Source organism: Halogeometricum sp. S3BR5-2, assembly GCF_031624635.1.
GTDB lineage: Archaea > Halobacteriota > Halobacteria > Halobacteriales > Haloferacaceae > Halogeometricum > Halogeometricum luteum.
Window position 1 is genome coordinate 384,851 of record NZ_JAMQOQ010000002.1, and the last position, 54,080, is coordinate 438,930.

62 protein-coding genes (1 of these 62 cut by a window edge) are annotated in these 54,080 nt (G+C 68.3%); 26 read left to right on the forward strand and 36 right to left on the reverse strand.

Translation table 11 applies throughout. From position 1 onward, the window contains the following. Positions 1–896, forward strand: the 3' portion of a protein-coding gene (gene arcD, locus NDI79_RS08405) for an arginine/ornithine antiporter ArcD (RefSeq protein ID WP_310928028.1). Its footprint begins 553 nt before the window's first position; 896 of the gene's 1,449 nt are visible here — the last part of the coding sequence; its start codon lies off the left edge, out of view; it ends in the stop codon at positions 894–896. Between the two features lie 234 nt (positions 897–1,130). Here the strand turns inward: arcD and NDI79_RS08410 are convergent, their stop codons facing one another. Next, positions 1,131–1,310, reverse strand: coding sequence for a hypothetical protein (locus tag NDI79_RS08410; protein WP_310928029.1), 180 nt, complete (start codon positions 1,308–1,310; stop codon positions 1,131–1,133). A 266-nt stretch (positions 1,311–1,576) separates the two neighbouring features. Here NDI79_RS08410 and NDI79_RS08415 point away from each other — a divergent pair, with 266 nt between their 5' ends. Both NDI79_RS08415 and NDI79_RS08420 read left to right on the forward strand, forming a co-directional pair. Then, complete coding sequence (locus tag NDI79_RS08415) at positions 1,577–1,861, forward strand: ribbon-helix-helix domain-containing protein (RefSeq protein ID WP_310928030.1); 285 nt, start codon at positions 1,577–1,579, stop codon at positions 1,859–1,861. Then, positions 1,821–2,138: a type II toxin-antitoxin system RelE family toxin gene (locus NDI79_RS08420; RefSeq protein WP_310928031.1), complete on the forward strand. Its 318-nt coding sequence runs from the start codon at positions 1,821–1,823 to the stop codon at positions 2,136–2,138. The genes NDI79_RS08415 and NDI79_RS08420 overlap by 41 nt, the downstream gene beginning before the upstream one ends. A gap of 189 nt (positions 2,139–2,327) precedes the next feature. Here the strand turns inward: NDI79_RS08420 and NDI79_RS08425 are convergent, their stop codons facing one another. The 4 genes from NDI79_RS08425 to NDI79_RS08440 form a co-directional block, all read right to left on the reverse strand. After that, complete coding sequence (locus NDI79_RS08425) at positions 2,328–2,612, reverse strand: hypothetical protein (RefSeq protein ID WP_310928032.1); 285 nt, start codon at positions 2,610–2,612, stop codon at positions 2,328–2,330. Positions 2,613–3,223: 611 nt separating this feature from the next. Beyond that, on the reverse strand, positions 3,224–3,442 hold the full coding sequence (locus tag NDI79_RS08430; RefSeq protein WP_310928033.1) for a hypothetical protein: 219 nt from the start codon (positions 3,440–3,442) through the stop codon (positions 3,224–3,226). 159 nt (positions 3,443–3,601) lie between these two features. Next, a complete protein-coding gene (locus tag NDI79_RS08435) occupies positions 3,602–4,363 on the reverse strand; it encodes a fumarylacetoacetate hydrolase family protein (RefSeq protein WP_310928034.1) in 762 nt (253 codons plus the stop codon). A 102-nt stretch (positions 4,364–4,465) separates the two neighbouring features. After that, on the reverse strand, positions 4,466–5,023 hold the full coding sequence (locus NDI79_RS08440; RefSeq protein ID WP_425499589.1) for a DoxX family protein: 558 nt from the start codon (positions 5,021–5,023) through the stop codon (positions 4,466–4,468). Between the two features lie 126 nt (positions 5,024–5,149). On the opposite strand from NDI79_RS08440, the gene NDI79_RS08445 reads away from it, so the two are divergent. After that, positions 5,150–5,794: an SDR family oxidoreductase gene (locus NDI79_RS08445; protein WP_310928035.1), complete on the forward strand. Its 645-nt coding sequence runs from the start codon at positions 5,150–5,152 to the stop codon at positions 5,792–5,794. 18 nt (positions 5,795–5,812) lie between these two features. Here the strand turns inward: NDI79_RS08445 and NDI79_RS08450 are convergent, their stop codons facing one another. The 6 genes from NDI79_RS08450 to NDI79_RS08475 all read right to left on the reverse strand — a co-directional run bounded on the left by NDI79_RS08450 (position 5,813) and on the right by NDI79_RS08475 (position 11,608). After that, entirely contained in the window at positions 5,813–7,069 is a 1,257-nt protein-coding gene (locus NDI79_RS08450) for a M20 family metallopeptidase (RefSeq protein WP_310928036.1), read from the reverse strand. Continuing rightward, entirely contained in the window at positions 7,062–8,462 is a 1,401-nt protein-coding gene (locus NDI79_RS08455) for an APC family permease (RefSeq protein ID WP_310928037.1), read from the reverse strand. Before NDI79_RS08455 ends, NDI79_RS08450 begins: the two co-directional genes overlap by 8 nt. A gap of 71 nt (positions 8,463–8,533) precedes the next feature. Then, on the reverse strand, positions 8,534–9,217 hold the full coding sequence (locus NDI79_RS08460) for a helix-turn-helix domain-containing protein (RefSeq protein ID WP_310928038.1): 684 nt from the start codon (positions 9,215–9,217) through the stop codon (positions 8,534–8,536). Positions 9,218–9,325: 108 nt separating this feature from the next. Next, on the reverse strand, positions 9,326–9,934 hold the full coding sequence (locus NDI79_RS08465; RefSeq protein WP_310924595.1) for a translation initiation factor IF-2 subunit beta: 609 nt from the start codon (positions 9,932–9,934) through the stop codon (positions 9,326–9,328). Positions 9,935–10,030: 96 nt separating this feature from the next. After that, complete coding sequence (locus tag NDI79_RS08470) at positions 10,031–11,002, reverse strand: aldo/keto reductase (RefSeq protein ID WP_310928039.1); 972 nt, start codon at positions 11,000–11,002, stop codon at positions 10,031–10,033. A 78-nt stretch (positions 11,003–11,080) separates the two neighbouring features. Further along, on the reverse strand, positions 11,081–11,608 hold the full coding sequence (locus tag NDI79_RS08475) for an SHOCT domain-containing protein (RefSeq protein WP_310928040.1): 528 nt from the start codon (positions 11,606–11,608) through the stop codon (positions 11,081–11,083). A gap of 148 nt (positions 11,609–11,756) precedes the next feature. On the opposite strand from NDI79_RS08475, the gene NDI79_RS08480 reads away from it, so the two are divergent. Next, the gene (locus tag NDI79_RS08480; protein ID WP_310928041.1) at positions 11,757–12,914 is read left to right on the forward strand and encodes a DUF2334 domain-containing protein; all 1,158 of its coding nucleotides are present in this window, start codon (positions 11,757–11,759) and stop codon (positions 12,912–12,914) included. Positions 12,915–12,938: 24 nt separating this feature from the next. On the opposite strand, the gene NDI79_RS08485 is transcribed toward NDI79_RS08480, so the two are convergent. From NDI79_RS08485 to NDI79_RS08520, 8 genes are all read right to left on the reverse strand, one after another. Further along, a complete protein-coding gene (locus NDI79_RS08485) occupies positions 12,939–14,042 on the reverse strand; it encodes a deoxyhypusine synthase (protein WP_310928042.1) in 1,104 nt (367 codons plus the stop codon). A gap of 90 nt (positions 14,043–14,132) precedes the next feature. Beyond that, positions 14,133–14,897, reverse strand: coding sequence for a Nif3-like dinuclear metal center hexameric protein (locus NDI79_RS08490; RefSeq protein WP_310928710.1), 765 nt, complete (start codon positions 14,895–14,897; stop codon positions 14,133–14,135). Between the two features lie 342 nt (positions 14,898–15,239). After that, positions 15,240–16,103, reverse strand: a complete 864-nt coding sequence (gene speB / locus NDI79_RS08495) for an agmatinase (RefSeq protein ID WP_310928043.1) — start codon at positions 16,101–16,103, stop codon at positions 15,240–15,242. Positions 16,104–16,108: 5 nt separating this feature from the next. Further along, positions 16,109–16,483, reverse strand: coding sequence for a translation initiation factor IF-5A (locus NDI79_RS08500; protein ID WP_310928044.1), 375 nt, complete (start codon positions 16,481–16,483; stop codon positions 16,109–16,111). Between the two features lie 118 nt (positions 16,484–16,601). Further along, positions 16,602–17,042: a DUF5518 domain-containing protein gene (locus NDI79_RS08505; protein ID WP_310928045.1), complete on the reverse strand. Its 441-nt coding sequence runs from the start codon at positions 17,040–17,042 to the stop codon at positions 16,602–16,604. A gap of 66 nt (positions 17,043–17,108) precedes the next feature. Continuing rightward, a complete protein-coding gene (locus NDI79_RS08510) occupies positions 17,109–18,788 on the reverse strand; it encodes an ABC1 kinase family protein (protein WP_310928046.1) in 1,680 nt (559 codons plus the stop codon). 12 nt (positions 18,789–18,800) lie between these two features. After that, on the reverse strand, positions 18,801–19,172 hold the full coding sequence (locus NDI79_RS08515; RefSeq protein ID WP_310928047.1) for an Hsp20/alpha crystallin family protein: 372 nt from the start codon (positions 19,170–19,172) through the stop codon (positions 18,801–18,803). A 107-nt stretch (positions 19,173–19,279) separates the two neighbouring features. Beyond that, a complete protein-coding gene (locus tag NDI79_RS08520; protein WP_310928048.1) occupies positions 19,280–20,413 on the reverse strand; it encodes a serine hydrolase domain-containing protein in 1,134 nt (377 codons plus the stop codon). Between the two features lie 121 nt (positions 20,414–20,534). On the opposite strand from NDI79_RS08520, the gene NDI79_RS08525 reads away from it, so the two are divergent. The 3 genes from NDI79_RS08525 to NDI79_RS08535 all read left to right on the forward strand — a co-directional run bounded on the left by NDI79_RS08525 (position 20,535) and on the right by NDI79_RS08535 (position 24,605). Then, on the forward strand, positions 20,535–21,803 hold the full coding sequence (locus NDI79_RS08525; protein WP_310928049.1) for a molybdopterin molybdotransferase MoeA: 1,269 nt from the start codon (positions 20,535–20,537) through the stop codon (positions 21,801–21,803). Between the two features lie 70 nt (positions 21,804–21,873). Further along, positions 21,874–23,778 carry a molybdopterin biosynthesis protein gene (locus tag NDI79_RS08530; protein ID WP_310928050.1) on the forward strand — a complete coding sequence of 635 codons (1,905 nt, stop codon included), beginning with the start codon at positions 21,874–21,876 and terminating at the stop codon, positions 23,776–23,778. 65 nt (positions 23,779–23,843) lie between these two features. Further along, the gene (locus NDI79_RS08535; protein ID WP_310928051.1) at positions 23,844–24,605 is read left to right on the forward strand and encodes a HalOD1 output domain-containing protein; all 762 of its coding nucleotides are present in this window, start codon (positions 23,844–23,846) and stop codon (positions 24,603–24,605) included. A 2-nt stretch (positions 24,606–24,607) separates the two neighbouring features. Here NDI79_RS08535 and NDI79_RS08540 read toward each other — a convergent pair whose 3' ends face one another. The 7 genes from NDI79_RS08540 to NDI79_RS08570 all read right to left on the reverse strand — a co-directional run bounded on the left by NDI79_RS08540 (position 24,608) and on the right by NDI79_RS08570 (position 29,845). After that, positions 24,608–25,288: an HAD family hydrolase gene (locus tag NDI79_RS08540; RefSeq protein WP_310928052.1), complete on the reverse strand. Its 681-nt coding sequence runs from the start codon at positions 25,286–25,288 to the stop codon at positions 24,608–24,610. Between the two features lie 67 nt (positions 25,289–25,355). Then, positions 25,356–25,727 (reverse strand): LWR-salt protein, encoded by a 372-nt coding sequence (gene lwrS / locus NDI79_RS08545; protein ID WP_310928053.1) that lies wholly within the window; start codon positions 25,725–25,727, stop codon positions 25,356–25,358. Positions 25,728–25,729: 2 nt separating this feature from the next. Next, the gene (locus NDI79_RS08550) at positions 25,730–26,005 is read right to left on the reverse strand and encodes a 4a-hydroxytetrahydrobiopterin dehydratase (RefSeq protein WP_310928054.1); all 276 of its coding nucleotides are present in this window, start codon (positions 26,003–26,005) and stop codon (positions 25,730–25,732) included. A 60-nt stretch (positions 26,006–26,065) separates the two neighbouring features. Then, positions 26,066–27,433, reverse strand: coding sequence for a glutamyl-tRNA reductase (gene hemA, locus NDI79_RS08555; protein WP_310928055.1), 1,368 nt, complete (start codon positions 27,431–27,433; stop codon positions 26,066–26,068). Next, the gene (locus NDI79_RS08560) at positions 27,430–28,089 is read right to left on the reverse strand and encodes a precorrin-2 dehydrogenase/sirohydrochlorin ferrochelatase family protein (RefSeq protein WP_310928057.1); all 660 of its coding nucleotides are present in this window, start codon (positions 28,087–28,089) and stop codon (positions 27,430–27,432) included. The genes hemA and NDI79_RS08560 overlap by 4 nt, the downstream gene beginning before the upstream one ends. A 94-nt stretch (positions 28,090–28,183) precedes the next feature. Beyond that, a complete protein-coding gene (gene ahbB, locus NDI79_RS08565; protein ID WP_310928058.1) occupies positions 28,184–29,275 on the reverse strand; it encodes a siroheme decarboxylase subunit beta in 1,092 nt (363 codons plus the stop codon). Between the two features lie 171 nt (positions 29,276–29,446). Further along, positions 29,447–29,845, reverse strand: coding sequence for a DUF5778 family protein (locus tag NDI79_RS08570; protein ID WP_310928059.1), 399 nt, complete (start codon positions 29,843–29,845; stop codon positions 29,447–29,449). 182 nt (positions 29,846–30,027) lie between these two features. On the opposite strand from NDI79_RS08570, the gene uppS reads away from it, so the two are divergent. After that, positions 30,028–30,990: a polyprenyl diphosphate synthase gene (uppS, locus tag NDI79_RS08575; RefSeq protein WP_310928061.1), complete on the forward strand. Its 963-nt coding sequence runs from the start codon at positions 30,028–30,030 to the stop codon at positions 30,988–30,990. Between the two features lie 350 nt (positions 30,991–31,340). Here uppS and NDI79_RS08580 read toward each other — a convergent pair whose 3' ends face one another. Next, positions 31,341–31,949, reverse strand: coding sequence for an undecaprenyl diphosphate synthase family protein (locus tag NDI79_RS08580; RefSeq protein WP_310928062.1), 609 nt, complete (start codon positions 31,947–31,949; stop codon positions 31,341–31,343). A gap of 151 nt (positions 31,950–32,100) precedes the next feature. Here NDI79_RS08580 and NDI79_RS08585 point away from each other — a divergent pair, with 151 nt between their 5' ends. Then, positions 32,101–33,429 carry a DUF92 domain-containing protein gene (locus tag NDI79_RS08585; RefSeq protein WP_310928063.1) on the forward strand — a complete coding sequence of 443 codons (1,329 nt, stop codon included), beginning with the start codon at positions 32,101–32,103 and terminating at the stop codon, positions 33,427–33,429. Position 33,430: 1 nt separating this feature from the next. Continuing rightward, entirely contained in the window at positions 33,431–33,850 is a 420-nt protein-coding gene (locus tag NDI79_RS08590) for a GNAT family N-acetyltransferase (protein ID WP_310928064.1), read from the forward strand. A 26-nt stretch (positions 33,851–33,876) separates the two neighbouring features. On the opposite strand, the gene dnaG is transcribed toward NDI79_RS08590, so the two are convergent. Continuing rightward, complete coding sequence (gene dnaG, locus NDI79_RS08595) at positions 33,877–35,367, reverse strand: DNA primase DnaG (protein WP_310928065.1); 1,491 nt, start codon at positions 35,365–35,367, stop codon at positions 33,877–33,879. Positions 35,368–35,666: 299 nt separating this feature from the next. Here dnaG and NDI79_RS08600 point away from each other — a divergent pair, with 299 nt between their 5' ends. The 5 genes from NDI79_RS08600 to NDI79_RS08620 all read left to right on the forward strand — a co-directional run bounded on the left by NDI79_RS08600 (position 35,667) and on the right by NDI79_RS08620 (position 39,349). Then, a complete protein-coding gene (locus NDI79_RS08600) occupies positions 35,667–35,885 on the forward strand; it encodes a DUF3311 domain-containing protein (protein WP_310928066.1) in 219 nt (72 codons plus the stop codon). A gap of 1 nt (position 35,886) precedes the next feature. After that, complete coding sequence (locus tag NDI79_RS08605) at positions 35,887–37,389, forward strand: sodium:solute symporter family protein (RefSeq protein WP_310928067.1); 1,503 nt, start codon at positions 35,887–35,889, stop codon at positions 37,387–37,389. A gap of 127 nt (positions 37,390–37,516) precedes the next feature. Next, positions 37,517–38,341 carry a YqcI/YcgG family protein gene (locus NDI79_RS08610; protein WP_310928068.1) on the forward strand — a complete coding sequence of 275 codons (825 nt, stop codon included), beginning with the start codon at positions 37,517–37,519 and terminating at the stop codon, positions 38,339–38,341. Further along, positions 38,334–38,891 (forward strand): cysteine hydrolase family protein, encoded by a 558-nt coding sequence (locus NDI79_RS08615; RefSeq protein ID WP_310928069.1) that lies wholly within the window; start codon positions 38,334–38,336, stop codon positions 38,889–38,891. Before NDI79_RS08610 ends, NDI79_RS08615 begins: the two co-directional genes overlap by 8 nt. 71 nt (positions 38,892–38,962) lie before the next feature. Next, positions 38,963–39,349, forward strand: coding sequence for a DUF7994 family protein (locus NDI79_RS08620; RefSeq protein ID WP_310928070.1), 387 nt, complete (start codon positions 38,963–38,965; stop codon positions 39,347–39,349). A gap of 33 nt (positions 39,350–39,382) precedes the next feature. Here NDI79_RS08620 and NDI79_RS08625 read toward each other — a convergent pair whose 3' ends face one another. After that, positions 39,383–40,387: a DUF7972 family membrane protein gene (locus NDI79_RS08625; protein ID WP_310928071.1), complete on the reverse strand. Its 1,005-nt coding sequence runs from the start codon at positions 40,385–40,387 to the stop codon at positions 39,383–39,385. Next, on the reverse strand, positions 40,380–40,577 hold the full coding sequence (locus tag NDI79_RS08630) for a DUF4177 domain-containing protein (RefSeq protein ID WP_310928072.1): 198 nt from the start codon (positions 40,575–40,577) through the stop codon (positions 40,380–40,382). The genes NDI79_RS08625 and NDI79_RS08630 overlap by 8 nt, the downstream gene beginning before the upstream one ends. Before the next feature lie 85 nt (positions 40,578–40,662). On the opposite strand from NDI79_RS08630, the gene NDI79_RS08635 reads away from it, so the two are divergent. Together NDI79_RS08635 and NDI79_RS08640 are read left to right on the forward strand one after the other, a co-directional pair. Further along, positions 40,663–41,052, forward strand: coding sequence for a hypothetical protein (locus NDI79_RS08635; RefSeq protein WP_310928073.1), 390 nt, complete (start codon positions 40,663–40,665; stop codon positions 41,050–41,052). An 85-nt stretch (positions 41,053–41,137) separates the two neighbouring features. Further along, a complete protein-coding gene (locus NDI79_RS08640) occupies positions 41,138–42,070 on the forward strand; it encodes an HFX_2341 family transcriptional regulator (protein WP_310928074.1) in 933 nt (310 codons plus the stop codon). Positions 42,071–42,077: 7 nt separating this feature from the next. On the opposite strand, the gene NDI79_RS08645 is transcribed toward NDI79_RS08640, so the two are convergent. After that, positions 42,078–43,133: an enolase-like domain-containing protein gene (locus NDI79_RS08645; RefSeq protein WP_310928075.1), complete on the reverse strand. Its 1,056-nt coding sequence runs from the start codon at positions 43,131–43,133 to the stop codon at positions 42,078–42,080. Between the two features lie 209 nt (positions 43,134–43,342). After that, complete coding sequence (locus NDI79_RS08650; protein ID WP_310928076.1) at positions 43,343–43,672, reverse strand: DUF7344 domain-containing protein; 330 nt, start codon at positions 43,670–43,672, stop codon at positions 43,343–43,345. 147 nt (positions 43,673–43,819) lie between these two features. On the opposite strand from NDI79_RS08650, the gene NDI79_RS08655 reads away from it, so the two are divergent. Beyond that, a complete protein-coding gene (locus NDI79_RS08655) occupies positions 43,820–44,479 on the forward strand; it encodes a helix-turn-helix domain-containing protein (RefSeq protein ID WP_310928077.1) in 660 nt (219 codons plus the stop codon). A gap of 46 nt (positions 44,480–44,525) precedes the next feature. On the opposite strand, the gene NDI79_RS08660 is transcribed toward NDI79_RS08655, so the two are convergent. Further along, positions 44,526–45,278, reverse strand: coding sequence for a DUF1405 domain-containing protein (locus tag NDI79_RS08660; protein ID WP_310928078.1), 753 nt, complete (start codon positions 45,276–45,278; stop codon positions 44,526–44,528). A 174-nt stretch (positions 45,279–45,452) separates the two neighbouring features. Between NDI79_RS08660 and pdxS the strand changes: the two genes are divergently transcribed. Further along, on the forward strand, positions 45,453–46,361 hold the full coding sequence (gene pdxS / locus NDI79_RS08665) for a pyridoxal 5'-phosphate synthase lyase subunit PdxS (protein WP_310928079.1): 909 nt from the start codon (positions 45,453–45,455) through the stop codon (positions 46,359–46,361). 51 nt (positions 46,362–46,412) lie between these two features. Here pdxS and NDI79_RS08670 read toward each other — a convergent pair whose 3' ends face one another. After that, positions 46,413–46,904, reverse strand: coding sequence for a universal stress protein (locus NDI79_RS08670; protein ID WP_310928080.1), 492 nt, complete (start codon positions 46,902–46,904; stop codon positions 46,413–46,415). 137 nt (positions 46,905–47,041) lie between these two features. Further along, complete coding sequence (locus NDI79_RS08675; RefSeq protein ID WP_310928081.1) at positions 47,042–47,917, reverse strand: homoserine kinase; 876 nt, start codon at positions 47,915–47,917, stop codon at positions 47,042–47,044. Between the two features lie 140 nt (positions 47,918–48,057). Here NDI79_RS08675 and NDI79_RS08680 point away from each other — a divergent pair, with 140 nt between their 5' ends. The 4 genes from NDI79_RS08680 (at position 48,058) to NDI79_RS08695 (ending at position 51,930) form a co-directional block, all read left to right on the forward strand. Then, positions 48,058–49,407 (forward strand): NAD(P)/FAD-dependent oxidoreductase, encoded by a 1,350-nt coding sequence (locus tag NDI79_RS08680; RefSeq protein WP_310928082.1) that lies wholly within the window; start codon positions 48,058–48,060, stop codon positions 49,405–49,407. A 150-nt stretch (positions 49,408–49,557) separates the two neighbouring features. Continuing rightward, positions 49,558–50,151: a TetR/AcrR family transcriptional regulator gene (locus tag NDI79_RS08685; RefSeq protein WP_310928711.1), complete on the forward strand. Its 594-nt coding sequence runs from the start codon at positions 49,558–49,560 to the stop codon at positions 50,149–50,151. A 32-nt stretch (positions 50,152–50,183) separates the two neighbouring features. Then, positions 50,184–51,629, forward strand: a complete 1,446-nt coding sequence (locus NDI79_RS08690) for an MATE family efflux transporter (RefSeq protein WP_310928712.1) — start codon at positions 50,184–50,186, stop codon at positions 51,627–51,629. Positions 51,630–51,741: 112 nt separating this feature from the next. Continuing rightward, on the forward strand, positions 51,742–51,930 hold the full coding sequence (locus NDI79_RS08695) for a hypothetical protein (protein ID WP_310928083.1): 189 nt from the start codon (positions 51,742–51,744) through the stop codon (positions 51,928–51,930). A gap of 54 nt (positions 51,931–51,984) precedes the next feature. Here NDI79_RS08695 and NDI79_RS08700 read toward each other — a convergent pair whose 3' ends face one another. Then, entirely contained in the window at positions 51,985–52,590 is a 606-nt protein-coding gene (locus NDI79_RS08700; protein WP_310928084.1) for a DUF6149 family protein, read from the reverse strand. Positions 52,591–52,684: 94 nt separating this feature from the next. Here NDI79_RS08700 and NDI79_RS08705 point away from each other — a divergent pair, with 94 nt between their 5' ends. Beyond that, positions 52,685–53,581, forward strand: coding sequence for a DUF7351 domain-containing protein (locus tag NDI79_RS08705; RefSeq protein ID WP_310928085.1), 897 nt, complete (start codon positions 52,685–52,687; stop codon positions 53,579–53,581). A gap of 95 nt (positions 53,582–53,676) precedes the next feature. Beyond that, the gene (locus NDI79_RS08710) at positions 53,677–54,012 is read left to right on the forward strand and encodes a hypothetical protein (RefSeq protein ID WP_310928086.1); all 336 of its coding nucleotides are present in this window, start codon (positions 53,677–53,679) and stop codon (positions 54,010–54,012) included. The last annotated feature ends 68 nt before the right edge of the window (positions 54,013–54,080 follow it).

Sequence of the window (54,080 nt, forward strand, 5' to 3'; positions counted from 1 at the left end):
ACACCACGAACCTCGCGGCGGCCGTGACGAACGTCGACCTCTACGACCACATCCGCGCGATGCGCAACGGGACGGTCCTGGCCTTCGGCCTCTCGGTCCTGCTCTACGCGGGTCTGGGCCTGCGCTCCGGCGGCGCGATTCCCGCCGGCCGCGTCGCCGAGATACAGGGCGCCCTGGCCGGCACCTACGACCTCTCCGCGCTGGTGCTCGTTCCGCTCGTCGTCACCTTCGGACTGGCGCTCTACGGCGTCTCCGCGCTCCCGACGCTGGTCGCCGGCGTCTTCGCCGGCACCTTCGCGACGATTCTCGTCCAGGGCCGCTCGTTCGCCGCCGCCTGGGGCGTCTTCCTCGACGGGACGGCTCCCGAAACGGGCGTGACGCTCGTGAACGACCTGCTGGCCAGCGGCGGCCTCTCCGGGTCGGCTTGGACCATCTCAATCGTCGTCGCGGCGCTCGCGCTCGGCGGACTCCTCGAACGGACCGGCGTCCTCGCGGTGCTCGCCCACTCGTTCGCGTCGGCCGTCCGCGGTCCGCGCAGTCTTGTCGTCGGCACCGGCGCCTCGGCCATCCTCGTCAACGCGTTCTCCGCCCAGCAGTACATGAGCATCGTCGTTCCGGGGCTCACCCTCCGGAACCTCTACGACGAGTACGGACTGGCGGGCGACGACCTCTCGCGGGCCATCGAGTCCGCGGGCACCCCGACGGGCGCGCTCTTCCCGTGGCACGCGGGCGCCGTCTACATGTCCGCCGTCTTCGGCGTGGGAACGCTCGCGTACGCGCCGTACTACTTCTTCGCGTTCCTCTCGCCGCTCGTCCTGTTCGCGACGACGCTCCTCGGCGGGCGGTACGACGGGACGGCCGGCTCCGGTCGTCAGTCGCCGTCGACTGACGACTGACCGTCGACGTCTCGGTCCGGTCGCGCGTACATTTACACGAGCTCTGTCGAAATCCTCGAGCCGTGATAGAAACCGCGTGCTGCATAGAGAGGGTGTATTCAGCACGGCACTGCGATTCGTTTCATGCTTCTTGTTGTAAAACAGCCGTTCAGTAGAGTCTGCAAATCTATCGTTGAGAGTTTTGTCCGGTTTCGGTGATATCTGTATCTGTGCTAACTAGAGGGTGCAAGGTGGTTAGGCAGACTTCTCGTCGATATAAAAGAGATACGCGCTAATACCGGCACCGGCAACAAGCCCTGAAACCATCCAGACAAGAACGAGTTCGGACTCGAAAGCGAACGCAACAAGCGCCCCGAGCAACATACCCATTGAGGAAGCCGCGATAGTAACCCCATCCCGATAGTCAATTTCCACAGTATAAAATATGGGATTTCTTAGACAAATATAATTTCTCTTTCAAGCTCTGTTGCTCAATACATCCTCTGTTCTGAGCGATTCGATTCACTTACAACAGGCGCCGGGTCCGTGACCGATTCGCGCCCTCTATGCAGCACGACCACAGAGACCTACTCAGTCGCTGCCAGAAATCATGGGTACTGACCGAACTGTGTTCTCTCGTCAATCAGTTCCTCTCGTATGCCGGCGAAATTGATTTAGTAAGACGCACGTAACACCACTGTATGTCCGAAGCAACTACCGGGTCGAACGGCGACGACGAAATCGTCACGGTGAATTTCAAAGTCACACAGTCGTTTCTCGACGAAATAGACAGCACGTGGCAGGGACGTGGGTTCAACAGTCGAAGTGAATTCATCCGCTACACTCTCCGAGATGCGACCGAGTTTCCGACGTTCGACCGCGATGAACTCATCGCTCTCCTCCGAGCAGAAGAAGACATCCGTGAGGGACAGACGATGAGTGCCGATGAAGCCCGCAAGCGGTTCGGAACCGATAGCGACGAGTGAGGGGGACTGGACGTGGGAACTCACATCGACAGCACAGGACGACCTTTCTGCCCTTTCTGCATCTGAGCAAGAGCGGATACTGAACAAACTCGACGATACCGTCGACTCGCCGTGGCGGGATCCACCGGACTATGGCGAACCACTCCAGAACAGTCCGCACAAGAAAGTGCGCATCGGTGAGTTCCGCTTAGCCGTAACCTTTCGTCAATCCGAACAGCGGATGGTTGTCGCTCGAATCAAGCGTCGTGGTGGAGCGTACACCGCCGACGACGACTGATGCTCTGTGCTGCACGAAATTTCTGACCGACTCGCGCCTGCTAGTCAGCACGCTCACAGAAACCTCACCAAACGCTGTCAGAAGTGTCGTGACCGACTCAGAGGGTGTATTCAGCACGGAGGGATTGTTTATTCTACTCTGCCCAGACTGAACTAACCGCTGAGCAGAGCCTGCGAATTGAGCGATTTCCTAAAACCAGTCTCGAACAGAGGGGATGATTTCTAAGGCTGTGGCAATGAGATAGAGTCCGAGAATAGCCACCACAACCCAACCCACGGATGCGATAATCGATTGTTCTGAGAAAGCACTCAGCATTCCGAACCAGACGATTAAAACTGAAACCCCGATTTGCACGAGCTTCCCGGTTGCTCCAAGAATTCCATCTTCAACAGCTTTCCGAACAACGATATACAATGCCTGCTCGTCAAATCCGACATCATGCTCACTATCTGTTCTATCCTCCGGAGAAGTCATGAGGAGGAAAGTCACTCAGGAGACTCAAAAGCGTATGGATGGGTGGCCGTCGTCACTCCCAGACGGAGTACCGAACCAATGACCGATTCGCGCCCTACGTTCAGCATGTTCGCAGAGACATTACCAAATGCTGTCAGTAACAACGTGCTGACCACAGAGAGAACATCCATTAGAAACTGGTCAGCACAATATTTTCAAAGAGAGATGAAATATTAGAAATATGAACTCAGCTCAAAAGAGACGTCTCGGGAACGTGGCAGGCATACTCAGTATTATCGTCTCGCTCGTCATCCTAATCTTTTGGATTATGGGTGTCATCTGAGTTCAAAGCAGAACTGTAACTGTTCCGTCTCTGTATCGATCCGGAACAGGGGTGATAGACCCATGAGACCGACTCGCGCCTTCTACTCGGCACGGCCTCAACGAACTGTCATCAGCAAAGAATTGACAGAGTCTTCGCGTGGAAAGTCGGCCTCGGCACTCATAGGGTTCGTCACCGCCGGGTGCCACCCCGACTCGGAACGGTGGCCTCGTCATCGGCCGTGCGGCGATATCGGACCCACCGGCAAGAGCGTTCCGAGAGGCCGTCGGTGCGAGGAAACCGGATACGGCTACGGCATCGCCTCGTTTTCGGCGTCCGCGAGGTTGCGGAGACGGTCCCTGTCGCTCCCGTCGAACTGCCGTTGGCACCGGGCGACCCACGAGGCGGCGTCGTCGGTCGTCTCCGGCGTCGGGTCGGCGGACGCGGGGTCGGTCGACTGCGCGTCCGTCGGCGTCGGTCGGTGAGTGGTCGTCTGCGATTCGGTCGTCGTGCGGGTGTTCGTGCTCACGAAATTCAGGTGGTGTCGCGGGTCGGTCGTCCGTCTGTTCGCCCTTCGAGAAGAGTTACGCGCGTACGGGTACGACCGACATGAGTTATCTCACACCTCTACCGGGTAGATAATAAAAGTTCGTGATGTATGTTCACGTGGTTCCGTCGCGAATGGCGTTCACTCCGAGGCGACCACCCTGTTGCGGAGCGTTCCGATTCCCTCGTACCACACCCCCACGTCGTCGCCTGGTTCCACGTCGCCGGGGTTCGCCGGACTCCCGAACGCTATCACGTCGCCCGGGCGGAACGTGTACCGCTCGGAGAGGAAGGAGACGACCTCTCGGGGGTCGAACAGCATCTCGCCCGTGTTCGCCTCCTGCCGGAGTTCGCCGCCGACGTGCGTCGTCATGTCGAGGTCGGTCGGTTCGACGTCCGTCTCTATCCACGGGCCGAGCGGTGCGGACCCGTCGAACGCTTTCCGGGCCGTCCGCTTCGGTTGGTCGATGGCGTCCAGGTCGTTCAGTATCGTGTAGCCGCGAATCGCCCCGTCGACTTCCCCGACCGACAGGTCCTGACAGGTCTCGTCGACGACGGCCGCCAACTCGCCGGCGTACGTCAGTCGGTCGCACCACGACGGGTAGACGATGTCGGCGCCGGGGTCGAGGAGCGACGTCGGCGGCTTGAGGAACCAGTCGGGTTCGTCGGGCACCTCGTAATCCATCTGGTCGACCGTCGCCGCGTAGTTCCGGCCGATGCAGTAGAACGTCGACGGTTCGCAGGGGGCCACCAGCGTCGCCTCGGCGGTGTCCCCTGTTCCCCCGCGGTCTTCGCTCGCCTCGTAGCCGACGGCGTACGCGTCGCCGTCGACGGTGACGACGCCGTCCTCGTACTCGCCCGTCTCGACGCTCCCGCCGGCCGTCCGGATGCGCGCTACTCGCATACGCGTTCAGCGAACCACCGCAGACGTATAGTTTCGGTCGGAACGGGGAGGCGACCGCGGCGCCGAGGGACGGCCGAGGCCGACCCGGCGGCGTCGGCGCCCTCACCCGAGGAGGTACCTGAGCCAGCGGTTCTCCTCGACGAGGGCGGTGCGTTCGAGGAAGGCGTCGACGCCGAGGATGCGACCCGCGCCCCACGCGCCGAGGCCGAACAGGAGGAGGGCGTAGACGAGGTGGTCGTCGACGACCCACCCGTGCGCGACGGGTAACCCCTGCATCAGACCGCCGGTCAGCGACGCCGCCCAGTAGAACAGCATCATCACTGCCCCCCAGAACGCCGACCACCTGACGGCGACGCCGAGCATCAGCGCCAGTCCCGTCAGCGTCAGTCCCCACGCGTTCAGCGGGTCGATGACGCCGATGTACTGGTTCGCCAGCGTCGCCCAGAACCCGCCGAACGGGTTCCCCTCGGGGATGCCGTTCAGGAGGAACCCGGCGGCGGTCCACGAGGGGTCGAGTATCTTCACGATGCCGCCCTGAAACAGCACCCACCCCATCGCCAACCGGAGCGTGAGGATGGAGTAGGCGACCCATCCCTCGGAGTAGTCGAACGACACGTCCCGTCCGAATATCTCCGCGTCCATCATGTGCCTAGTTGACATGGCACTTCGACGTTTCTCGTCAGACAAGATATATGTTGTTCAGAAAACGGTACTGGTCCGGTCGGTGAGGGTCCGCCTCGCCGAGGGCGTCAGCCTCTTCGGCATCCTGACCGTACGTAAGGTCCCATGCGAGTACTTCTAGCCGGTGCTCACGGACAGGTCGGACAGCACGCGTCGCAACTTCTCGGCGAGAGCGACCACGAGGCCGTCGGGATGGTCCGCGCGGCGGACCAGATTTCCGACGTCGAGGACCTCGGCATCGAGGCGGTCCACGCGGACCTCACCGAACCCGAAGACGTCTCGCGCGCCGTCGAGGGCGTCGACGCCGTCGTCTTCGCTGCGGGGTCCGGCGGCGACGACGTCTGGGGCGTCGACCGAGACGGGGCGGTGAACCTGATGGAGGCGTGCGAGTCCGCGGGCGTCGACCGGTTCGTCATGCTCAGCGCGATGAACGCCGACGCGCCCGAGGACTCCCCGGAGGCTCTCAGGGAGTACCTCCGGGCGAAGGCCGAGGCGGACGAACGCCTCCGCGAGAGCGACCTGACGTACACTATCGTCCGGCCGGGCGCTCTCACCAACGAGGAGGGTACCGGCCGGATTCGGACGGGCGAGAGCATCGACCGGCGGGACGGCGACGTGCCCCGCGTCGACGTGGCGCGGACGCTGCTCGCCGCGTTGGAGGAGGAGGCCACCTACGGCGTCACCTTCGAGATGCTCTCCGGGGACGTGGAGATAGAAGAGGCGCTGACGGACCCGCTGAACGAGGACTGAACCTCTCTTTCTCCCCGCTCAGCCGCAGAACCGAACCGCGGCCTCCGTCACGATATCGGCTACTTCGACCACCTCGTCGGTGTAGACGAACTCGCCGGCGCCGTGGATGTTCTCGCCGTCGGGGCCGAGGATGACCGTCGGCAGGTCCGCGCGATCCCCGAGGTAGTTGAAGTCGCCGACGCTTGAGAAGTAGCCGTACGCGGGGTCGACGCCGCAGACGGACCGCGTCGCCTCCGAGAGCGCGGTCACGAGGGGGTGGCCCTCGTCGGTGACGTACGGTCCGTAGACGATGTCCGGGTCGGGCGCCTCTCTGAATCCGATGTCCACCTCGCTCTCCAGACCCAGTTCGTCGACGACGCGTTCGGCGTCCGCGCGCGCCGTCTCCTTCGTCTCGCCGACGACGACGTGCCGGTCGACCATCAGGCGGGCGCGTTCGGGCACCGACAGCGTCTGACTGCCGCCCTCTATCTTCAGCGGGCAGACCGACCCCGACCCGAGTTTCGGGTGGTCGCCCGTCTCCATGTCGTCCAAGGTGGCGGCGAGTCGCCCGGCGTCGACGACGGCGTTGACGCCCTTCTCGGGTTGGGAGCCGTGGGCGGCCTTCCCGCGAACCTCGATGTCGTAGAACACCCGCCCCCGCGCCCCGAGGAGGAGCGCGGGGTTCTCCATCTCCGACTGCGCGAGGACGGGGCCGGGTTCGGTGACGACGGCGGCGTCGCAGTCGTCGGTGTAGCCGTCTCGAATCAGTCTGTCCGTCCCCAGACCGTACGGCCCCTCCTCGTCGACGACGGCCGTGAGGAGCACGTCGCCCGCGAGTTCCACCCCGGAGAGGGCGTCGAAGGCGACCATGACGGCCGCGAGGCCGCCCTTCATGTCGCAGGCGCCCTGCCCGTACAGTTTCCCGTCTTCGATGCGACCCGAACAGGGGTCCTCGTCCCAATCCTCAACGAGTTTCACCGTGTCCACGTGGGCGTTCAGCAGGAGCGTCGGCGCGTCGGGGTCGGACCCCTCCAGGCGCGCGAGGACGTTGTCGCCCTCGTACTCGGTGATGTCGGGTTCCGAGACGCGGTGGTACTCGGGGTCGTGGCCGCGTTCGGCCAACCAGTCGTGGACGAACCCCGTTATCTCGGCCTCCTCGAAGTAGGGGCTCGGGATGCGCACGAGTTTCTGTAGCAGGTCGACGGTCTCCTCGGGGTCGACCGTCGGCGCGGGGTCGTTTTCGCTCCCGTCTCCGCCTCCGCCGTCGGCGGTCGGGTCGGCGCCCGAATCAGTCATCGCCGGTCCTCCGAATCGCCGGGTCGTACTCGTCGGACGGGACGCCGGGAAGCGTCGCGAGGATGGCCTCCACGTCCACCTCCTTCTGCTGTCCGCGGTACCAGTAGACGGCGAAGACGACGATGCCGACCAGAATCCACGGGACGTAGATGGACAGCGACCCCTGGTACGCCTGCGTGAGGAGGCCGCCCGCGCCGAGGGCGCCGACGAGGCCGGTGACGCCGAGGAGCAGGGGACGCGAGAACCCCGCCTCGTGGGCGAGCGACGATCCCGTCAGAAGGACGTACAGCACCGTCACCGAGACGGCGGCGTAGGCGATGAGGTAGCTGAACGTGGCGATGCCGATGGCCTGACTCAGACCGGTGCTCCAGAACGTCAGCCCGGAGGCGACGAGGTAGAGGGTCAGAAGCGACCAGTGCGGCGTGCCGAAGCGGTCGGAGACTTCGGAAAACTTCTTCGGGAACACCTCGTCCCACGCCCACGAGTAGGGCATCTTGATGCCCGCGGCCATCACCGCGTGGACGGAGGAGGCGGTTGCGAGGAGGCCGCCGACGGCGACGATGGTCGTCCCGATATCGCCCAGGAACGCCTCGGCAGCGGTGGCCAGCGGTCGGGCCGAGTCCGCGAGGACGGTGTAGTCGGAGACGACGCCGTAGATGACCACGGAGGTCAGCACGTAGAGGACGATGAGGATGGCCGTCCCGCCGGCCATCGCGAGGGGGAGGTTGCGCGAGGGGTTCTTCACCTCCGCGCCCATCTGCCCGGCGACGGCGATGCCGATGTAGGCGTAGAAGAGGGGAACCGCGGCGGCGACGAAGCCGTCGAAGCCGCCGGTGAAGAACGGCGAGTAGTTCGCCGCGTCGACGTTCGCCAGTCCGGGCACGACGAGGACGAGGATGGAGAGGATGAGAAAGCCGAAGATGACGTTCTGCGAGACGCTGTACCCCTTCGAGCCGACGAGGTTCACGAGAAAGAGCACCGTCAACAGCCCGAACCCGGCGAGGGCGGCGTCGACGGAGGGATAGAACACCTGCAAGTAGCTGCCGAACCCGAGCGCCAACACCGCGTCGGCGGCCATGTAGCCCAGCCACTTCGACCACGTGACCAAGAATCCGGGGAGGCGGCTGTCGAACGTCCGCGAGACGTAGGCGTACGACCCGGCGGCCGCCGGGAATATCGTCGCCATCCAACCGTAGTTCAGCGCGATGCACATCGCCAAGAGTCCGGAGGCGACGACGACGAGGATGACGCTCGGCCCCGTCGTCGAACTCGCCGTCCCCAGCGTGACGAACAGCCCCGCGCCGAGCGTTCCCGCGACCACCGTGCTCACGGCTCCCAGCAGGCCGATATCGCGCGAGAGGCTCCGCCCGTCGTTCACGTCTACCGATGACATGTGTTCACATGGAACGCTCGCTCGATAAAGCCCCCCTCCCTCTCATGAGAGGGTCCTCCCTGCGACCCGAGTCAGTCGCCGCCGAGCAGTTTCGACTCGGCCTTCCGCAGGTGCTCGAGCAGCGTCGCCTTCGAGATACCTACCTCGGCGGCGAGTTCGGCCGCGCTGGTCTCTCTGGGCCACGCGTAGTAGCCCCGGCGGCGGGCCAACTCGTACACCTCACGCTGTCGCTCCGAGAGGGCGTCCGTGCGAAACATCCCGGTGCCGCCCTTCGGCGCGGTGATGAGTTCGACCCGCACGTCGGCGTTCTTCTCCGCCCGAATCGCCTCCAACCGCTCGTGGACCGTGTTGCGCGACTCGTGGACGAGCACGGTCCACTGCTCGCGACCGTCCTGCATCCGCACCGGTTCGTCCGGGATGAATCCCCGCGAGACGAGGGCGTCGTTGATGGAGTTGTTCAGGTCGTAGCGGACGACGATGCCGCGCGTCGCGCTTCCGGGCACCGTCTCGTCTTCGAACTCGCCCGTCTCCCACACCGACTCGGTCAGCGGGGAGTCGCGGACGGCGTCGACCAGTCGGTCGAGTTCCTCGACGCTGTCGGCGTAGGCGGTGAACCGGCCGTTTGCCAACCCGTCTATCTCGTGGACGCCGTGGCCGAGGAGACCGCCGTTCGCTTCCTCGGTCACTTCCAGCGTCCAGCAGTCGGGGTGCCAGATATCCAGACTCACTCTCACCCCCGCCTCCTCGTCCGTCATGGTGGAGGGAGGGTCACGCGCGCGCAAAAAGCTGTGCGTCCGCAGACTCGCTCGGAGGGTCGTTCTCGACGGGTTCGGCGCTTCGCTCGGCCGACGGCGGCCGCTCGCTCAGACCTTGCGGGCGAACGCCAGCGTGCCGCTGGTGCGCTCGATGAGCGCGCGGACGGTGTCGCCCTCGCGCGCGCCGGTGACGAAGATGGTGTACTTGCCCTTCTCGGCGACGCCGTCGCCCTTGCGACCGGTGCCGGTGATTTCGAGTTCGTACGTCCCGCCCTCCTCGATGGCCGGGCCCGTGTTCGTCTGCGTCTGCGCCGCGCGCTTCTGAACGGGGCGGAACGCACCGCAGGCCTCACAGCGGAGCATGTCCACGCCGTCCTCGGTGACGAGGCGCGTGTCGGGCAGACCGCACTCCGTGCAGGTGACGTACTCGGCGACGTACTCGTCGATGGCCGCCTCGAAGTCGGCGACGGTGAACGACCCGTTGTAGCGGGCGCGGTCGCCGTCGAACTGCCCGTTCGTCCCCAGTTCGCGCTGGATGTTCCGGTGGAGGTGCTGGGCCTCCCGCCCGAGGGCGTCGGCGATGTTGCCGAGGTTGGTCAGTCGGGTGAACGCGCCGTCCGTCTCGCCCTCCGGGTCGGGGACGTTGAGACGCGACTCCTCGTAGTTCCGCTCCGGGAGCGTGTCGAACGCTCTGTCGAGAGAATCTGCGTAGTCCATACCGGTCGGAGTGGACCCGGACCTAAAGCCGTTCCGTGTCCCGTGGTGGACCGGCGCTCACCGGGGACCGCGGGGCGGGAGGTCCGTTCGAGGCCGCTACTCGTGCCCGCTCACGGGAACCGGTTCGTACGGTTCTTCGAGGTACTCCACGTCCGACTCCGAGAGGTCGATATCCAGCGCTTCGACGGCGTCTTCGAGGTGTTCGACGCTGGAGGTGCCGAGGATGGGCGTCGTCACCCACGACTTCTCGAACTGCCACGCCATCGCAATCTGCGCCATCTTCACGTCTTTCTCCGCCGCGAGTTCCTCGACGCGTTCGTTTACCTCCGGCCCGCCGCCCTGCGTGTACCCGCGGTCGTGCTCGGACTCGTGTTCGCCGCGCGTCGTCGCGTCGAACTCCTCGTGCGGCCGGGTGAGGAATCCCGCGCCGAGCGGCGACCACGGCATGACGGCGATATCTTCCTTCTCGCAGAGCGGCAGCATCTCCCGCTCTTCTTCCCTGTAGGCGAGGTTGTAGAGGTTCTGCATGGAGACGAAGCGGTCCAGTCCGAGTCGGTCGCTGGTGTGAAGCGCCTCCGCGAACTGGTGCGCCCACATCGAACTCGCGCCGACGGAGCGCACCTTGCCGCGCCGCACCGCGTCGTCCAGCGCCCGCATCGTTTGCTCGACGGGCGTATCGTAATCCCAGCGGTGAATCTGGTAGAGGTCGACGGTGTCCATCCCGAGGCGGTCGAGGGAGTTATCCAACTCCTGCTCGATGGTCTTCCGCGAGAGGCCGCCCGAGTTCGGGTCGTCCTCGTCCATCTGCCCGTACACCTTCGTCGCGACCACGTACTCGTCGCGGTCGTACTCCGCGAGCACCTCCCCGAGAATCTCCTCCGACTCCCCGTACGAGTAGACGTTCGCGGTGTCGAAGAAGTTGATTCCGAGCTCTATCGCCCGCTCGATGAGTTCGCGGCTCTCCTCCCTGTCGAGGGTCCAGTCGTCCCAGTTCGTCCCGAAGCTCATACAGCCGAGACAGAGTTCGGAGACGGTGACGCCCGTCGACCCGAACGTGGTGTACTCCATGCGTCGCCTTCGCGCAGTCGGGAGAAAAGTGTACGTTCGATAGTCCAAAATCTCCGGTTCCGCCCCGCCCGCTCCCGTTCAGGAGCGCTCCCGCCTCTCCGTTTCGGCGACCCGGCGCTCGCGTTCGGCGCGCGCGTCGTCGACGGTGTCGTTCGCCACGAGACGGTCGAGTTTCCGCTCGAACTCCGCCTCGTCGACGTCGCCCGCGACGTACCGCCGCTTCAGTTCGTCGAGCGCGTCCGCGCGGCGTTCCTCCGGCGTCGGCTCCGGTTCCGAGAGGGCGTCGCCCACGCCTAGCGTCCGGAGGACGGGGTACTCCCTCTCCGCCCGGCGCGCGACGGCCTCGACTCGTCCGCCGCGCGGGAGTCTCGCCTTCCGCGCCAGCCCGTAGACGAGGCCGACGGCCGAGAGAACGGCCGCGACGGCGGCGAGAACGAACAGCGGGAGCACCGGGAACGCGAGTCGGAGCACCGCGGCGACGAGCGCTCCCTCGACCAGTCCGCTCCAGAGGACCAGCGCCGCGTACCCGGCGAGGACGGCCGACACGGTCCCCGAGACGAGCAACAGGAGCAGCGAGACGGATGCGGTCCGGTCGCGGAGGGCCATCGTCGTCCAGTCGGTGCCGGAGCCGGCATATATCTGTCGGACGCGAAGTGACGTAATGGGTCGTTTCGCCGCGGCGCGGACAGGTAACCAAACGAGAAGGTCTCGATAGGAGCCGTATACTCATACCGTCGGACCGAGACCGCTCGGCATGCACACCCCCGACCGCCCCCTCCGCCACGCGGCCCTCGTCTCGCTGGCGGTCGCCATCGGCGTAGGCGTCGCCGTCGTCGGCGCCGGCGTCCTCGCCCCCGGCGGGTTCTCGCTCGTTCCGGGGGCCGACACGCCGTCCGCGGCCGCCGGAACTCCGTCGACCGATTCGACCGCGACGGCGTCCCCGGCGACCCCGGTTTCCGGCGCGTCCGACGCGTCCGCCGGGACCGCCGGGACCGCCCCGCCGACCGAAACGCCGGCCCAATCGGCGGCGACGCCGGAAGCGTCGACGGACGAGACGACCGACCCGGACGCCGACACCGCCCGGACGGCGGACGCGGAACCCGCGAACGCGACGTGGACGGAGTACCGACTGGTCGTCGCCTTCCGGAACGACGACATCCAACCGTACTACGAGGCGTCGACGATGCGGGCCGTCGACGACGTCTTCGTCGAGGAGGGCGTTCCCGTGACGAACGCGGTCATCCCGTTCGTCGGCGGCGAGAACATCTCCGAGGCCGACGACACCTGCCGCTACCTCCGCGAACTCGGCCGCGACCACCCGCGGACCTTCGAGTTCGCCCTGCACGGCTACACGCACGAGAACCGGACCGACTTCCACGGGTCCAGCGAGTTCGGCGGGCAACCGTACGAGACGCAACTGCGGTGGATGCAGGAGGGAACCGACGAACTCGTCGCGTGCACGGGCGACCGCCCGACGACGTTCGTCCCCCCGATGAACACCTACGACGAGAACACGACGCGGGCGGCCGCCGAGACGAACTACACCACCGTCTCCGGCGGGTCGTGGTTCACGCGGACCTACTACGGCGAGGCGCCCGTCTTCGAGAACGGGAGCGTCGTCCACGTCGCCAGTTCCGGCGGCTACGTGGAGGACTGGACGACGATGGAGACCAAGTCGCGCGCGGACCTGACGGCGGAGTTCGACGAGGCGTACGCCGACGGCGGCACGTTCGTGATGATGATTCACTACCCCGACTTCGACACGCCCGAGAAGCGCGCGGACCTGCGAGCCCTCCTCGAACACGCGAAATCCCGCGAGGACGTGCGGTTCGTGACCGTCGGCGAACTCGGCTCCCGGGTGGCGAACGGGACGATGGAGCGAACCGACGACGGGTGGCGCGTGTACGAGTAGGGGGAGCGTGGCCGACCCGCGCGGTCAGAACCGCTCGTCTGCGCGTTCGCGCGCCGCGGCGGCGACGAACGGCAGCGTGATGGTGGCGTCGCCGACGACGGTGACGTTCTTCGCGGACTTCTCCAACTTCCCCCACGACCGCGCCTCGTCCAGCGTCGCCCCCGAGAGGCCGCCCGTGTGGTCGGGGTCCATCGTCAACTGGACGGCGTAGTCGTACGCGTCGGGGATGGTGAGCATGGTCTGGAGGACGTAGTTCTTCGGGACGCCGCCGCCGACGACCATCGCGCCGGCCTTCTCGGCCTCGAACGCGAGGTCCGAAAGGTGCGTCATGTCCTTCAGCGCGTCGAGCGTGAACTCCGACGTCTGCGAGTAGATCCACGCCTGAATCCCCAGCACGGAGTCCTGAATCGCCGGGCAGTATATCGGCACGTCGTTGTCGTACGCCGCGGCGGCGACGCCGGCGTCCTCCTCGATTCCCTCCTCTCGGTTCCGTTCGAGGTTCGCCCGGCCGAGTTCGGCGGTGAACTCCTGAATCGACACCGTGCGCTCGACCTCGGGAAAGACGTTCTCGCGGAGGTGCCCCTCGAACAGCGCGAAGTGCTCCTGAGGGAGGTAGACGTTGTAGATGCGGTCGACCTGCTCGTCGCGCAGATGTTCGTCGTGGTCGCGCATCGTCTCTCCCGTCGGCCGTGCCTCCTCGTCCGAGGGGTGCGGGTCGTGCGGTTCCGCCCGGCCGTGGTGGTGTTTGCCGCCGATAGCCTCGATGGAGTCGTGCGTCAGGTTCGCGCCCGTGGTGACGAGGGCGTCGATGTGGCCCTCCTCGATGAGGTCGACGACTATCTGGCGCATCCCGGTGGGGACCATCGCACCCGCGAGGCCGAACAGGTTCGTCACGTCGTCCCTCCCGATCATCTCGGCGTACACGTCGACCGCGCGCTGAAGCTTCGCCGCGCCGATGCCCGCCTTGCCGTACTCGCCGGTGAGTTCGCCGACGGTCATCCCGCCGCGGACCCGCGCGTGCCCGATGGGGTTCTCGCGGAACTCCTCGCGGTGCGGCGGGTGGTACTCGCCGTCGCCGCCGTTCGCGTCGTGCCCGTCCCCCTCGTGCTCGTGGCCGTCGTCGCTCATATCTCCCGGTGCGCGGCGGGGCGGTTTAGTGGTCGCGGTCCGGGACGGGCGCCGTCGGTCCGGTCGCCCCGGCGCCCCCGCGGGGCCGCCTCAGAGTCCGGTCGGGAAGTCGAGGTACGTCGCCTCCAGTCCCCACTCCTGCGCGAGGGCGGCGAGGTTGCGGACGCCGAACGTCTCCGTCGCGTAGTGGCCCGCGAGGAACACGTTCAGCCCCGCCTCGCGCGCCTCGTGGTAGGCCTGCTGTTTCCCCTCGCCGGTGACGAGAGCGTCCGCGCCGACGGCCTCGGCCTCCGAGACCCAGTCCGCGCCCGACCCGGTGACGACGGCTATCTCCGAAATCTCGTCGGGGCCGAACGCCAGCACCTGCGTCGACTCCCCGCCGTTGTCCAACTCGTCCAGCGCCTCCCGGAGTCCCTCGACGGTGTACGTCCGGGAGGCGCGGCCGCGTTGGCCGATGTGGACGGGACCGAGTTCGCCGAACGGTTCGCGCGATTCGAGTTCGAGGCGGTCCGCGACGCCCGCGGCGTTGCCCCGCGACTGGTGGCCGTCGAGGGGGAGATGCGAGACGTAGAGGCCGATATCGTTCTCGACCAGCGGCGCGATTCGGTCGTAGGTCCGGCCGGTCACTCGGTCCAGCCCGCCCCACACGAGGCCGTGGTGGACGACGAGGAGGTCCGCGCCCGCGTCGGCCGCCGCCTCGATGGTCGCCTCGGCGGCGTCGACGGCGAAGGCGACGTGTTCCACTTCGCCCCCCTCGGACCCCACCTGTAGGCCGTTCGCGCTGGCGTCCACGTCGGCGTACTCCTCGGTGTTCAGTTCCTCGTCGTACCGTGCGACCACGTCCGCGCGGTCCATCGTCATGTCTCGGCGGAGGGGCGCCCGCCGCTTGTATCCCGTTGGTCGCGGCGCGACGCGGCGCGGTACGGGAGGACGTGACGCGGCGCGGTCCGCCGCTTTTCGTCAGCCAGCGGCCACGATACCTTTGTACCCGCCGGGTCACCGAACGAGTACCCGTCACGAGACGGGAACGACGAACGACGCGGCTCTGCCGCGGTGATTGCCATGGGCAAATTCAGGAAAGCAATGCGCGCGTGGCGACGCCTCCCGCGCGGAACGAAGCGGAGTATCACGAGCAAGGTACGGCGACTGTTCCGAAGCGGAAAGCGGTAACAACGACCGTTCGTTCTTTTCGAGGCGCTACTCGCCGTCAGCGTCGGCGCCGTCGTCGCCGTCACTGTCACCGTTCCCGTTCGCCGCGGCGTGCGAGAACACGAACTCCCGGAGCAGTTTCCCCGCCAGCGACGCGGCCTGCCCGTCGTCCCGGTCGTTCACCTCGACGGCGTCGAAGCCGTCGGCGTGCGGGGCGACGGCGCGGACGACATCGCGCATCTCCCTCGGGGCCAGTCCGAACGGTTCGGGCGTCCCCGTTCCGGGCGCGAACCCTGGGTCGGCGCCGTCGACGTCGACGCTGAGGTACACCGACCGGCCGTCGAGTCGGTCGCCGAACTCGAACTCTTCTACATCCTCCGGCGGGACGACGGTCACGTCGCCCTCGTCGGCCCGGTCCCACTCCTCGGGCGACCCCGTCCGGGCGCCGAGGATGATGGCCTCCTCGGCGCCCAGCGAGTCGAGGACGCGGCGGGTGACGGTGGCGTGGCTCCACGGATTGCCGTCGTACTCGTCTCTCAAATCGAGGTGGGCGTCCAGACAGACGAACACGTCCGGTTCGACGGCGTCGACGCCGGCGCGGGTGACGGTGTGTTCGCCGCCGAGGAGGAGGGGGACGGCGCCGTCGTCGAAAGCGTCGCGGAGCGTTCCGCGCACCCACTCGACGTACTCTCCGGCGTCGTCCCACGGGCGGACGTCGCCCTCGTCGTGGACGAGACAGTCGGAAAAGCGCAGGTCGGTCCGCCGGTCGTAGTCGTCGAACGTCCGGGCGAACCGCCGGATTCTCTCGGGACCGAAGCGGGTCCCGGGTCGGAACGTGGTCGAGATATCCAGCGGGGCGCCCACGACGACGTACGCGGCGTCGTCACGCGGTGCGGTTGCCCCGGGGAACATCCCGACTATACGATCTTCCGCTGGCCCTCGTACTCGAGGTACTCGATGTCGTCGTCGGGGGTGAGGTCCTCGTCGTCGGGGATGCGCATCGTGAACGTCTCGTAGGTGTCGAGGTCCATGATCTGCGCGTCGTCGCCCGTCACGGAGACGACCTGACCCTGTTTTCGCTCGATGATGGGCACCCACACCTTCGCGTCGACGGGTTGGCTGAGCGAGCGCTTCTTGCTGTCGAAGACGCCCTTGCCCTCGATTCGCGCCTTCGCGCTGCCGTGCTTGCCGGGCTTGGCGGTGCTGTAGGCGTTTATCTTACAGGGGGACTCTTCCATCATCACGTAGCTTCCTTCCTGAAGTTCGCGGACCTGCTTCTGTTCTCTGGGCATACCTCCGCGTTATCGTCAGGTCCGTATAAACGGTTTGGAAACGGGCGACGCGGCGTTCTCCCGCGTGACGGACTCACGAACGCCGCGGCGGGCGTTTCCGTCTCGGCCGTCGGTGCGTTCAGACCTCGTCGGTGTCGGTGTTGGTGTCCACGTCGGCGTCGGTTCCGAGCCACGCGTCTCGCTCCTCGTCTCGCCGGCGCGAGAGGCTGCCGAGCGCGCCCGCCGCCGCGTTCGGGAGCGTGACGCCGACGAGGATGCCCGTCGTCGCCTCGCCGGGGGTGTCGAACAGCGGGAGGAGGTACTCGAACGGGAATGGGAGCGGGCCGTCGCCGACGACGGCCAGCGCGACCAGCCCGGGGATGAGGACGATGCCCCACGACAGCGCCGACAGCAGGCCGTGCCACGCGCCGTCGGCCGGGTCCGGGCCGACGAGGTAGCCGGCGACGGCGCTCCCGGCGAGGCCGCCGACGAGCGTCACCCGGCCCGTGAGAAAGAAGACGAGCGCCTCGCTGCACGCGGCGAGAGCGAATCCAGCGACGACGGCCCGCCACCGAGTCATTGCCGGTACGGTCGGTCGTCCCTCCAGATAAACGTCCGCCCCCGAAACTCAGGTTTGATAAGGGAGCTACTCCTCGCCGCGCCGCTGTCGCATGCTCTGTCGGGTGAACTGCGGCGTCGCCCGGATGCCGCGCTTCGAGCGGAACGAGCGGTAGAGTTGGATGATGACGGGCACCGTCAGCGCCGCGGCGACGGCGGCCGGGAGGATGCTCGTCTGGTCGAAGGCGTAGAGGATGGCCGTCGAGAGGGCGCCGACGGCGAACAGGACGCCGTAGACGATGCGCCGGGCGAGTCTGTCCAGCACGCCCTCCTTGTCCTGCAACCGGACGTTCACGGTGAGGTTCTCGCGCTCGACGCTGTCCAGCACCCGGTCGAGTTTCGGCGGGACGGTGAACAGCGCCTCTGTCGTCCGCTGCATCTGCTGGCCGGCGTCGCGGACGAGTTCCTTGGCCGTCTCCTCGTAGTAGCCCTCGTCGCGGAGGTAGTCGGTGGCGACGGAGATGAAGTCGAACTCGGGGTCGAGGGTGACGCAGACGCCCTCTACGACCGTCGCCACGCGGAGCACCAACGCGAGGTTCCGCGGGAGGCGGAGGGGGAACTCGTAGATGGTCGACTCGACCTGCTCGATTATCTGCTGGACGCGGTACTGCTCGATGTCCTCGCCGCGGGCGTCGGCGATGGCCAGTTCCATCACGTCGCCCATCACCTGCCGGTCCGCTTCGGGAGAGAGCGTTCCCATCTCGATGAGGGCGTCGAGGATACCGTCGATGTCCTGGTTGGCGACGGAGACGTAGAAGTCGACTATCTTGTCCTGGACGAACGGGTCGACGCGGCCGGACATCCCGAAGTCGTAGAAGATGATGGCGCCGTCGTCGTCGACGGCGAGGTTGCCGGGGTGGGGGTCGGCGTGGAAGACGCCGTCGTCGATTATCATCTGCAGGTAGATGCGCTGGAGGCGGGTCGCCAACTCCGTCCGGTCGACGCCCATCGCGTCCAGCGCCTCGACGTCGTTTATCTTCGTCCCGGGGAGGTACTCCATCGTCAGCACGCGCGGTCCGGAGCGTTCCTCGACGGGTTCGGGGATGCGGATGGCCTCGTCGCCCTCGAAGTTCGACTGTATCTGATCGAGGATGCGGCGCTCGCGGCCGTAGTCCATCTCCTGTCGAATGGTCTTTGCGAACTCGTCGGCCAAGTTCTCCAGCGAGAACGCCCGACCCTCACCGATGAAGCGCATCACTAACGGGAGCGACCACTTGACGACCCGCAGGTCCGCTTCGACGAGTGACTCGATGCCGGGGCGGCGGACCTTCACCGCCACGTCCTCGCCGTCGTGGCGCGCGGTGTACACCTGCCCGAGGCTGGCGCCGCTGATGGGGTCCTCGTCGAACGACTCGAACGCCTCCTCGACCGGACCGACTTCGGCTTCGAGCACCTCCTTGGACTCCGCCCACGGCGCGGGCGGCACGTCGTCCTGGAGGCTCGACAGCACCTCGATGTACGCGGGCGGGAGGATGTCCGGCCGCGTCGACAGCAGTTGGCCGAGTTTGATGAACGTCGGGCCGAGCGTCAGCAGGGAGTCGAGCAGAATCGTCGCCCGTCGCTCCTGCATCTCGGTCGTGACGCTCCGCGACCCGCCGAAGAGGACGAACCTCCGGCGGTCCCTCGCGTACGCGACTATCAGCGGGGAGAACTGGTAGACGACGACGAGGAACCGCCAGTACGAGCGGAGGTTGACCAGCGTCACCACCTCACCGCGCGGTCACGCATCCGCGTCGTCGGCACCGGCGATGGGGATGGTCCGCTCCGGAGCGGACTCGCGCTTCGGCAAGCGGATGGTGAGGACGCCGCGGTCCATCTCGCCGTCGGCGCCGGCGCCCGCCGCGTCCGGGGGGAGGGGGAGTTCGGCGTCGAGGAACAGCGAGCGGTCCTCGCGGACGTAGCGGAACTCGCGCGGAAGCTCCTTGTCGCGGCGCGCCTCGATGACGAGACGGCCCTTCTCGACGCGGAGTTCCGCGGTGTCGGGCGTCACGCCGGGGAGGTCCAAGACGATGAGGTACGCGTCGTCGGACTCCAAGAGGTCGGCGAACACGGCGTCCGGCAGTTCCTGGAGCGCGTCCCGCAGTGCAGACATACCCACCGGTAAGGAGTCCGGGTCGAAAAAGCCCGCGGTCGGGGAGTTCGACGCGGCTAAGTGTTGCGGCCGGCCGTCGGGCGGCGACTCCGAGACGACGGCGACGCTCACTCCGCGAACGCCAGTCGGACCGCGTCGGACAGTCCGGCCACGCGGGCCGCGTGTTCCCACGACTCCTCGCGGATACCGTTGGTGACGTAGGCGAAGCCGACGCCCAGTTCGGGGTCGCCCCAGCCGAAGACGCTGCCGAGGCCGGCGTGCCCGAACATCCGCTCGCGGCTGAGCGACCCGAACATGTCGTTGGCGAGGCCGCCCGTCCAGAAGCCGAGGCCGTACCGCGCCGGTCGGGAGAGCGTGCCGTCCGACTCCGTCTCGGCGTGGGTGCGCGTCGCCTCCTCGACGGTCGACTCCTCCAACAGGCGCGTGCCGTCGAGTTCGCCCCCGTTCGCCACGCAGGCGTAGAACCGGGCCATGTCCCTCGCGGTTCCGACGCCGTTGGCCGCCGGAATCACGGCCCGCCGGACGGCCTCGGCGTTGAACGCCTCGGCCGACTCGGACGCCGGGATACCGAGTCCCTCCTCGGGGTCGCGGCACCGGTCGAACACCTCGAACCCCGTGAGCGTGGCCACGTCGTCCTCCTCCTCGGGACCGAGTCCGATGCCGGTGTCGTCCATCCCCAGCGGTTCGAACACGTTCTCGGCGACGTACTCGTCCACGTGCTGGCCGCTGAGCCGGCGGATCAGTTCGCCGACCAGCCACCCGTAGTTGAACGTGTGGTACGCGGGCGTCTCGCCGGGGTCGAACACCGGCTCTATCTCCTCCATCGCCGCCACGACGGCGTCCCAGTCGCCCCACTGGTCGGCCGCCTCGTCGAACTCGCCGTACGGGATACCGGCGGTGTGGCTGAGCACCTGCCGAATCGTTATCTCGGCCTTCTCCTCGCTCTCGTCGGCGAACTCGGGCCAGTGGTCGACGACAGGGTCGTCGTAGTCGGCCTCGCCTCGCTCTATCAGTTGGTGCAGGCCGACGCCGGCGTAGGGCTTGGTACACGAGAACAGCAGGTGTCGCGTCTCGGCGGTGGTCTCCCCGCCGTCCGGACCGGTCGTCCCGCCCGCGAACTCGACCGCGAGGTCCCCGTCGACGTAGACGGCCAACTGCGCGCCGTGGTGTAGGCCGACGTCCAGTTGCCGGTCGAACGCCGCTCGAAGCCGCTCCCGGTCGCCGTCTGTCAGTTTCGCCATGTCCGCAGTGATAGTTGAGGTACAATAAGCGTTGGCGGGCGGGGTATCGAGGAGGACGCTCTTCCACCCCGTTCCCGCGTCGCCCGCGGAGCCTTTTACCGTCGGCCCGCAACGGCACGGTATGACGAACGCGCACGACCGGCAGACCGCCGGGTTCAAAGAGCGCACGCGGGTCGCCGAGGCGCGCGAGACGCTCCTGTCGGCGGCGACGCCGCACGGACGGACCGAGCGGCTTCCCCTCGGGCGGGCCGACGGGCGGCCCATCGCGGAGACGGTGACCGCGCCGAACCCCGTCCCGAACTACGACCGCGCGGCGATGGACGGGTGGGCCGTCCGCGCCGAGGACACGTTCGGGGCGTCCGGCCGGTCGCCCGCGGTGCTCCGCCTCGTCGCCGACGAGGCCCAATCGACGCCCGACGCCGCTGTCGACTCCGGGGCGGCCGTCCGCGTCCACACGGGCAGCGAACTCCCGGCGGGCGCGGACGCGGTGGTGATGGTCGAACGCGCCGACGCTATCGGCTCCGAGTTGGAGGTGTTCGACGCCGTCACCGCCGGCGAGAACGTCGGCGAGACGGGCGAGGACGTGGCGGACGGCCAGCGACTGTTCGACCCGGGTCACCAACTCCGGCCCTCCGACCTGGGCCTCCTGAAGTCCGTCGGCGTCGGCGAAGTGTCGGCGTACGACTACCCGACGGTCGGCGTGATTCCGACGGGCGAGGAACTCGTCCAGTCGGACCCCGACCCCGGCGAGATAATCGAAACGAACGGACTCACCGTCTCGCGCCTGGTCGAACGCTGGGGGGGCGTGGCGACGTACCGCGACGTGGTGACCGACGACCCGAACGCCCTCCGCGCGGCCGTTCAACGCGACCTGACGAAGGACGTCGTCGTGACGACCGGCGGGTCCTCCGTGGGCGAACGCGACCTCATCCCCGAGGTGGTCTCCGAACTCGGCGAGGTGCTCGTCCACGGCGTCGCCCTCAAACCGGGCCACCCCGTCGCGCTCGGTATCGTCGAGGAGACGCCCGTCGTGATGCTTCCGGGCTACCCCGTCGCCTGCATCGTCAACGCCGTCCAGTTCCTCCGACCCCTCCTCAAGCGCGTGGGGCACCTCCCCGAGCGTCCGTTCCCGACGGTCGAAGCCCGCTTGCGGCGGAAGATTCCGAGCGAACCCGGGATTCGAACGTTCGCGCGCGTGCGACTCGACGACGCCGAGGACGCCGCCGACGGCGAGGGCGTCGAACGAACCGCCGAACCGACCCGCGCCGACGGGTCGGGCGTGCTCTCCTCGGTCGCCCTCGCGGACGGGTGGGTCGCCGTCCCGGAGGGGAGAGAGGGGTACGCCGAGGGCGAGACGGTGACCGTCGAGGGCTGGGAGTGGTCGGCGTGACTTCCGTCGGACGGCTTCTCGGCCGCGTCGCGGCCCGGCGTGTGACCGACGGCGTCACCCTCACCACGGGGTGGTTCGCGTGAGCCGAAAGGAGTTCCGCGACCTGGCGGACCCGGTGGAAGCGCACGACGCCATCGCGAGTCTCGATTTGGCGCCCGAAGCGGAGACGGTTCCGCTCCGCGAATCGAGGGGCCGCGTCCTCGCCGAGCGAATCGACGCCGAAATGGACGTACCCGGGTTCGACCGGGCGAGCATGGACGGCTACGCCGTCCGCGCCGAGGACACCTTCGGGGCCGGCGAGGGCTCCCCCCTCGAACTCGAACTCATCGGGGAGGTGCACGCGGGCGTGGAACCCGACGTGACCGTCGGGGACGGCGAGGCGGCGGAGATTTCGACGGGCGCCGTGATGCCCGACGGCGCCGACGCCGTCGTCATCGTGGAGCGAACGGAGGAACGGGAGGGGAACGTGGTCGTCCGCGACGCCGTCGCGCCCGGCGACAGCGTGATGCTCGCGGGCGCGGACGTGGCCGCCGGCGCGCGCGCCCTCGGTCCGGGAACGCTCCTCACGCCGCGCGAAATCGGACTTCTCTCGGCGCTCGGCGTCGACGAGGTGCCCGTCCGGGGGAAACCCACCGTCGGCATCGTCTCCACCGGCGACGAACTCGTCCGGCCGGGAGAGCCGCTGAACAGCGACGCCGGGCAGATATACGACGTGAACAGCTACACCGTCGCCACCGGCGTCGAGGAGGCGGGCGGCGAGGTCCGGACGTACCCCCACGCCGGCGACGACTACGAGGAGATGGAGCGTCTGCTGGTGGAGGCGTCCGAGGAGTGCGACCTCGTCCTCTCCTCGGGGTCCACCTCGGCCTCCGCCGTCGACGTCATCTACCGCGTCATCGAGGAACGCGGCGAGTTGCTCCTCCACGGCGTCTCCGTCAAACCGGGCAAACCCATGCTCGTCGGGACGCTCGGCGAGGGCGAGTCGCCCTCGGCGTACGTCGGCCTGCCGGGCTACCCCGTCTCGGCGCTCACCATCTTCCGGACGTTCGTCGCCCCCGCGATTCGCCGCGCGGCCGGCCTGCCCGAACCGCGGACGGCGACCGTCTCGGGGTCGATGGCCGTCCGCGAGCGCTACGGCGAGGGCCGGATGCGCCTCATGCCAGTCGGCCTCGTCGAGGACGAGGGCGGCGAGACGCTGGTCTACCCCGTCGACAAGGGGAGCGGCGCGACCACCTCCCTGGTCGAGGCCGACGGCGTGGTCGAGATTCACCCCGACACCGAGTACCTCGCGGAGGGCGAGTCCGTCGAGGTGCGCCTGTTCTCGCCGGACGTGCGCGCCCCGACGCTGCTCGCCGTCGGCGAGGACGACCCGGCGCTCTCGCGCCTCCTCGACCGACTCGACGCGCCGCGCTTCCTCCCGGTCGGCACGCGCGAGGGCCTCCGCCGCCTCCGGGGCGGCGTGCCGGACGTGGCCGTCGCCGCCGGCCCACTCGACCGGGATATCGACGGCGTCGAACTGGGTCGGTGGACCCGCGAGTGGGGCCTCGTCGTCCCCGCCGAGAATCCGCAGGAGGTGACCGGTCTCGCGGACCTCGTCGAACGCGACCTACGCTTCGTCAACCGCGGGACGGACTCCGGCCTCCGCTCCTCGCTCGAAGCGGCGCTCGCGGGCCTCGCCGAGGAACGGGGGGCCGAGCGCCGCGACCTCGCGGACGCGATTTCGGGCTACGAACTGACGACGAAGGCGACGGAGAGTCCCGCGCGGGCCGTCCTGCGCGGGAAGGCGGACGCCGGTCTCGGCCTCCGGGTCACCGCCGAGCGCCTCGGGATGGCGTTCGTCCCCGTCGACCGCGAACCCGTGCGCGTCCTCGCCAACCCCGAGCGAACGGGGAAATCCAGCGTCGAGGCGTTCGCCTCGGTGCTCGAATCGGCCGACGATTTGTTCGGTCAACTCGACGGATACGAAATCAATTGATTTCGGCCTCGCAAATAAGTCACTCAGCAAGAGTCTTTTTGTGGGATGAGACTAACCGACGGGGTATGTCCCCTGCCCGTACCGTCCTGCACGTCGACGACGACCCGGACATGCTCGAACTCTCGGCGCTCTCCTTTCGCCGCGCGCACGGCGACGAGGTCGAGATTCTGACGGCCTCCGACGCCGAAGAGGGTCTCACGCTGCTCGACTCCCACGCCGTCGACTGCATCATCAGCGACTCGCTGTGCCTCGCGGACGACACCGCCTTCATCGTCGCCGCGCGGCGGCGGAACGACCACGTGCCCATCATCTTCTACACGGCCAAGGAGTGGGACGCCGTCGCCCTCGACGCCCTCGAAGCGGACGTCTCGGAGTACGTCAGGAAGGCGGATGCCGACGGTATCGGGGCCGTCGTCGAACGCGCCCGCACGCTCGCCGGTACGGAGAGTCTGCCGGCCGTGACCGAGGCGCAACTGTTCGAGGGGCGACCGTGCGACACCGTCGAGGAGGCCGTCGGGACGTTCCCCGCCGAAATCGAGGGCGGACCGTGGACCATCGTCGGCGTCCACGACTGGGACGTCGACGACGAACTCGGGACGACCATCGCGCAGGTGCTCGAAGCGCACACCGGCGTCGACGCCCTCGAATCCGAACCGCTGTTCTCGTCGCTGGACACCGACGCGTTGCAGACGATGCTCGAACCGCGGGGCGACGGCGTGCCCCGCTACGACATCTACGTCCGGTTCCCGTACGGACGGTACGAGGTGTCCGTCTCCAGCGACGGCTTCGTCGCCGTCCGTAAACTGCCGGAGACGGGCTACGAGTAGGGTTACTCGCGGACGAACCCGCCGTCCGTGGCGATGCGACGGTTCCGCAGGTCGTCGAACGAGTCGACTCTGACGTCCGCGAGGACGCAGCGACCGCGGCGCTCCGGCGGGTGACGCTCGACGTGCAGGCCGTCGAGGCCGGCGTTCCACGCGGCGCCGATGTCGCTCGACCCGTCGCCGGCGAGGACTCCCCGTCCCTCGGTGGGGTCGACGCCCATCGCGCGCATCGCGTGGCGGACCGGCGCGGGGTCGGGCTTCCAGCCCAGTTCCTCGGTGCAGCAGACTACCTCGTCGAACCAGTCCCGGAGGTCGAGGTGGTCGATGACGGGGTCCGCGAGGAACTGTTGGCAGTGCGTGACGACGCCCACCGGTCGGTTCCCGACGACGTCGCGGAGGAGGCGGGCGGCGTCCTCGTGGAGGTACGTCGCCTCCGCGCGGGCCTGCGGGTCCTCGACGGCGTGGAACGCCGGCCAGAACTCCGCCGGGTCGATGTCCCACGCGCGCAGTTGCGGGTCGCGGGCGCCGCCGAGGCCGTGCCAGATGACCTCGGCCTCGCGGTCGGTGAACTCCCGGCCGAGACTGTCGCCGACCCGGTCGAACACCTCGCGGGTGTACGACCAGTCGGCGTCGACGAGCGTCCCGTCGAGGTCGAACAGCCAGAAGTCGTATGCGTCGGAAACCATCAGGAGACAGTGATAGGCATTCTCTCGCTTTATGCTTTTCGCCGTTACTGTCGGCTTACCCGAACGGTTAGTCGTCCGTTACTCGGATGCTCGACCCGAGGTACTTGTGGAGCGTCTCGCGCGCCGAATCCGCGTTGAACGGCGTCGGGTCGGCCTCGATTTCGGCCCGCAGCGCATCCACGTACGCCTCGTCGGCGCGCAACTCCCGGAACGACACCGACTCGACGGGGACCGACAGCCACCCCTCCGCGAGTTCGCGGGCGTGGCGTTCGTCGTTCACCTCGCCGCGCCAGAGGGCGTCGCGGAAGAACCGCCACTCCCCCTCGCCCGGTTCGTCGGCCGCCACCTCGACCACCGTCTCGAACGTCCGCGGGTCGGTACGGACGCCCGACTCGGCGTCGAGGCGGAACCGCACCCGGAAGACGTACGCGGCGTCCACGGCTATCGCTCGTCGTCGAAGAGGTCCGCGAGCCGGATGTCTTTCTCCGTGATGCCGCCCTCCTCGTGGCTCGTGAGGCGGACTTCGACCTCCTCGTAGCGGACGATAATCTCGGGGTGGTGGACCTCCTCTTCGGCCACCTCGCCCACCTGCGTGGCGAACTCGATACCCTTCAGGTAGTCGTCGAACTCGTAGGTCTTCGTTATCTCGTCGCCGTCGCGCTCCCAGCCGTCGGGTAGGCGGTTCTGTATCTCGTCGTCCTCGAGTAGTTCGGCCATGGTGGTGCGTCGGACGCCGGCCGAATAACGTTTCTCCCCGTTTCGTCGGGATCCGCCCCGTCAGTCGTCCGAGAGGCTCTCCAAGACGTGCTGGGGGATGTCGGCGTCGTCGGGGACGTCCTCGGGGGCGCTCTCCGCGAGTCCCTCTCGGGGTCCGGACGGCCCGTCGAACGACGGTTCCTCGCCGCCGAAGTCGGGGTCGAACAGCGTCATCGCCGTCTGGATGGTGTCCCAGTCGTCCTCGACGGCCGCCTCGCGGAGGCTCTTCGTCGGCGCCGACAGCAGTTGGCCGACGAGGGCGTCCGCGAGCGCGGACACCGTCTCGCGCTGCTCGTCGGTCAACTCGCCCTGCGCCTCCAGTTTCGACAGCGCCGTCTCCAGTTCGCGGCCCTTCACGCGCTCTGCGGCCTCGTACATCCCGCTGATGGCCTGGTCGGCGCGCTTGCGCTTGAAGGATTCGAGCAGTCGCTCGAACTCCTCGTCGATCATCGCCTCGACGCGCTCGGCGGCCTCGCGCCGGCGTTCGCGCGTCTCGTCGGTGACCGCCTCCAGCCCGTCGATGTCGTGGACGACGACGCCCGCCAGTCCGTCGACGTCGGGGTCGACGTCGCGCGGTTGGGCGATGTCGATGAGCGTCGTCTCGCCGCCCGTCTCGACGTGGGCGTGCGAGAGGACGTAGCCGGGGCTGCCGGTGGCCGAGATGACCACGTCGGCGGCCTCTATCGCCTCGTCGACGGCCGCGAGCGGAACCGCCCGCGCCGGCACGTCCACCTCGGCGGCCACGTGCTCGGCGTGCGGGACCGTGCGGTTGGCGACGACCAGTTCGGCGACGCCGGCGTCGGCCAGCGACTTCGCCGCCAGCGTGCCCATCTCGCCCGCGCCGACGACCAGCGCCGTCGACCCGGCCAGCGGCGTCTCCGACTCGGCGAGACGAACCGCCGCCGACCCGAGGGAGACGGCGCCCTCGTTTATCTCGGTCTCGGTCCGGGCGCGTTCGCCGACGTGGACGGCCTTCGTCACCGCGTCGTCGAGCACTCGGCCGATGCCGCCCGCGCCGCGGGCGTCCTCGAAGGCGCGCTTGAGTTGGCCGAGTATCTGGTCCTCCCCGAGGACGAGCGATTCGAGCCCCGCCGCGACCCGCATCAGGTGGCGGAGGCTCTCCTCGTGGTCCATCTGGACGACGACGCCGTCGCGGACGTCGGGAGCGAAGTCGGAGAGCGCGCGCCGTCCGGCGGCCTGCGCGTCGGTGACGACGTACGCCTCCGCGCGGTTACACGTCTGCAGGACGAACGCCTCGGAGACGCCCTCGCGCGAGAGGAGGGTGCCGACGGCGGAGCGAACGTCCTCGCCGGACGCGGACTCTATCTCGTCGACGGTCGCGCGTTCGTGAGAGACGCGAACGCCGGAGATGACTCCTGCGCTCCTCATCGTTCACCTCCTCCAGTGTTACGTATCACTCGGTCTGCCTCTTGGCGGGCCTTGGATTTCCCCGTACGTAAAGCCTTCCAAACCCGCTCCGACCGCACGACGGCGCGCACCGCGTCCCGCCGTTCTCGGGGGGTGCGGTCGCTCTCCCGCAGTTCCGTTCGAAGCCGTCCCGTCAGGTCGGCCATCGCCCCCGCGCCCTCGAGTTCGGTCTCGATTCGCTCGCGCAGATGTTTCGCGAGGGCGGGACTCGCTCCGCCCGTCGAAATCGCGACCCGCACGTCGCCGTCCTCGACGGTGGCGGGGACGACGACGCTCCGGGCGTGGCGCTCCTCGTCGCCGCTCGCGTCCGCGCGGTTCACAAGCGCGCCGGCCTCCCGGGCGGCGCGTTCGGCGGCGTCGTTCACCGCCCCGTCGTCCGTCGCGGCGACGACTAACGCGGGGTCGTACCGGGCGACCCAGTCGGCCACCTCCGCGGGCGCCGGCGACGCCTCTATCAAGTCGGCGCCGCCGTAGTCGTCCGCCTCGAACTCGAACGACGGCGCGACGACGGTCACGTCCGCCTCGCGGGCGAAGCGCCGCGCCTTCCGCGCGCCGACGGCGCCGCCGCCGAAGACGAGCACCGATTCCTCCGTGAAGTCGTGGTACAGCGGTATCACCGATTTCGTTCCTCCCGCTCGCTCGTTCGTCTCTTTCCGTGTTCGCTCCCCTCCGCGTCCGCGCTTCCGTCCGCGTCCGTGGCTCTCACGCGATTCACTCCGTGTTCGCCTCGGCCCGTTCGTCCATTCTGATTCCCGTCTTCTTCAGGATGCGCGTCGAGAACAGCGTGTCCCAGTCGCCCTGCTCTTCGGCCGTGGTCCGCGGGCCGACGTCCCAGTGCTCGGCCATCACCTCGCGGACCCGTTCGATGCGCTCCTCGCTCTCCGCCTCGGAGCGCCCGTGCGTCATGGCGAAGAAGTTGTACGGCCAGACGCCCTCGTGGCGGGGCCGCCGGTAGCAGTGCGTCACGAAGTCCAGGGAGGCGACGGCGGGGCCGACGTCCTCGACCGCGTCGTCGGGAACGTCCCAGACGGTCATCCCGTTCTCGGTGTAGCCGAGAGCGTAGTGGTTCGGGATGACGCCCACCCGGCGAATCTTCCCTTCCAGTTCGAACCGCTTTATCGTCCGGACGACCCAGTCGGTCTCCGCGCCCAGCGCCGCCGCCACGTCGGCGTACGGCGTCTCCGTCACCGGAAGGCCGCCCTGAATCTCCAACACGAGGTCGCGTTCGGCGGGCGTCAGCGTCCGGCGGTCCTCGGGTTCCACGTCGGGTCCGAGATGCGAGAGGTCCACGTCGCCCGCCGGAATCGGGCCGTCGAGCATGAACTTCGCCTCGACGCGGAACTCGTCCTGCTTCGGGAGGTTGTACGTCTCTTGGCCCGTCTCCGCCTCTATCTCCGCGAGCACCTCGTCGACGCGGTCCTCGTCGGCGACGCTCACGACGAACCACATGTTGAGGTGTGGGTGTTCGCGCTCGTAGTTGTGTGCGACCTCCCGGTGGGCGTTCACCAGTTCCGCCACCTCCTCGAAGCGGTCCTCGGGGGCGTGCATGGCGACCAGCGTCGCCGTGCCGCCTATCTCCTCGGCGTTGACGAGGGCGCCGAAGCGCGTCAGCACGCCCGCCTCGTCGAGGGCGCGGACGCGGTCGAGGAGGTCCGCGGCGCTCACGTCGACTCCGCGTTCTCGAAGCGCCGCCGCGGCCGGTTCGAACGGCCGCTCGACCGCGGGGAACCCTCCTTGGAAGGCGTTGACGACGGCTCGGTCGAGGTCCGTCAACTCGGCTCTGTCGACGTCGGCCCTGCTCATGGTCGACTCTCGGAAGTCCGCGAGGATAAGCGTCTCGGAGCGGGCGGTCGGGCCCCTCGGAGAAGGTGGTTCACTACCTCGTCTCAGACGACACCGAACCGAAAACGTGCGGTTAGCTATAGGCGAACGCGGCGCCGGCCTCGACTCGCCGCCCCCGTCCCTGTCGCCTCGTCAGGGGACTGGCGTCACGCGGTCGACCCTGTCGAGGGATTCGAGGTCGGAGACGAGGGCGTCCTGGTCGACGTTCGCCTCGTAGTAGAACACGAGGTCGAAGGTGCCGTCGCGGAGGAGTTGCTGACACTCCCAGACGAACTCCTCGTCGTCGAGGGTGAGTCCCTGAAACTGGTTCGAGGAGAAGTCGGTGTCGTCGTTGCCGGCGTAGATGTACGTCTCGCCCTTCCCCGCGCGCCCGGCGATGACTTCGTTGATGTCGACGGTGAGTTCCTGCATCTCCAGGTCCTCGTCGCTGCCGAGGTCGGTGTGGACGACGGCGCCGAGGAGTTCGATGTCGCCGGGTTCCAGGAGCGCCAGCGTGCGTTTGTAGAGGTCGTCGTCTACGGTCTCGCTCATACGCGAGGATGGACGACGGAGGATAAACGGGTGGCGGTTCGTCGCGACGCCGCGAGCGCGGCGCTCCGAGTTCTCCGCTCCCGACCGCCCACAACAGTTATCAGATGGTAGGATAGTAGATATGGACTGAACGTGGCGGGAGAACGAAAAGAAACATACGTCTCGGAAGGGTTTCCCCTCCAATGAGACAGTGGCTTCGTCGACAGTTCAACGGCGCCTACGAGCGCACGCTCCGCCGTGAACTCGGAAACGGCCCCGCGCACGTCGCCATCATCCAGGACGGCAACCGCCGGTACGCACGGAACCACGGCGACGACGCGCCCGACGGGCACAAGGCGGGCGCGAAGACGACCGAGCGAGTGCTCGATTGGTGCGACGAGGCCGGCGTCGAGGAACTGACGCTGTACGCCTTCTCGACGGAGAACTTCGACCGCCCCGACGACGAACTCGAACCGCTGTTCGACCTCATCGAGTCGAAACTGTACGAGTTCGCGGACGCCGAACGCGTCCACGACTCCGAGGTGCGCATCTGCGCCATCGGACAGACGGACCGCCTCCCGGACCGCCTCGGCGAGGCCATCGACTACGCGGAGGGGAAAACCGGCCACTACGACGGCTTCCGCCTCAACATCGCCCTCGCGTACGGCGGCCGGGCCGAACTGCTCGGCGCCGCCCGCGACGTGGCCCGCGACGTGCAGACGGGCGACCTCTCGGCGTCGGACGTCTCCCTCGACGCGATAGACGAACGGCTCTGCCGCCGCCCCGCCCGCGACGTGGACCTCATCATCCGCACCGGCGGCGACGAGCGCACCTCGAACTTCCTCCCGTGGCACGCCAACGGCAACGAGGCGGCCGTCTACTTCTGTGCGCCCTACTGGCCGGAGTTCTCGAAGGTGGACTTCCTCCGCGGCCTCCGGACGTACGAGTCCCGCGAGAAATCCTGGCAGCGCACGCGGACCGAGCGAGCGGTCGCACTCGTCCGCTCCGCGGCCGAGACCGAGTTGGCGGAGGCGAAAACCGTCGCCGGTCGCCTGCGCGAGCAGTTGCCCTCCGCCGGCGCCGAGCGAGTCGTCGCCGAGTTGGAGCGACAGGACGACGCCGCGGAGTTCGAACGGCAGAAAGAGACGGCCGAGTTGGCGGACTGATACGGTCGCAACCGCTCCGAACACGGTGTTTTTTCGGCTTCCGCGACTGCGACGTGTCACTCACGAACTGAACGAAACACATTTCGTCACAGAGCGTCGACAAGTCATCCATGCGCCTGCCCTCCTCCGCCCTTGGCAGAGCAACGCTGCTACTCGTCGCTCTGCTGGTCGTACTGCCGGTTGCGGGCCTCACCACGTACGTCACTCTCCCAGTGGCGCTCGTCCTTCTGCTGGGATACGTGGTGAGACAGCGTTCTCAGTAGCGAAGGCGAGTTCGCAGCGTTCTCGCGGCGAGGTTCGGTCTACCGGCCGAATTTCCGTTGCTCGCTCCGTTCGCAACGGCGTTCGGTCTATCGACCGAACCGCCGCTGTCGGTTCTGGTAGTCCAGGACGGCCCGCAGATAGTCCCGCTTCCTGAAGTCCCGCCAGTTCACGTCCGTGAAGTACAGTTCCGAGTAGACGGACTGCCAGATCATGAAATCCGAGAGGCGTTCGGCGCCCGTCTTGATGAGCAGGTCGGGTTCGTCGGGGAAGACGAGTCGCTCCTCGACGTGGTCGGCGCCGATGTCCTCCGGGGAGATGTCGCCGGCCTCCACGTCCTCGGCGATGTCGCGCACCGCGTCGGCGAACTCGCGCTTGCCGCCGAGGCCGATGCTCACCTGTACGGGTTCGTCGGCGCGTTCCCTGTCGCCCGGACCGCGGACGGCGACGGGGCGGGGTGACTCCACCTCGCGGAGTTCGCGTTCGAGCGTTTCGACGACGGCCTCGTCGAGGACGCTCACCGAGACGGTGACGCGTTCGGCGCCGAACTCGAACGCCCACTCGAGGAACTGTGACAGGGTCTCGTAGGCCCCCTGTTCGAGCAGGTCGCGTTCGGTGATGACGACGGCGACGTGTGAGGGAGGGTCCGCATCGTGTCGCCGGAGTCGGTAGGCGAGGTAACCATCGTACAGTCCCACGGTAGCCGATGCGTCCCCCCGTCGCTAAATCCCTCCGATTCGGGCGTTCGGCCCCGGAGCGCGACCCGCCGGCCGCCGCGCGGTCGCACGGCCTCGCGGCCGAATGGGCCATGTCGGGAGGGTTAAGTGCGCGTCGGAGATACCCGACTGTGTGCAATCGACGCTCCGGCGGGCGGGCGGCTTCGCCGCTGTGGGGACGCTAGCGCTCGCCGCACCGGTGCTGGAGGCGGCGGCGTTCGCCCCGTTCGCGGCCGTCGCCCTCCTCGCGGCGTTCGTCGTGAACGACGGCCCCCTGTTCGAGGTGTTCGCCCGGCCGGGCGACCATCAGGACGGCCGCCTCAACGGCCTCGCGGGGTTCGCGCTCGCCGCCGCCGGACTCGCCATCCTCGTCGCGGCGATGGACATGCCCGTCGACCTGTTCGTCGCCACCGTGCTCGTCATCTCCTACGGCAACCTCGGCAAGCAGGCGGTCGCCGCCGTCTCCGACGACCCCTTCCTCGGCACCTCCGGGTTCGTCGTCGGGGGGTTTCTCGGCGGCCTCCTCGGACAGGTCGGCGCCCGCCTCGTCGGCGAGAGCGCCCCGTCGCTCGCCTCGCTGTGGCCGTCGCTCCCGCTGTTCGTCTTCCTCGCCTCGTCGGCGGCGCTCGTCGCCGCGCTCTTCCGCGAGATGCTGTTCGAACGCGACGACCCGCTGGTGATGCTGTCGACGGGGCTCCTTCTGTGGCTGTTCGGCGCGCTCGCGGGGCCGGTCGGCGCCGTCGAAATCGTCGGCGCCCTCGCTCTCACCCTCGCGCTGGGGTACGTCTCCTACGCGCTCGAAGCCGCCTCCGTCGCCGGGATGCTCTCGGGCGTGCTGTTCAGCCTGCTCGTCATCGTCTTCGGCGGCTTCGGCTGGTTCGCCGTGCTGATGGCCTTCTTCGCCATCGGCGCCCTGTCGACGAAGTTCCGGTACGAGGAAAAGCGCGACCGAGGGGTCGCAGAGGAGAACGACGGCGCCCGCGGCACCGGAAACGTCCTCGGCAACGCCGCCGTCGCCCTCGTCGCCGTCGTTGGGTTCGCCGCCAGCACGCGGCTCCCCGTCGACGGAACGCTGTTTCAGTTCGCCTTCGCGGGGTCGATGGCCGCCGCGCTGAGCGACACGCTCTCCTCGGAGGTCGGCGGCCTCTACGACAACACCCGGCTCATCACGACGTTCGAGCGGGTCGAACCCGGCACCGACGGCGGCGTGACGTGGCAGGGGGAACTGTCCGGCCTCCTCGGCGCGACCATCGTCGCCGTCGTCGCCGCCCTCCTGCTGTCGGCCGTCACGGTGCCCGTCGGCGGCGCCGTCGTCCTCCTCGGCGGCCTCGCGGGCATGACCGTCGACAGCGTCCTCGGCGCCACCGTCGAGGGGGCGCGGGTCGGCAACGAGGCGGTCAACTTCACGGCGACGCTCGTCGGCGCCGTCGTCAGCACGGGCGTCGCCTTCCTCGTGTTCTGACGTGCCCCGCGTCCGCCCCGCCCGCCCGGACGACCGCCCGGCGCTCTCGCGCCTCCAGTCGCACCTCGCGGAGCCGTCACCCGAACTGCTCGCGGCCGCCGACGTCGTCGGCACCGTCCTCGTCTCCGTCGACGCCGACGACCGACCGGTGGGCTACCTCCTCGCCGTCGAGGACGGGAACGACGCCTGTCACGTCGCGGAACTGGTCGTCGCCCCCGACCGCCGGCGCGAGGGCCGCGCCCGCGACCTGTTGACAGCGGCGGTCGAGGCGCGCCCCGCCGGGTCCGTCGTCACGGTGACCGTCGCCGCCGGCAACGACGCGGCGCGGTCGCTCTACGAGTCGGTCGGCTTCGAGGAGGCGGGCCGCCGCCCGGACTTCTTCGAGTCGGGCGACGCGGTGGCGTACGCGCTGGCGGTGTAGGGTGCGAAAAGTAGGGAAAAATCCGTCTACTCGCCGGAGTCGAGCAACTGCTCGGCGGTGAGGACGCGGACGCTCACCGGTTTCTTCACGAACTCGCCGGTCGAGGCGGCGACGGCGTGTCCGACGCCGCGTTGGGCCGACACGTCGGCGAGTCGCTGGTCGAACACGCCGTCGAGGACGACGGTGTGCGGGGGCGTCGCCGCGTCGCGGATGGCGTCGAACGCCTCCGCGGCGTCGCGTTCCTCGACGGTCGCGAGTTCCTCGTCGAGGAAGCGGACGGTGCCCGATTCCGCCTCGACGACCTCCCGGACGTGTTCGCGGAGCGACTGCGGTCGCGGTTCCGCTTCGTCCTGCGGTCCGGTCTCCGGTTCGGTCTCGGGTTCCGCCGACCCGGCGTCCGAGTCGCCCGCTTCGACGGCGCCGTCTCCGGCGTCCGTCGCCTCGGTGACGACGCTCGTCGCGCCGTTTCCGGACGCGGTGTCGCGGGGCGTCGGCCCCGACTCGCTCTCGGTCGACGCGGCGTCGGTCGCTTCCGCGGACGCGCCCTCGCCGAGTCGCTCGACGGTGACGCTCCCCCCGCCGACGCCCGGCCCGTCGGACCTCGTCTCGGAGGTCGGAGCCGCAGACTCAGTCGTCTGCGACTCCCGAGGAGGGTCCGCGGCGTCCCCCTCGGGGACCGGGCCGTCCGTCGCCGCCTCGCGGACGTCGCCCTCGGCGGGCAGCATCTCGAAGGCGACCTTACTGCGCAGGGCCGACATCACCTCGTGGCGCTGGAGGTCCTCGACTGACCGCCCGTCGGGGGCGAAGGCGACGTAGTCCACGTCGCCCACCTGCGAGAGTTCCCGCAGGATGAGTTCGCCGCCTCGGTCGCCGTCCAGAAAGGCCGTGACCGTGCGGTCGCGCGTCAACTCCGCGACGGCGTCGGGGACGTTCGTCCCCTCGACGCCGACGGCGTTCTTCACGCCGTAGCGGAGGAGCGTCAGCACGTCCGCCCGCCCCTCCACGACGACGATGGCGTCGGAGTCGTGGACGCGCGGGCCGGCGGGGAGCCCCTCGAACTCGGTGATGTCCTCGACGCGGACGCTCTCTTTGACCTCGTCGAGAATCTCCGTGGAGGTCATGACGCTGTCGTCGAAGGAGGAGGAGAGCAGTTCCTTGGCCCGGTCGACGACTTCGCGGCGCTTGGCCTCGCGCACGTCCTCGATGTCCGTGACGCGCACGTCCGACTGGCACGGCCCCACGCGGGTGATGGTTTCGAGCGAGGCGGCGAGGATGGCCGTCTTCACTTTGTCCAGACTGCTGGCGATGGTGACCGACCCGAACGACTGCCCGTTCTCGCTCTCTATCTGTACGTCTATGCGGCCGACTTTCGACGATTGTTGGAGGTCGCGGAGATCCAACTCCTCGCCGAGCAGACCTTCCGTCTGCCCGAAGATGGCGCCGACGACGTCGGAGCGTTCGACGACGCCGTCCGCGGTAATCGCGGCGTGAATGAGATATTTTGCTGTATCGTCCATGATGAGACACCCCTCCTGGGTGCTGAGATGATGATGGTGACGGTGTCACGAGCGACTCGGTGACGGCCTTATATAAGGGTCGCTACGGGCAAATAACTATCGTACCGGTCGTCCGCTTCGACGTTCGTCGTCGTCCCAACGGCGTCGACGGCGCTCGCGGCGCGTCCGCCGGCCGTTCGAGTCGCTCTCGACTCCCTCCGCTCGTCCGACCCGCCCGTATGAAGGAAATTTCTCTTCGGAACTGCCGTACGAATTAGAAACAACAATACTTACGTAATATGAGTGACTATCTAGCGCCGATGACGCGACCGAAGACGGATTATCTGTGGGTCGGCGCGTTCGCCGTTCTGGTGGCCTTCGCCGTCCCGTGGTTCCTGTGGCGCGACGCGACGACGTGGGCCGGACTACCTGTGTGGCTGTGGTGGCATATCGGATGGATGGCACTCGCCTCCGGGGTCTTCTACCTGTTCACGCGCGGCGCGTGGGACCGCGGTATGAACGTCGAGCGGGAGGTGTGAGATGGTCGCTTCCGACCTCCTCGTCCAGACGGGCGTCGTCGGCGCCTACCTCGTCGTCTCGCTCCTCGTCGGCTTCCTCGCCTACCGCCTGACGAGTCGGGACGCCGAGGACTACTACCTCGCCAGCCGGTCCTTAGGTACCGTCGTCCTCCTGTTCACGACGTTCGCGACGCTGCTGTCGGCGTTCACGTTCTTCGGCGGTCCCAACGTCGCCTACTCGGCCGGCCCCGAGTGGATACTCGTGATGGGGCTGATGGACGGTATCCTGTTCGCCCTCCTGTGGTACGTCGTCGGCTACCGGCAGTGGCTCATCGGACGCGCGCGCGGGTACGTCACGCTCGGCGAGATGCTCGGGGACCGCTTCGGGTCGAAACGACTCCGCGCCGTCGTCGCCGCGTTCAGCCTCTTCTGGCTGTTCCCGTACGTGATGCTCCAGCAGATGGGCGCCGGCGAGGCCATCGTCGGACTCACCGAGGGCGCCGTCCCCTACTGGGCGGGCGCGGCTCTCATCACCCTCTTCATGATACTGTACGTCGGCCTCGCGGGCCTCCGCGGCGTCGCGTGGACGGACACGATACAGGGACTGTTCATGCTCTCCATCGTCTGGGTGGCCGTCGCGTGGGTCGTCTCCGCGGCCGGCGGCCTCTCGACCATCTCGGCGGGCATGGCCGAGAACACGCCCGAAGCGCTCGCACTCGGCGGCGGCCTCTACACGCCCGAGTACGTCATCTCGACGGCTGTCACCATCGCCTTCGGCGTCGTGATGTTCCCGCAGATAAACCAGCGGTTCTTCATGGCGAAGGACGCGCGCGTACTGAAGCGGTCGTTCGCGCTCTGGCCCGTCCTCGTCGTCCTCCTCTTCGTCCCCGCGTTCCTCCTCGGGGCGTGGGCGGCCGGACTGGGCGTCGAGGTGGCCGAGGGGTCGAACGTCATCCCCGCCCTCCTCAACGAGTACACGCCCGTCTGGTTCGCCGCCCTCGTCGTCGCGGGCGCGATGGCCGCGATGATGTCCTCCTCGGACTCGATGCTGCTGTCGGGGTCGTCGTACCTCACCCGCGACCTCTACCGGCCGTTCGTCAACCCGACGGCGTCCGACGAACGCGAGGGCTGGGTCGCCCGCGTCGGCGTCGCGGCGTTCGCCGTCCTCACGTTCGTCGCTAGCCTCTTCCGGCCGGGGACGCTCGTCGAGGTGGGCGACACCGCCTTCGGCGGGTTCGCGCAGATGGCGCTGCCGGTGATGGTGGCGCTGTACTGGCCCCGGACGACGAAGCTCGGGATGTACGCCGGTATCGGCGGCGCGCAGTCGTTCTACCTCCTGCACGTCTTCCTCCCGCCCGTGACCGTCGGCGGCGCGACGCTGTTCGCCCCGACATACCTCGGCTGGGACTTCGCGCTCTGGGGGATGGCGCTCTCCGCCGCCCTCACCGTCGGCGTCTCGCTTCTGACGCCCGCGGCGGCCGAGGAGGACGCCGGGACGTTCGCCGTCGGCAGTCGCGCCGACTGAACCGTCCAATCTTCCGAAACCCGCACCGACCGCCGCTGACGATTTCCGTTCGGTCGGCGCGCGCACCGTCGCGTACCGATTCTCTCACTTCCGAAGCGCTCATGTTCGTCCGGACGAACCCTCGACCATGAACGAACCGGGCGTACAAGCACTCGTCGACCAGGAGACGATGGCCGCCCGCGTCGAGGCGGGAGAGCTACCCGACTGGGCGGTCCGGCACTTCGAGACGTTCACCGACGCCCTCCTCGGCGAACGGGACGGCACGCCCTTCCCGTGCTACTTCGGCGCGAACTCCGTCCGCGACGGCGAACCGCTGTACGCCGCCGTCCCCTCGCTGACCGAGAAGGAGGCGCTCCTCTCCTTCCGCGACGCCCTGCTGGAATATCTGGACGTCTACCGCGAGATGCCGGGCCGGACGTCGTTCGTGACGTTCTTCCGCCCGCCCGAACGGGAGTTCTCGGAGGGCGACTACCACGAGGCGCTATGGCACCTGCTGCAGTTCCTCCACGTCCACGACCCCGACCCGTGGCCCGCGGACATCCCGACCGACCCCGACGACCCCGAGTGGGAGTTCTGCTTCGGCGGCGAGCCGATGTTCCCCACCTGCCGCGCGCCGTTCTACGAGGAGCGACGGAGCCGATACTGCCCGGTCGGCCTCGAAATCACGTTCCAGCCCCGGTCGCTGTTCGACGGTATCACGGCCGACACCGAGGCCGGACGGCAGGCCCGCGAGACCATCCAGTCGCGCATGGCGGAGTACGACGGCGTCTGCCCGCACGCCGACCTGGGCGACTGGGGCGTAGACGGCGACAGGGAGTGGCCGCAGTACCTCTTCCGGGAGGACCCCGAGGACTCCCCCGACGAGTGCCCCATCGTCGTCACCCGCGAGCACCCGAAGGCCGCGCCGCCGCGGTCGGCGCCGACGCCGGAGACGAGGGCGGCCGATGACTGAGGAATCGCCCCCGGTCCTCCTCCTCGTCGACCTCCAGACGGGTCTCGACGACCCGGTACACGGCGAGCGCAGCACCCCGGACGCCGAGGCGAACGCCGCCCGACTGCTCTCGGCGTGGCGCGAGAACGGCTTCCCCCTCGTCCACGTCCGGCACAGTTCGACCGAACCGGACTCTCCGCTCCGCCCGGAGCGGCCGGGGTTCGCGTGGAAACCGGAGACCGAACCGCGGGAGGGCGAACCGGTGTTCACGAAGGAGGTCAACTCGGCGTTCGTCGGCACCGAGTTGGAGTCGTGGCTCCGCGACCGCGGTCACGACTCTCTCGTACTGATCGGCCTCACCACCGACCACTGCGTCTCCACCACCACGCGGATGGCGGAGAACCTCGGGTTCGACGCCACCGTCGTCTCCGACGCCACCGCGGCGCACGAACGCGAGGGACCGGACGGCGAACGCTTCTCGGCCGACGAGACGCACCGGTCCGCGCTGGCGCACCTCTATCGAGAGTTCGCGGACGTGCGGACGACCGACGAGGTGCTGTCGGCGCTGTAACCGGCGCCGCAGACGTCGCGGCGCTTCCGCGAGGTCGGTGCGTTTAGGTTCCTCTCAACCGACCGACCGGTATGAAACGTCGTCGCCTGCTCCTCCTCCCCGCGCTCCTCTTCCTTCCGGGGTCCCTCCTGTTCGTCGCCGTCGCGCCGCCGCACACGCTCCTGTTCTCCCTCGTCGTCGGCTGTCTGTTCGTCGCGGGGTGCGGCTTCGCCGTCGCCGGCCTCGTCCCGTCGCTGTCGCTCGGCGGTCGGACGCTTCCGTGGTATCTCTTCGCGGGCGTCGCGGACGTCGCACTCGGCGTCTCGATGCTCCTGAACGCGGCGGAGACGGCCGCAGGGGGGACCGGCGAAGAGCTGTTTTTAGCGGTCGCCACCGGTCTCGCGGGGCTGCCGCTGCTGTTCATCGGCGCGGACTACCTCCGGGGCGGGAGACACCTCGACGTGAGCGTCTTCGAGTGACGGGTGGAAAATCCGAGACCCGCCCGCGCTCGCTCAGGAGAGGATGAGCGACCCGACCGTCAGCGTCTGCTTGGCCAGCGTCGCCAGTCGGAGCACGTAGGCGATGAACACGAGGAAGGGAAGCACCGATATCGTGAACCCGGCGCTAACGACCCAGAGAACGGTCTCGAGCCCCAGTATCGTCCCGGTGAACGTGTTCGGGTCGACGAAGACGACGATGGCGCCGGCGACGACCAGGGCGGGGACCGAGGCGTACAGAATCGCCCGCGAGAGCTTCACCAGCGCCCACTGGAGGTACAGCACCTTCACGTACTCCCGGATGGGACCGTACATCGTGACCGCCTCCAGCACGTCTCTGAGCGCGCTCCGCTCGTCGTCGCTCATCTCCGACTCGTACTGCTCGCCGAGACGCCGCGCGTGGTACATCTTGCGGGCGTAGTTGAAATCGAGGGCGGGCGAGACGACGTTGAACGTCCCGAAGTCGGAGTCTTCGAGTTCGGACATCGCCGTGTCGGCGTTCTCTTCGAGGTCCGCGACGTACGTCTCGACCTTCCCGCGGAACTCGTCGCTGTCGTTTCCGGCGACGGCGTCGCGGAGCGAGCGCGCCCGCCCCACGCACACCTCGACGACCTCCGCAAGGAGCACCGCCGGGTCCGACGGCGTGGTCTTCCCGAGCAGGCTGTCCGTGTTCTGATAGAAGTCCATCGTCACGTCCATCCGGTTGCGCTGCGTGCCGAGCGACCCGATCTCCTGGGAGAGCACGAGTTGGTTTATCGAGACGACGAGCGTCGTGCTGGTGATGATGGCGCCGACGAGCCCCGAGAACAGCGTCTCGACCATGTCGCTTCGCTCCATCGTCACCCGCAGCGACACCGGTTTGAGAATCCCCGACCCCACGAACGCGACGAAGACGACGAGGGCCAACGCGCCGACGATGACCCGGCGGTTCACGCCGAGGAGCACCCAGAACAGGTACTTGTTCACGTCGGTGCGTTCGCGGAGTCTGTTCGACGTCGAGAGGTCGCCGTCGTCACTCATCGCGGACCGGGCGCTTGAACACGATGAACTTCGTCCCGCCCTTGTCGTACTCGATGGTACCGGTGAACTCCCAGCCCTCCGACCCGAGTTCGTTGAGTCGCTCGGTCGGGTTGACGGACTCCCGCTTGGTCAGCCCCTTCGGCGGTTCGATGGCTCTGTACTCCCACTCCGGTGGGTCGCGGTTCGCCATACTCGGATTCACCCACCGCGGTCAGTTAACCCCGTGGGCAGCGCTCGGCGAGAACGCTTTTTCCCGTCGCCGACGAGGGGACCGTGTGCCCCGCATCCGCCGCTCGCTCGTCGCGTTGCTCGTGGTGTCGGCGCTCGCGTTCGGCGGGTGTCTCACCGTCGGTCCGACCGTCGAAGCGGACACCGAGGGGTCGGCCGTCTTCGAATCCGTCTCGGCCACCGAGTCGTGGTCCGGGACGGGCGTCCGGACGGCTATCACCCTGAAGTCGACCCCGGCCGTCGAAGACGTGACGACCATCTCCGTCGTCGACGAGTCCGGTCGAACGTTCCTCACGACGACCGTCCACCCCGGGCAGACGAGAGCCGTCGTCTCCCTCCCGGCGCAGTCGAACGCGACGGTCGTCGCCAGCGACTCGGTCAACTCCTCGACCGTCGACAAACTGAACGTGACGGTGGGCGGGAACGCGATTCCCTGACGACCCGACGTTCCGACGCCTCGCCGCTCGTCCCCCCGAGACGCCATCTGGTGTCTTTTATAGCCGCGAGAGCGACCTATCACCCATGCAGACGCACATCGTCCCGGTCGGGTTCGACTACGACCGACTCATCGCGCCTCTGATACGCGACCAGTTGGACGTCGACCGCGTCATCCTGTTGGAGGGGGCAGTGGGAAGCGAGGCGAACGTGGAGTACTCGCAGAACCTCTCGCAGAAGTTGGAGAAGGACTTCCGGAACCTCCTCGGCGCCCACACCGAACGCGTCGTCATCGCGGACGTGTACGACTACGACACGGCGTTCGAGCAGGCGTACGACCTCATCAACACCCAACTCGATAGAGGAGAGGACGCGGAGGTGTGGGTGAACGTCTCGGCGATGCCCCGGCCCGTCTCCTTCGCGTTCGCCACCGCGGCCCACTCGGTGATGGTCGAGCGACAGGAGGACAGAGAGCGCATCCACACCTACTACACGGCCCCCGAGAAGTACCTGGAGACCGAGTTGGCCGAGGAGGTGCGCGAGGCGCGCGACCTGCTCGGCGACCTGCTGGACGGCGAGGAGTTGGACGACGAACGCGTCCGCGAGCGGTTCGAGACGGCCTCCGATCTACTCGAGGAGTTCGACGAACGCGGGACGACCATCGGCGCCAAGCGCATCGGCGACGAGCACATCGTCGAGTTGCCCGTCGCCTCCTTCTCGAACGTCAAGCCGTTCGAGGAGATAATCCTGTTCGAGTTGGGCGAGTACGGCGAGTTCGAGTCCGTCTCCGAGTTGGCCGAGACGCTCGCACGCGACATGAACGAGGAGTACACCGACTCGTTCCGCTCGAAGGTCATCTACAACGTCGACAGGTTGGGTCCCGGCGGGAAGGGCTACATCGAACAGGAGGAGCACGGCAAGTCGTATCGCACGCGCCTCTCGCGCATCGGCGAGTTGTGGGTCCGGTCGCACGCCGGCGCCGACGCCGACGAACTCTCCCGCACGGGCGGGGAGTTCTAGTTTTTACTCAGTCCCAGTCGAGACCCGCCGAGTTCGTCGGGGCGTCGAGCGGACTCGTCGGGAGGCCCTCGGCCAACGCGGGGTCGTTGTACGCGCCCGGCGCAACGTCGTTCGGGCCGTCCGGGTAGAACAGCGACGCGAGCAGTTGGACGTGGTCGCGGCCGACGTCCAACTCGAACTGGCCGCCGCCGTACAGCGAGATACCGTTCGACTCTGCGTACTCGATGGTCTCGAACAGCGACTCCACCGTGCCGAACCGCGAGGGTTTGACGTTCAGCCACGAGGGCTCGAACGGGAGTTCCCGCACCGAGTCTACCCCCGTTATCGGCGCGTCCCACGAGACGCGGTCCTCCTCGCCGTCGAAGAGGGGTCGCGTCTCCCCGGTGAGCGCCGGGTCCTCGACCACCGCGTCCGGAAAGCCCCGCAGCACTCGCTCGTACAGGTCGGGGTCGGGCGCCTGGTCCACGTCGGTGCCCTCGTAGTGGCCCTTCAGGTCGACGATGCGGACGGCGCCCGTTCCGGCGAGCGAGTCGACGAGTTCGTCGGTCCAGTCGGTCGTCGGGTCGAGTTTGAACTCCGCCTCGGGGTCGGCGCCGAGCAGTTCCTCCACCCGGTCGGTCGTCGGCGGGTCGCCCAATCGGGTCGAGACGACGAACCGGAGGGGACTCGGCGTCCGGCCCACGGCCTCCCCGAGCGAGCGGTCGTTCTGCTTCAGCGCGAGGTCCAGCGCCGCGGATTCGAGCGCCCACCGTCGGTAGTGGCGGGCCGTCTCGCGGGTCGGCGGTGTCCGCGGGAAGAGGTCGACGTCGTCGAGATACTCCGAGAAGGCGGCGAACGAGTCGTACCGCCCCCTGAGGTCGAACGCGGGGGCGCTCTCCAACGCTTTGTGGTCCTCGGTGTCGTACGTGACGTCCTCGCCGCGGCCGGAGACGCCGTCGCCCCGCAGGTGAAACGTCGTCGTCGCGCGGCGGAACCCGCTCGACGTGTCGCGTCCGCGCCGCGTCCGCGCCGTGTCGACGATGCGCAGCGGAAGCCCGGAGACGGCGTCGTAGAGGCCGCTCATCGGCGCTCGCCCGATTCCTTCGCCGGACTGCCTTCTGCGTCCCGCGCTGCTCGCCGTCGCCCGGCAGAGAACTCCGTAGAGACGCCGTCGGCCGCCCTCCCGTCGTTGAAAAGAGACAATCTATCCTCGAAGAGGACGGTTTGGATATTCACTGTTCGCCTTGTATATTACGCGGCCGGGCGGTCCGACGGACCGCCTCCGCGCGTCCGCTACTGCCCCGAGCGGTCGTCCCGGTCGTCGCGAACGAACCGCAATAGGGGAACGAGCGCGTCGAACCGCCCGCCCCGGCGGACGAGGCCCTCCTCTCTGTCCCACTCGATGAACCCCGCCGCGCGGAGTTTCGGCAGGTGAACGTGGTACAACTCCGCCCGGAGGCCCGGCGGGGCGTCGTCGCCGAGGAGGTCCGCGTCGATTCGGAGCGGCTCCCGGTCGAGGAGTTCGAGGAGGATTCGTCTCCGCGAGGCGTTCGACAACGCCTCGAATCGTTCGTCGACTCGGTCGGAGTCGCGCTCGGGCCTCCGGTCGTCTGCTCCCGACATTTGTGCTCTCTCCCGCTCGGAGCCGATACGGCGGCGCCCTCCGCCGCGACACCGTCAGGAATACAGGAAAATAACTAACTCTTACTATTCTCAATCCGGTGCTTGTTCAGTCATGCTACTAAAGTGCATACCCGACGTCTCCTAACCATGGTAGTCATCGTTCACTTCCTCGTCGACGCCGACGATTTCGCCCTCGGGCGGGCGACGCAGGGCGGTGCCGAGACGCACGTCGAACTCGAACGCGTCGTCCCGACGGCCGGGTGCGCGATGCCGTTCTTCTGGGCCTTCGGGACGGAGTTCGAGGCGTTCGAGCGCTCGGTGCGCGAGAGCGACGCGGTCGAGGAGTTGCGACTGCTCGCGCGCGTCGACGGGCGGGCGCTCTACCGCGTTCGCTGGACGGAGACGGCGCCGAGTCTGACGGCGGCCATCGCCGCCCACGACGCCACCGTCCTCGAAGCGTCGGGGGGTCGGACGTGGTCGTTCCGCGTCCGTTTTCCCGACCACCGCGACCTCACGGCGTTCCACGAGGACTGCCGGGAACGCGGCGTCGACCTGCACGTCGAACGAATCACCACGCTCGACGCGGAGCACGCCTCGGAGTACGGCTTCGACCTCACGTCCAAGCAGTCCGAGGCGCTCCGTCTGGCCGTCGAGGCCGGATACTTCGAGGTTCCCCGACGGGTGACGCTGTCGGAGGTGGCCGAAGAACTCGAAATCAGCCAGCAGGCGGCCTCCGAACGGGTTCGCCGCGGGGCCGACGCCGTCCTCCGGCGGACGCTGCTGTCGCGGTCCGAGGGCGACCGCTGAGCGGCGACCCGGCCGCCTCGTCCCCTCGACGTCGCCGCGCGCCGCCTCAGACCCGGCCCGAGCGGAGTTCCAGTTTCTTCACGCGCGTCGAGAGCGCGAGGAACGTCGCGGCCAGCGTCAGCGTGACCGCCCCCGCGGCGGCGACTTGGAGGACGGTCGTCCCCGCGAACGGGACGCTGTCGGCCAGCGGCAGCGACGTGTGGTGCGGGTCGCCGACGACGGGGACGAAGTAGTCGACCACGTCGTTGAGTCCGTACCAGACGACGGCGACGGCGACGGCGCGGACGGGGAAATCGGTGATGCGGTGCAGGACGAACGCCTGGACCGCCATGGCGAGGTGGCTGAAGACGAGAAAGAGGTACATCGGGAGCACCGTCCCGGCGAGGAACGCCTCCGAGAACGTCACGAGGACGAACGGCGTCCACAGCCCGAGTTTCAGACAGCCGAAGAAGGCCAGCGCGCAGACGTAGTCGTTCTGCCTGTCGAGTTTCCAGAGCGCGAACGCGAGGGCGGCGAACAGCGTTCCCACGGGGCTGTCCGGGACGAACGGCCACATCACGACCGGTTCGTTCGCGAACTGCCACGTTATCAGCGGGTCCGACAGCGGGAGGGGATGGAAGCCGTAGTACCAGAAGCCGAACGCGGTGCCGAGGAGGTTCGTGGCGACGACGACCCAGGCGAGGGAGAGTCCCGCGTTCTCCACCCGTTCGGGCAGGGGTGCGAGCCACCGCGGGAGTCGGTCTGCGGGCGGGAGTCCGTCGCCGTCGAACAGGCGGCGGAGCCCGGTGGACGCGGCCATACGTCGGGCAGGGACGAGCGCTACAAAGTGATGGCGGTTCGGGGGAAGTCCGTTCGGAAATCGCGGGCCGGAGCCGTCCGGCCGCCGGGATACGTACCTCGCTCGCGACCCTCGCCACGCCCGCCGTCGAGCACACTGGTTGGTCTTAAGTAGGTCGACCCGTAACCTCCGAACATGCCCGAAGAGACCGATTTGGAAGAGCTCCGTCGCGGGACGGACCTCGTCAAGCGCGGCTTCGCGCAGATGCAGAAGGGCGGCGTCATCATGGACGTCGTCGACGCCGAACAGGCCCGGATCGCCGAGGAAGCGGGCGCGGTGGCGGTCATGGCGCTGGAAGCCGTCCCGGCCGACATCCGCAAGCGCGGCGGCGTGGCCCGGATGGCCGACCCCGCCGACGTGAAGGAGATAATCGACGCCGTCTCCATCCCCGTGATGGGAAAATCGCGCATCGGCCACACGAAGGAGGCGCAGATTCTGGAGTCCATCGGGGTGGACATGGTCGACGAGAGCGAGGTTCTCACCCCGGCCGACGAGCGCTACCACATCGACAAGCGCGACTTCACCGCGCCGTTCGTCTGCGGCGCGCGCAACCTCGGCGAGGCGCTCCGCCGCATCGACGAGGGCGCGGCGATGATTCGGACGAAGGGTGAGGCCGGCACGGGCGACGTGAACCAGGCCGTCCACCACCAGCGCAACATCAAGGGCGCCATCCGCGAACTCGAAGGCAAGACGCACGAAGAGCGCGAGTCGTGGGCCCGCGAGCACGAGGCGCCCGCCGAACTCGTCCACGAGACGGCCGAGATGGGTCGTCTCCCCGTCGTCAACTTCGCCGCCGGCGGCATCGCCACGCCCGCCGACGCCGCCCTGATGATGCACCACGAGTGCGACGGCATCTTCGTGGGGTCCGGTATCTTCGGCGCCCAGGACCCGGAGGCGATGGGACAGGCGGTCGTCGAGGCGGTCAACAACTGGGACGACCCCGAGCGACTCGCGGAGATCTCCTCGAACATCGGGTCGGGCATGAAGGGCGAGGCGAACGCCACGCTCCCCGACGAGGAGAAACTGCAGGGTCGCGGCGTCTGAGCGCGTCGGAAAACTCTCCCTTTCGGTGCGTCACCGACCGTCCAGCGGCGCCTACGCGACCGTGTTCGCGTCGGCCGTCTCCGACTCCGCCGCGTCCTCGCCCATCACGACGGTGACGGGACCGTCGAAGCTGAGCAGCACCGTCTGCGCCACGTCGCCGAACAGGGCCTTCCCGGTGGGCGAGCGCTTCCGCCCGCCGAGGAAGACGTGGTCGGCGCCCTCCGCTCGGGCGACGTCGAGGATGGCGTCGGCCTCGCGGCCGACGGTTCCCACGGGACGGTAGGCGACGTCGAGGCCGGCGAGTTCCTCGTCGGCCAGCCCCATCGCGCCGCGTTCGGCCGACTCCTCGGCCTGTTCCAGCGTGTAGACGGCGTCCGGGGAGCCGATGTCGGCGACGGCGCGCCGCTTCTCCTCGAACTCCCGTTCGGGGACGACGGTCAGGAGGACGAGTTCCGCGCCGGTGCCGGCGGCGTACGCGCCCGCCTCGCGGAGGAGGCGGCGGCCGCGTTCGCCGGGCGTCACGACGACGAGTGCGTGGTTCATACCCGAACGTACGTCGGATGCCGTGAAATATCTACTCGAATACGTGTTGCCGGAGCGCACGGGAGCGGTGGGCGCGGGAGGGGTGAGCACGGTGCCGGACCGGTCGATGGAACGGGACTGCGAACGAACGGGAGCCGTCAGAACAGGTCCGCGCCGCCGCCGACGCTCGTCTTGTACGCCCGCGCCTCGACGCCGGCCTCCTCGAAGCCGTCGAGCATCGCGGCCGCGACGCGTCCCCGTTTCTCGGGGTCGCAGACGGCGAGCACGGACGGCCCCGCCCCGGAGACGGTGACGCCCGTCGCGCCGGCGTCCAGCGCCGCCTCGCGGACGCCGGCGTAGCCGGTGATGAGTTCCGAGCGCGCGGGCGTGACGAGTCGCTCGTCCATCCCCTTCCCGACGAGTTCGGGGTCCGAACGGCACATCCCGACGGTCAGCGTGGCCGCCGACCCGACGGTGTGGACCACGTCCTTCATATCCGCCCGGTCGGGGACGACGCGGCGGGCGTCCCGCGTCGAGACGGCTATCTCGGGGAGGCAGGCGACCACGGAGATGTCCGTCTCCACGGTGGTCACCTCGTCCCCGCGGGCGACGGTGAACCCGCCGAGGAGGGCGGGGGCGACGTTGTCGACGTGCGCCTCGCCGGAGACGACGGCCTCGCCCTCGGCGGCGACGGGGACGAGTTCGGACCGGGAGTGTCCTCGCTCGTAGAGGGCGTTCAGTGCCAGGGCGGCGCCGGCGGCGCTGGCGGCCGAGGACCCGAGCCCCGAGGACGGCCTGACGCCTTTGTCTATCTCGATGTGCGCCGGGGCGTCGAGGGCGTCGGCGACGGCGCCGACGACGTTCTTCTCGGGGTCGGTCGGGATGTACTGGCTGCCGACGCCGGTCACGTCGATGGTCGTGCGCGGGGCGCGTTCGACCCGAATCACGTCCGCGGGCCGGTCGAGGGCGACGCCGAAGACGTCGAAGCCGCTCCCGAGGTTCGCACTCGTCGCGGGTGCCCTGACCGTTCGCATGGACCGTTTCTTTCCCAACAGCGGGTAAAAAGGTAGCGAAGCGGGGAAATACGCGCTCTGCGAGCGGTCCGCCCCGCGGGCGACGCGTCGGTCCGCGGACGAACGGAAGGGATTTTCCACGGGGTCGCGTAGCCGGGTGCATGATAGGTGTCGTCGGCGGCGGAATCGCGGGACTCGCCGCAGCGTATCGGTTGCGACAGCGCGGCCACGACGTACAGGTGTTCGAGGCTACCGAGGACGTGGGCGGCCTCGCCGCCGTCTACGAGACGGCCGGCGACGACATCGAGAAGTTCTACCACCACCTCTCGAAGTCCGAGGAGACCATCGTCGAACTCGCCGAGGAACTGGGTCTCGGCGACCGCTTGGAGTGGCGCGTCGGCAAGAATGCCTACTACGTCAACGGCGTCGTCCACCCCCTCGACACCGCGTGGCAGATAGCCGCCTACCCGCACATGAGCGTCTACGACAAGTTCCGTCTCGGGATGCTCACGCAGGGCATCGACGTGCGCGGCGGGCGACCGGACTTCGACGCCTACGACGACCTCTCGGAGTACGAGAACGTCTCCATCCGCGATTTCGTCGTCGAGCACACCACGCAGGGCGTCTACGACAACTTCGTCGACCCCCTTCTGGATGGCAAATTCGGGGAGCGAAAGCACGACGTGTCGGCCGCGTGGTTCCTCGGCCGCGTCCGCTTCCGCGGGGAACGCGACCTGTTGCGCGGCGAGATTCTGGGTTACTTCGACGGCGGGTTCCGCCCACTTCTCGACGCCCTCGTCGACGCGGTGGGCCGCGAGAACATCACGACGGGCGCGCGCGTCACCGAGATGGAGACGGCGGGCGAGTCCGTCGGGTCGATGACCGTCGAGACGGAGGGCGGAACCGAGACGCACGACGTGGACTCGGTGGTCGTCGCCGCGATGCCGAACGTGCTGGAGGACCTCACCGGTTACGAGTGCGACATCGAGTTCCAGGGCGCGGTGTGCGGCCTCGCCACGATGAACGAGTCGGTGATGGACACCTACTGGCTCAACGTCGCCCACGACGCGCCGTTCGGGTCGCTCATCGAGCACACCAACTTCGTCCCGAAGGAGCGCTACGGCGGCCAGCACCTGATGTACGTCGCGAGTTACGTCCAAGGACCGGAGGAGGACCTCTGGCAGATGACGGACGAGGAGGTGGAGGACCTCTGGTTCGACGAGATAGAGTCGATGTTCCCGGGGTTCGACGCCGACTCGACCGTCGAGGAGTTCCGCATCTCGCGCAACCCGCGCGCCGGCCCCATCTACGAACGCGGCTACCTCGACATGGTCGTCCCCTACGACCTCGCCGAGGACGTGGCCGACGGCGTCTACTACGCGGGGATGGCCTCGGCGGCGCAGTACCCCGAACGCTCCCTGAACGGCGGCATCGTCGCCGGCTACGAGTGCGCCGACCGCATCGCCGACCGCGCGGACGCGGACACCCCCTCGGCCGTCGCCGACGACTGACGACAAGGCGACCGCCCGACTCTCCGCCGATTCGTTCACGATTGTCTACTTGTCGGAGCGAACCGAAACCCCTTTTGCCGATACTGACTGACTAATCAGTTAGTGAGCGAACGAGTAGAAGCGTCGGTACCCGCCGACGTACACGAGACGATGATGGAGGCGACGTACCGGGCGCTCTGCGCCAACGGGTTCGCCTCCCTGACGATGCAGGACATCGCCGACGAGGCGGACAAGAGCACGTCGCTCCTGCACTACCACTACGACACGAAACAGGACCTCTTGGTCGCCTTCCTCCGCTACCTCATCGAGCGGTTCGAAGAGCGGTTCGAGGACACCGAGGACGAGAGCCCCGAGGAGCGACTCCGCGGCTTCGTCTCGCGGATGGTCCCCGACGAGGACGGCGCGGACGACTACGACCGCTTCGGCCTCGCCATCATGGAACTCCGGATGCGGGCCCCCTACGAGGACGCCTACCGCGAGCAGTTGCGGACGAACGAGGAAGTCATCCGCTCGCGCATCGCGGACGTCGTCCGGGACGGCATCGAGGAAGGCGTCTTCCGCGAGGTGGACCCCGACCGGACGGCGCGTCTCGTCTTCGACGCCCTCGACGGCGCGCGGAGCGAACGCGTGACCGTCGGCGCCGACGAGGCGCCCGCCGAGGTGGCGGCCGCGTTGGACGAGTTCGTGCTCTCGTCGCTGCTCGCCGCGCCGGACGAATCGGACGAGGAGGGCGAAACGGAGTGAGTTCGCGCGACGTGACCCTCACCGAGGGCGGGATGCTGAAACCCCTCCTCGTGCTCTCGCTTCCCATCGTCCTCTCGCAGTTGATGCAGGTGTGCTACAACCTGGCCGATACGTTCTGGGTCGGCCGCGTCGGCGAGAGCGCCGTCTCGGCGCTCTCCTTCGCCTGGCCCATCGTCTTCTTGATGATATCCATCGGCGGCGGCTTCACCGTCGCCGGTACCGTCCTCGTCGCGCAGAACAAGGGCGCGGGCCGCGACGACAGGGTCGACCACGTCGCGGGTCAGACCATCGCGTTCGTCACCCTCCTCTCCGTCCTGTTCTCCGCGCTGGGCTACCTCCTCGCGCCCTCGCTCCTGCCCCTCATCGGCACGACGCCCGGCACCGAGGTGCACTCCCTGGCCGTGACGTACACGCGCACCATCTTCCTCGGCGTCTACTTCATGTTCGGCTTCTTCATCTTTCAAGCGCTGCTGCGCGGGTGGGGCGACACCCGGACGCCGATGTATCTCATGGCGTTCGGCGTCGTCCTCAACGTCGTCCTCGACCCGTTCCTCATCCTCGGGTTCCAGGGCAACCCCCTCTTCGGGATGGTCGGTCTGGAGGGCCTCCAGTCGTCGCTGTACGCGGCGACGGGGTTCGCCGGCCTCGGCGTGCAGGGCGCCGCCGTCGCCACCGTGTTCTCCCGCGGCGTGGGCGCCCTCCTCGGCTTCGGACTGCTGTTCTCCGGACGCGTCGGCATCCACCTCTCGAAGGAGGACCTGCTGCTCAAGGCCGAGACGGTGAAGAAAATCGTCCGCATCGGCGCGCCGACGAGCGTCGAGCAGTCGACGCGGGCGCTCGGGGTGACGGCCCTCACGGCTCTCGTCGCCTACGCGGGCGCGACGGTGGCCGGCGTCGACACCTCCGCGACGGTGGCCGCCTTCGGTATCGGGAACCGCCTGAACTCGCTGGTGTTCCTACCCGCTATCGGCCTCCAACAGGGCGTCGAGACGGTGGTCGGACAGAACCTCGGCGCGGGCAAACCCGAGCGCTCGGAGCGCGCGGTCCACCTCGGCGTCGGACTCATCACCGCCGCCCTCGCCGGCGTGAGCGTCCTCGCGTACGCCTTCGCCGGGCCCATCGTCGCGGTGTTCATCCCCGGCGAACCGAACGTGGTCGCCATCGGCGTCGACTATCTCAGGATCATCGCGCCGTCGTTCGCCTTCCTCGGTATCTTCAGGGTCGTCTCCGGCGGCTTCCGGGGAAGCGGTTCGACCCGCACGGCGATGGCGTTCTCGCTCCTGTCGCTGTGGGTGCTCCGCATCCCGCCCGCCTACGCGCTGGTCGAGTGGACGGGCCTCGGCGTGAACGGCATCTGGTACGCAACGGCGTTCTCGAACGTCGCCGCCGCCGTCCTCGCGGGCCTCTGGTTCACGCGCGGGACGTGGCGGAACGGCGTCGTCGACCGGACGCGTGCGGCGCCTGCGACGGACGATTAGAACGGGTCGTCGGGGGTCGACTTCGCACCGTTCGTCCCCCCGTTCCTGGAGCCGAGTTCTGACAGCCACGCAACAATAAAGGCGTCGTGGGGACGAGATACGCGTTCAGACGATGACTGAACCCGAGATTCCGGAAGACGACCCGGAGACGAGGCACGACCCCTCGGCTCTCGGATGGGTGTCGATACTGGGCGTCGTCGCCTTCGTCGGATTGGTCGCGTTCGCGTGGACCGACAGCGCCCTCCTCTCGGCGGGAACCGCGGCCGTCGTCGGTCTGTTTCTCGCGTGGACGCTCGGCTGAGCGCTCGTCGTCCGATTCGATTTCGACGGACCGCTCGGCGATTCCCGTCCGTCTCTACGCTTCGCTCTCGTCGACGTCGGTGTCGGCGTCGCGCATCCCCGGCGCGGCGTTCACGTCGACGTCTCTGGGCTCGTCCTGTCCGCCGACGCGTACCTCGCCGTCCTCGCCCTCGACGTACACGTCGTCGGCGAACCCGCCCTCCGCGTGGGGGTGCTCGGGGTTCTCCAGTTTCTCCGGCGTCGACGGCGCCTCGGGCACGTCGCGCGTGCGGAAGTCTCCGAGGGGGTTCGCGATGTCGATGCCGTAGCGCCGGAAGAACTTCTCGTAGCGCTCGTAGTGGGCTTCGAGTTCGTCGGCCGGGAACTCCATCATCTCCGTCCAGCCGTGGTTGTAGAAGTCGAAGTTGGCCTGCACGTGGGTTATCTCTCGCGCCTCCGCCTCCGTGTAGCCCTCTTCGAGGGCGGCGACGTAGGTGTCGAACGTGCAGTCGAAGAACGCCTCCAGGTGGGGTTCGCGCTCCTCGCGGTGGGCGGGGTCCGCCTTCTCGCCGAACACCCGCACGTGTAGGTCGACCAGTTTCTCCGTGGCGATGTCGCCGACGACGGGCATCGTCAGCGCCTTCTTCGCGGCGAAGTGACGGATGTTCTGTCTGAGCTTCATCTGTCCCCGGATTAGGACCGAACGGACTTCAAGGGTGTGCGTCCCGGTGACCCGGGGGGAGGTATTTTGTCCGCGGGGTGTGATTTCACGCCCAATGAGCGAAACGGACGCCGCCGACGACGGCCTCCTCACGGACTGCGTCGACTGCATCGACCCCGCCGAGGCGTTCGCCGTCGTCGGCAACGAGACGCGACTCGCCATCCTCGAAGCGCTCTGGCGTTCGGCCGACCGTCCGGTGGCGTTCTCGGAACTCCGCCGGCGCGTCGGCATGCGCGACAGCGCGCAGTTCAACTACCACCTCGGCAAACTCACCGGCCAGTTCGTCGCGAAGACAGACGACGGCTACGAGTTCCGACACGCCGGCGAGAAAGTCGTCCGCGCCGTGCTCTCGGGGAGTTTCAACGAGAGCCCGACGGTCGAACCGTTCGACGTCCCCGGCGCGTGCGCCGACTGCGGCGGGGCGCTCACGGCGTCGTACGTCGACGAACACCTCTCCGTCGGCTGTCGGGACTGCGGGCGCCTCCACGCCCACGCGCCGTTCCCGCCGGGCGGACTGACCGACCGCTCCGACGAGGAAGTCGCGCACGCGTTCGACCAGCGGGTCCGGCACCTGCACTGCCTCGCCGCCGACGGCGTCTGCCCGGAGTGCGGCGGCCGCATGGCGACGACGCTCTCCGAGGAGACGAGTCCGCTCGACGTGGCCGTCTGTTCGGTCCACCGCTGCGACCGCTGCGACCACCGCATCCGCTCGCCCGTCGGCCTCAGTCTGCTCGACCAGTCCGACGTGGTCACCTTCCACGCGGCGCACGGCGTCGACCTGAAGGACGGCCCGCACTGGCTGTTCGAGTGGTGCGTCGGCGACCGGACGACGGTGCTCGACGACGACCCGTGGCGCGTCCGCGTCGACATCGAACTGGACGCCGAGGAACTCCGCGTGACGCTCGACGACGCCCTCGCCGTCGTCGCCGTCGAGCGGCGACGCGTCGGATGAGTTACTGAAACTCGCTCCGGTAAGCGCCGCTACAGAAATTAACTTCAGATTACACTTTTCCCCGTTTCGGCCGTCTCTCCACGTGTGAGACGACCATGACGAGACGACTTCCCCCCGCCGGCCGCACCGCTCGCTCGCCGCCGTCCAGTCCGTCGGTTCCGGACGCGTCGCCGCTCGCCGTCGTGGCGAGCACGCTGTCGACGCTCGCCGCGTTCACCGCGTTCGTCCTCCTCGCGGGGGCGCTCGAACCGCTCCTGTCGCCGTCCGCGACGCTCCTCGGATTCTGGCTCGTCGGCCTACCGGCGGCGTTCGCCGCCCCCGTCGTCGGCGTGCGACTCGCCGCCCGCGCGCGCCGCCGACTCCGACGGTTCGCCTGCGCTCGCTGGCGCGTCGGCTGCGAACCGCTCGACGGCGCCGGACGGGCCGCCTGACTCCCTACCGTCTCTCGACCGCTCGGCGTCGCGCTTCGGCGCCTCGGCGTCCGAACCGGGCGGCGAGC

Bases quoted from the DNA above. Each gene is read 5' to 3' on its own strand.
- NDI79_RS08710 (WP_310928086.1), top strand. From the start codon at position 53,677: ATGACGAGACGACTTCCCCCCGCCGGCCGCACCGCTCGCTCGCCGCCG.
- NDI79_RS08690 (WP_310928712.1), top strand. From the start codon at position 50,184: ATGCTGAAACCCCTCCTCGTGCTCTCGCTTCCCATCGTCCTCTCGCAG.
- NDI79_RS08415 (WP_310928030.1), top strand. From the start codon at position 1,577: ATGTCCGAAGCAACTACCGGGTCGAACGGCGACGACGAAATCGTCACG.
- NDI79_RS08445 (WP_310928035.1), top strand. From the start codon at position 5,150: ATGCGAGTACTTCTAGCCGGTGCTCACGGACAGGTCGGACAGCACGCG.
- NDI79_RS08440 (WP_425499589.1), bottom strand. From the start codon at position 5,023: ATGTCAACTAGGCACATGATGGACGCGGAGATATTCGGACGGGACGTG.
- NDI79_RS08640 (WP_310928074.1), top strand. From the start codon at position 41,138: ATGCAGACGCACATCGTCCCGGTCGGGTTCGACTACGACCGACTCATC.
- NDI79_RS08650 (WP_310928076.1), bottom strand. From the start codon at position 43,672: ATGTCGGGAGCAGACGACCGGAGGCCCGAGCGCGACTCCGACCGAGTC.
- NDI79_RS08605 (WP_310928067.1), top strand. From the start codon at position 35,887: ATGGTCGCTTCCGACCTCCTCGTCCAGACGGGCGTCGTCGGCGCCTAC.
- NDI79_RS08620 (WP_310928070.1), top strand. From the start codon at position 38,963: ATGAAACGTCGTCGCCTGCTCCTCCTCCCCGCGCTCCTCTTCCTTCCG.
- NDI79_RS08685 (WP_310928711.1), top strand. From the start codon at position 49,558: ATGATGGAGGCGACGTACCGGGCGCTCTGCGCCAACGGGTTCGCCTCC.
- NDI79_RS08450 (WP_310928036.1), bottom strand. From the start codon at position 7,069: ATGACTGATTCGGGCGCCGACCCGACCGCCGACGGCGGAGGCGGAGAC.
- NDI79_RS08425 (WP_310928032.1), bottom strand. From the start codon at position 2,612: ATGACTTCTCCGGAGGATAGAACAGATAGTGAGCATGATGTCGGATTT.
- NDI79_RS08675 (WP_310928081.1), bottom strand. From the start codon at position 47,917: ATGCGAACGGTCAGGGCACCCGCGACGAGTGCGAACCTCGGGAGCGGC.
- NDI79_RS08630 (WP_310928072.1), bottom strand. From the start codon at position 40,577: ATGGCGAACCGCGACCCACCGGAGTGGGAGTACAGAGCCATCGAACCG.
- NDI79_RS08670 (WP_310928080.1), bottom strand. From the start codon at position 46,904: ATGAACCACGCACTCGTCGTCGTGACGCCCGGCGAACGCGGCCGCCGC.
- NDI79_RS08695 (WP_310928083.1), top strand. From the start codon at position 51,742: ATGACTGAACCCGAGATTCCGGAAGACGACCCGGAGACGAGGCACGAC.
- NDI79_RS08615 (WP_310928069.1), top strand. From the start codon at position 38,334: ATGACTGAGGAATCGCCCCCGGTCCTCCTCCTCGTCGACCTCCAGACG.
- NDI79_RS08505 (WP_310928045.1), bottom strand. From the start codon at position 17,042: ATGACTCGGTGGCGGGCCGTCGTCGCTGGATTCGCTCTCGCCGCGTGC.
- NDI79_RS08525 (WP_310928049.1), top strand. From the start codon at position 20,535: ATGACGAACGCGCACGACCGGCAGACCGCCGGGTTCAAAGAGCGCACG.
- NDI79_RS08700 (WP_310928084.1), bottom strand. From the start codon at position 52,590: ATGAAGCTCAGACAGAACATCCGTCACTTCGCCGCGAAGAAGGCGCTG.
- NDI79_RS08600 (WP_310928066.1), top strand. From the start codon at position 35,667: ATGACGCGACCGAAGACGGATTATCTGTGGGTCGGCGCGTTCGCCGTT.
- NDI79_RS08465 (WP_310924595.1), bottom strand. From the start codon at position 9,934: ATGGACTACGCAGATTCTCTCGACAGAGCGTTCGACACGCTCCCGGAG.
- NDI79_RS08490 (WP_310928710.1), bottom strand. From the start codon at position 14,897: ATGGACCGCGCGGACGTGGTCGCACGGTACGACGAGGAACTGAACACC.
- speB (WP_310928043.1), bottom strand. From the start codon at position 16,103: ATGTTCCCCGGGGCAACCGCACCGCGTGACGACGCCGCGTACGTCGTC.
- NDI79_RS08705 (WP_310928085.1), top strand. From the start codon at position 52,685: ATGAGCGAAACGGACGCCGCCGACGACGGCCTCCTCACGGACTGCGTC.
- NDI79_RS08475 (WP_310928040.1), bottom strand. From the start codon at position 11,608: ATGGCCCTCCGCGACCGGACCGCATCCGTCTCGCTGCTCCTGTTGCTC.
- ahbB (WP_310928058.1), bottom strand. From the start codon at position 29,275: ATGAGCAGGGCCGACGTCGACAGAGCCGAGTTGACGGACCTCGACCGA.
- NDI79_RS08550 (WP_310928054.1), bottom strand. From the start codon at position 26,005: ATGGCCGAACTACTCGAGGACGACGAGATACAGAACCGCCTACCCGAC.
- dnaG (WP_310928065.1), bottom strand. From the start codon at position 35,367: ATGGACGATACAGCAAAATATCTCATTCACGCCGCGATTACCGCGGAC.
- hemA (WP_310928055.1), bottom strand. From the start codon at position 27,433: ATGAGGAGCGCAGGAGTCATCTCCGGCGTTCGCGTCTCTCACGAACGC.
- NDI79_RS08485 (WP_310928042.1), bottom strand. From the start codon at position 14,042: ATGAGCGACGACGGCCACGAGCACGAGGGGGACGGGCACGACGCGAAC.
- NDI79_RS08420 (WP_310928031.1), top strand. From the start codon at position 1,821: ATGAAGCCCGCAAGCGGTTCGGAACCGATAGCGACGAGTGAGGGGGAC.
- NDI79_RS08610 (WP_310928068.1), top strand. From the start codon at position 37,517: ATGAACGAACCGGGCGTACAAGCACTCGTCGACCAGGAGACGATGGCC.
- NDI79_RS08455 (WP_310928037.1), bottom strand. From the start codon at position 8,462: ATGTCATCGGTAGACGTGAACGACGGGCGGAGCCTCTCGCGCGATATC.
- NDI79_RS08500 (WP_310928044.1), bottom strand. From the start codon at position 16,483: ATGCCCAGAGAACAGAAGCAGGTCCGCGAACTTCAGGAAGGAAGCTAC.
- NDI79_RS08645 (WP_310928075.1), bottom strand. From the start codon at position 43,133: ATGAGCGGCCTCTACGACGCCGTCTCCGGGCTTCCGCTGCGCATCGTC.
- uppS (WP_310928061.1), top strand. From the start codon at position 30,028: ATGAGACAGTGGCTTCGTCGACAGTTCAACGGCGCCTACGAGCGCACG.
- NDI79_RS08570 (WP_310928059.1), bottom strand. From the start codon at position 29,845: ATGAGCGAGACCGTAGACGACGACCTCTACAAACGCACGCTGGCGCTC.
- NDI79_RS08460 (WP_310928038.1), bottom strand. From the start codon at position 9,217: ATGACGGACGAGGAGGCGGGGGTGAGAGTGAGTCTGGATATCTGGCAC.
- pdxS (WP_310928079.1), top strand. From the start codon at position 45,453: ATGCCCGAAGAGACCGATTTGGAAGAGCTCCGTCGCGGGACGGACCTC.
- NDI79_RS08680 (WP_310928082.1), top strand. From the start codon at position 48,058: ATGATAGGTGTCGTCGGCGGCGGAATCGCGGGACTCGCCGCAGCGTAT.
- NDI79_RS08625 (WP_310928071.1), bottom strand. From the start codon at position 40,387: ATGAGTGACGACGGCGACCTCTCGACGTCGAACAGACTCCGCGAACGC.
- NDI79_RS08470 (WP_310928039.1), bottom strand. From the start codon at position 11,002: ATGGAGTACACCACGTTCGGGTCGACGGGCGTCACCGTCTCCGAACTC.
- NDI79_RS08540 (WP_310928052.1), bottom strand. From the start codon at position 25,288: ATGGTTTCCGACGCATACGACTTCTGGCTGTTCGACCTCGACGGGACG.
- NDI79_RS08515 (WP_310928047.1), bottom strand. From the start codon at position 19,172: ATGTCTGCACTGCGGGACGCGCTCCAGGAACTGCCGGACGCCGTGTTC.
- NDI79_RS08435 (WP_310928034.1), bottom strand. From the start codon at position 4,363: ATGCGAGTAGCGCGCATCCGGACGGCCGGCGGGAGCGTCGAGACGGGC.
- NDI79_RS08535 (WP_310928051.1), top strand. From the start codon at position 23,844: ATGTCCCCTGCCCGTACCGTCCTGCACGTCGACGACGACCCGGACATG.
- NDI79_RS08655 (WP_310928077.1), top strand. From the start codon at position 43,820: ATGGTAGTCATCGTTCACTTCCTCGTCGACGCCGACGATTTCGCCCTC.
- NDI79_RS08520 (WP_310928048.1), bottom strand. From the start codon at position 20,413: ATGGCGAAACTGACAGACGGCGACCGGGAGCGGCTTCGAGCGGCGTTC.
- NDI79_RS08660 (WP_310928078.1), bottom strand. From the start codon at position 45,278: ATGGCCGCGTCCACCGGGCTCCGCCGCCTGTTCGACGGCGACGGACTC.
- NDI79_RS08480 (WP_310928041.1), top strand. From the start codon at position 11,757: ATGCACACCCCCGACCGCCCCCTCCGCCACGCGGCCCTCGTCTCGCTG.